The sequence below is a fragment of the Rhizobium laguerreae genome, assembly GCF_002008165.1.
In the GTDB taxonomy this organism is placed as follows: Bacteria; Pseudomonadota; Alphaproteobacteria; order Rhizobiales; family Rhizobiaceae; genus Rhizobium; species Rhizobium laguerreae.
On the sequence record NZ_MRDM01000014.1, the window covers coordinates 224,650 to 281,386 of the forward strand.

52 protein-coding genes and 1 riboswitch (2 of these 53 running past the window's edge) are annotated in these 56,737 nt (G+C 61.4%); of the genes, 22 read left to right on the forward strand and 30 right to left on the reverse strand.

The annotated features are described in order from the left end of the window. Positions 1–108: the beginning of an ABC transporter ATP-binding protein gene (locus tag BS630_RS16840; protein ID WP_020050174.1), read on the reverse strand. The gene continues 735 nt to the left of window position 1, outside the view; 108 of the gene's 843 nt are visible here — the first part of the coding sequence; the start codon lies at positions 106–108; its stop codon lies off the left edge, out of view. A 1-nt stretch (position 109) separates the two neighbouring features. After that, a complete protein-coding gene (locus BS630_RS16845; RefSeq protein WP_170268547.1) occupies positions 110–1,279 on the reverse strand; it encodes an ABC transporter permease in 1,170 nt (389 codons plus the stop codon). Between the two features lie 102 nt (positions 1,280–1,381). Between BS630_RS16845 and dgcA the strand changes: the two genes are divergently transcribed. Beyond that, positions 1,382–2,365, forward strand: coding sequence for an N-acetyl-D-Glu racemase DgcA (dgcA, locus tag BS630_RS16850; RefSeq protein WP_077978308.1), 984 nt, complete (start codon positions 1,382–1,384; stop codon positions 2,363–2,365). Here dgcA and BS630_RS16855 read toward each other — a convergent pair. The 3 genes from BS630_RS16855 to BS630_RS37045 form a co-directional block, all read right to left on the reverse strand. Continuing rightward, positions 2,317–3,537: an MFS transporter gene (locus BS630_RS16855; protein ID WP_077978309.1), complete on the reverse strand. Its 1,221-nt coding sequence runs from the start codon at positions 3,535–3,537 to the stop codon at positions 2,317–2,319. The two genes, dgcA and BS630_RS16855, sit on opposite strands and share 49 nt — an antisense overlap. A gap of 211 nt (positions 3,538–3,748) precedes the next feature. Then, the gene (locus tag BS630_RS16860; protein WP_077978310.1) at positions 3,749–4,561 is read right to left on the reverse strand and encodes a UDP-2,3-diacylglucosamine diphosphatase; all 813 of its coding nucleotides are present in this window, start codon (positions 4,559–4,561) and stop codon (positions 3,749–3,751) included. A gap of 64 nt (positions 4,562–4,625) precedes the next feature. Continuing rightward, positions 4,626–4,763 carry a hypothetical protein gene (locus BS630_RS37045; RefSeq protein ID WP_158081414.1) on the reverse strand — a complete coding sequence of 46 codons (138 nt, stop codon included), beginning with the start codon at positions 4,761–4,763 and terminating at the stop codon, positions 4,626–4,628. A 38-nt stretch (positions 4,764–4,801) separates the two neighbouring features. On the opposite strand from BS630_RS37045, the gene BS630_RS16870 reads away from it, so the two are divergent. Beyond that, the gene (locus BS630_RS16870; RefSeq protein WP_077978311.1) at positions 4,802–5,551 is read left to right on the forward strand and encodes a histidine phosphatase family protein; all 750 of its coding nucleotides are present in this window, start codon (positions 4,802–4,804) and stop codon (positions 5,549–5,551) included. Positions 5,552–5,616: 65 nt separating this feature from the next. Here the strand turns inward: BS630_RS16870 and BS630_RS16875 are convergent, their stop codons facing one another. After that, positions 5,617–8,769, reverse strand: a complete 3,153-nt coding sequence (locus BS630_RS16875) for an efflux RND transporter permease subunit (RefSeq protein WP_077978312.1) — start codon at positions 8,767–8,769, stop codon at positions 5,617–5,619. Between the two features lie 5 nt (positions 8,770–8,774). Continuing rightward, entirely contained in the window at positions 8,775–9,953 is a 1,179-nt protein-coding gene (locus BS630_RS16880) for an efflux RND transporter periplasmic adaptor subunit (RefSeq protein WP_170268548.1), read from the reverse strand. A gap of 232 nt (positions 9,954–10,185) precedes the next feature. On the opposite strand from BS630_RS16880, the gene BS630_RS16885 reads away from it, so the two are divergent. Beyond that, a complete protein-coding gene (locus BS630_RS16885; protein WP_077978313.1) occupies positions 10,186–10,746 on the forward strand; it encodes a TetR/AcrR family transcriptional regulator in 561 nt (186 codons plus the stop codon). Between the two features lie 60 nt (positions 10,747–10,806). On the opposite strand, the gene BS630_RS16890 is transcribed toward BS630_RS16885, so the two are convergent. Continuing rightward, positions 10,807–12,246 (reverse strand): FAD-binding oxidoreductase, encoded by a 1,440-nt coding sequence (locus tag BS630_RS16890; RefSeq protein ID WP_077979203.1) that lies wholly within the window; start codon positions 12,244–12,246, stop codon positions 10,807–10,809. A gap of 242 nt (positions 12,247–12,488) precedes the next feature. Between BS630_RS16890 and BS630_RS16895 the strand changes: the two genes are divergently transcribed. Continuing rightward, a complete protein-coding gene (locus BS630_RS16895; RefSeq protein WP_077978314.1) occupies positions 12,489–14,801 on the forward strand; it encodes an NADP-dependent malic enzyme in 2,313 nt (770 codons plus the stop codon). 64 nt (positions 14,802–14,865) lie between these two features. On the opposite strand, the gene BS630_RS16900 is transcribed toward BS630_RS16895, so the two are convergent. Next, the gene (locus tag BS630_RS16900; RefSeq protein ID WP_077978315.1) at positions 14,866–15,399 is read right to left on the reverse strand and encodes a ribonuclease H family protein; all 534 of its coding nucleotides are present in this window, start codon (positions 15,397–15,399) and stop codon (positions 14,866–14,868) included. Between the two features lie 248 nt (positions 15,400–15,647). On the opposite strand from BS630_RS16900, the gene BS630_RS16905 reads away from it, so the two are divergent. Next, on the forward strand, positions 15,648–16,745 hold the full coding sequence (locus BS630_RS16905; RefSeq protein WP_077978316.1) for a DUF2865 domain-containing protein: 1,098 nt from the start codon (positions 15,648–15,650) through the stop codon (positions 16,743–16,745). A 117-nt stretch (positions 16,746–16,862) separates the two neighbouring features. Here the strand turns inward: BS630_RS16905 and BS630_RS16910 are convergent, their stop codons facing one another. Both BS630_RS16910 and bluB read right to left on the reverse strand, forming a co-directional pair. After that, positions 16,863–17,609, reverse strand: a complete 747-nt coding sequence (locus BS630_RS16910) for an SDR family NAD(P)-dependent oxidoreductase (RefSeq protein ID WP_077978317.1) — start codon at positions 17,607–17,609, stop codon at positions 16,863–16,865. Positions 17,610–17,795: 186 nt separating this feature from the next. Further along, a complete protein-coding gene (gene bluB, locus BS630_RS16915; RefSeq protein WP_077978318.1) occupies positions 17,796–18,482 on the reverse strand; it encodes a 5,6-dimethylbenzimidazole synthase in 687 nt (228 codons plus the stop codon). 42 nt (positions 18,483–18,524) lie between these two features. Next, positions 18,525–18,712, reverse strand: a riboswitch (cobalamin riboswitch). 366 nt (positions 18,713–19,078) lie between these two features. Here bluB and BS630_RS16920 point away from each other — a divergent pair. The 3 genes from BS630_RS16920 to BS630_RS16930 all read left to right on the forward strand — a co-directional run bounded on the left by BS630_RS16920 (position 19,079) and on the right by BS630_RS16930 (position 23,045). Then, a complete protein-coding gene (locus BS630_RS16920; protein WP_077978319.1) occupies positions 19,079–20,953 on the forward strand; it encodes a methyl-accepting chemotaxis protein in 1,875 nt (624 codons plus the stop codon). Positions 20,954–21,013: 60 nt separating this feature from the next. Continuing rightward, positions 21,014–21,595 carry a hypothetical protein gene (locus BS630_RS16925; protein ID WP_077978320.1) on the forward strand — a complete coding sequence of 194 codons (582 nt, stop codon included), beginning with the start codon at positions 21,014–21,016 and terminating at the stop codon, positions 21,593–21,595. Between the two features lie 382 nt (positions 21,596–21,977). Beyond that, on the forward strand, positions 21,978–23,045 hold the full coding sequence (locus BS630_RS16930; protein WP_077978321.1) for a 3-deoxy-7-phosphoheptulonate synthase: 1,068 nt from the start codon (positions 21,978–21,980) through the stop codon (positions 23,043–23,045). A gap of 571 nt (positions 23,046–23,616) precedes the next feature. On the opposite strand, the gene BS630_RS16935 is transcribed toward BS630_RS16930, so the two are convergent. The 3 genes from BS630_RS16935 to BS630_RS16950 all read right to left on the reverse strand — a co-directional run bounded on the left by BS630_RS16935 (position 23,617) and on the right by BS630_RS16950 (position 27,602). Next, the gene (locus BS630_RS16935; protein WP_077978322.1) at positions 23,617–24,180 is read right to left on the reverse strand and encodes a hypothetical protein; all 564 of its coding nucleotides are present in this window, start codon (positions 24,178–24,180) and stop codon (positions 23,617–23,619) included. An 886-nt stretch (positions 24,181–25,066) separates the two neighbouring features. After that, positions 25,067–25,897: a TolB family protein gene (locus BS630_RS16945; protein ID WP_077978323.1), complete on the reverse strand. Its 831-nt coding sequence runs from the start codon at positions 25,895–25,897 to the stop codon at positions 25,067–25,069. Between the two features lie 25 nt (positions 25,898–25,922). After that, positions 25,923–27,602, reverse strand: a complete 1,680-nt coding sequence (locus BS630_RS16950; RefSeq protein ID WP_077978324.1) for an NAD+ synthase — start codon at positions 27,600–27,602, stop codon at positions 25,923–25,925. Positions 27,603–27,791: 189 nt separating this feature from the next. Here BS630_RS16950 and BS630_RS16955 point away from each other — a divergent pair, with 189 nt between their 5' ends. Then, positions 27,792–28,322: a DUF1003 domain-containing protein gene (locus BS630_RS16955; RefSeq protein WP_077978325.1), complete on the forward strand. Its 531-nt coding sequence runs from the start codon at positions 27,792–27,794 to the stop codon at positions 28,320–28,322. Here the strand turns inward: BS630_RS16955 and BS630_RS16960 are convergent. Then, positions 28,319–28,717 carry a GFA family protein gene (locus BS630_RS16960; RefSeq protein WP_077979204.1) on the reverse strand — a complete coding sequence of 133 codons (399 nt, stop codon included), beginning with the start codon at positions 28,715–28,717 and terminating at the stop codon, positions 28,319–28,321. The two genes, BS630_RS16955 and BS630_RS16960, sit on opposite strands and share 4 nt — an antisense overlap. Positions 28,718–28,744: 27 nt before the next feature. Here BS630_RS16960 and BS630_RS37050 point away from each other — a divergent pair, with 27 nt between their 5' ends. Both BS630_RS37050 and BS630_RS16970 read left to right on the forward strand, forming a co-directional pair. Next, positions 28,745–29,053 carry a hypothetical protein gene (locus BS630_RS37050; RefSeq protein ID WP_158081415.1) on the forward strand — a complete coding sequence of 103 codons (309 nt, stop codon included), beginning with the start codon at positions 28,745–28,747 and terminating at the stop codon, positions 29,051–29,053. After that, on the forward strand, positions 29,007–30,845 hold the full coding sequence (locus BS630_RS16970) for an ABC transporter ATP-binding protein (RefSeq protein WP_077978326.1): 1,839 nt from the start codon (positions 29,007–29,009) through the stop codon (positions 30,843–30,845). Before BS630_RS37050 ends, BS630_RS16970 begins: the two co-directional genes overlap by 47 nt. A gap of 73 nt (positions 30,846–30,918) precedes the next feature. Here the strand turns inward: BS630_RS16970 and BS630_RS16975 are convergent, their stop codons facing one another. Continuing rightward, the gene (locus tag BS630_RS16975) at positions 30,919–32,292 is read right to left on the reverse strand and encodes a class II 3-deoxy-7-phosphoheptulonate synthase (RefSeq protein ID WP_029875504.1); all 1,374 of its coding nucleotides are present in this window, start codon (positions 32,290–32,292) and stop codon (positions 30,919–30,921) included. Between the two features lie 220 nt (positions 32,293–32,512). Between BS630_RS16975 and BS630_RS16980 the strand changes: the two genes are divergently transcribed. Continuing rightward, positions 32,513–33,796, forward strand: coding sequence for a pilus assembly protein TadG-related protein (locus BS630_RS16980; protein ID WP_077978327.1), 1,284 nt, complete (start codon positions 32,513–32,515; stop codon positions 33,794–33,796). Between the two features lie 6 nt (positions 33,797–33,802). On the opposite strand, the gene gor is transcribed toward BS630_RS16980, so the two are convergent. Continuing rightward, entirely contained in the window at positions 33,803–35,188 is a 1,386-nt protein-coding gene (gor, locus tag BS630_RS16985) for a glutathione-disulfide reductase (RefSeq protein ID WP_077978328.1), read from the reverse strand. Positions 35,189–35,387: 199 nt separating this feature from the next. Between gor and BS630_RS16990 the strand changes: the two genes are divergently transcribed. Next, entirely contained in the window at positions 35,388–35,600 is a 213-nt protein-coding gene (locus BS630_RS16990) for a hypothetical protein (protein WP_077979205.1), read from the forward strand. A 57-nt stretch (positions 35,601–35,657) separates the two neighbouring features. Here the strand turns inward: BS630_RS16990 and BS630_RS16995 are convergent, their stop codons facing one another. The 3 genes from BS630_RS16995 to rpiA form a co-directional block, all read right to left on the reverse strand. Beyond that, complete coding sequence (locus tag BS630_RS16995) at positions 35,658–35,942, reverse strand: acylphosphatase (RefSeq protein WP_077979206.1); 285 nt, start codon at positions 35,940–35,942, stop codon at positions 35,658–35,660. Between the two features lie 97 nt (positions 35,943–36,039). After that, entirely contained in the window at positions 36,040–36,603 is a 564-nt protein-coding gene (locus tag BS630_RS17000) for a DUF2059 domain-containing protein (RefSeq protein WP_077978329.1), read from the reverse strand. A gap of 15 nt (positions 36,604–36,618) precedes the next feature. Continuing rightward, a complete protein-coding gene (gene rpiA / locus BS630_RS17005) occupies positions 36,619–37,317 on the reverse strand; it encodes a ribose-5-phosphate isomerase RpiA (protein WP_003540249.1) in 699 nt (232 codons plus the stop codon). A 225-nt stretch (positions 37,318–37,542) separates the two neighbouring features. Between rpiA and BS630_RS17010 the strand changes: the two genes are divergently transcribed. After that, on the forward strand, positions 37,543–38,259 hold the full coding sequence (locus BS630_RS17010) for an HAD family hydrolase (RefSeq protein WP_183594394.1): 717 nt from the start codon (positions 37,543–37,545) through the stop codon (positions 38,257–38,259). A 311-nt stretch (positions 38,260–38,570) separates the two neighbouring features. On the opposite strand, the gene BS630_RS17020 is transcribed toward BS630_RS17010, so the two are convergent. Together BS630_RS17020 and BS630_RS36565 are read right to left on the reverse strand one after the other, a co-directional pair. Next, complete coding sequence (locus BS630_RS17020; protein ID WP_077978330.1) at positions 38,571–40,475, reverse strand: L,D-transpeptidase family protein; 1,905 nt, start codon at positions 40,473–40,475, stop codon at positions 38,571–38,573. A 92-nt stretch (positions 40,476–40,567) separates the two neighbouring features. Further along, positions 40,568–40,834, reverse strand: a complete 267-nt coding sequence (locus tag BS630_RS36565) for a hypothetical protein (RefSeq protein WP_132609179.1) — start codon at positions 40,832–40,834, stop codon at positions 40,568–40,570. Between the two features lie 61 nt (positions 40,835–40,895). Between BS630_RS36565 and fumC the strand changes: the two genes are divergently transcribed. Then, a complete protein-coding gene (fumC, locus tag BS630_RS17025) occupies positions 40,896–42,287 on the forward strand; it encodes a class II fumarate hydratase (protein ID WP_077978331.1) in 1,392 nt (463 codons plus the stop codon). Positions 42,288–42,419: 132 nt separating this feature from the next. Here the strand turns inward: fumC and BS630_RS17030 are convergent, their stop codons facing one another. Then, the gene (locus BS630_RS17030; RefSeq protein WP_077978332.1) at positions 42,420–43,253 is read right to left on the reverse strand and encodes a VCBS domain-containing protein; all 834 of its coding nucleotides are present in this window, start codon (positions 43,251–43,253) and stop codon (positions 42,420–42,422) included. Positions 43,254–43,446: 193 nt separating this feature from the next. Here BS630_RS17030 and BS630_RS17035 point away from each other — a divergent pair, with 193 nt between their 5' ends. Beyond that, positions 43,447–45,054 (forward strand): fumarate hydratase, encoded by a 1,608-nt coding sequence (locus BS630_RS17035; RefSeq protein ID WP_077978333.1) that lies wholly within the window; start codon positions 43,447–43,449, stop codon positions 45,052–45,054. A 25-nt stretch (positions 45,055–45,079) separates the two neighbouring features. Here BS630_RS17035 and BS630_RS17040 read toward each other — a convergent pair whose 3' ends face one another. Continuing rightward, a complete protein-coding gene (locus tag BS630_RS17040; RefSeq protein ID WP_077979208.1) occupies positions 45,080–45,286 on the reverse strand; it encodes a hypothetical protein in 207 nt (68 codons plus the stop codon). Between the two features lie 348 nt (positions 45,287–45,634). Here BS630_RS17040 and BS630_RS17045 point away from each other — a divergent pair, with 348 nt between their 5' ends. Further along, complete coding sequence (locus BS630_RS17045) at positions 45,635–46,702, forward strand: GGDEF domain-containing protein (protein ID WP_077978334.1); 1,068 nt, start codon at positions 45,635–45,637, stop codon at positions 46,700–46,702. A gap of 339 nt (positions 46,703–47,041) precedes the next feature. On the opposite strand, the gene BS630_RS17050 is transcribed toward BS630_RS17045, so the two are convergent. Next, positions 47,042–47,653, reverse strand: a complete 612-nt coding sequence (locus tag BS630_RS17050) for a pyridoxamine 5'-phosphate oxidase family protein (protein ID WP_077978335.1) — start codon at positions 47,651–47,653, stop codon at positions 47,042–47,044. Positions 47,654–47,690: 37 nt separating this feature from the next. Beyond that, the gene (locus BS630_RS17055; protein WP_077978336.1) at positions 47,691–48,671 is read right to left on the reverse strand and encodes an alpha/beta hydrolase; all 981 of its coding nucleotides are present in this window, start codon (positions 48,669–48,671) and stop codon (positions 47,691–47,693) included. A gap of 47 nt (positions 48,672–48,718) precedes the next feature. Here BS630_RS17055 and BS630_RS17060 point away from each other — a divergent pair, with 47 nt between their 5' ends. After that, the gene (locus BS630_RS17060; protein ID WP_077978337.1) at positions 48,719–49,186 is read left to right on the forward strand and encodes a MarR family winged helix-turn-helix transcriptional regulator; all 468 of its coding nucleotides are present in this window, start codon (positions 48,719–48,721) and stop codon (positions 49,184–49,186) included. Positions 49,187–49,188: 2 nt separating this feature from the next. On the opposite strand, the gene BS630_RS17065 is transcribed toward BS630_RS17060, so the two are convergent. After that, on the reverse strand, positions 49,189–50,379 hold the full coding sequence (locus BS630_RS17065; RefSeq protein WP_077978338.1) for a low temperature requirement protein A: 1,191 nt from the start codon (positions 50,377–50,379) through the stop codon (positions 49,189–49,191). Between the two features lie 62 nt (positions 50,380–50,441). Then, positions 50,442–50,816: a gamma-butyrobetaine hydroxylase family protein gene (locus BS630_RS17070; RefSeq protein WP_077979209.1), complete on the reverse strand. Its 375-nt coding sequence runs from the start codon at positions 50,814–50,816 to the stop codon at positions 50,442–50,444. 136 nt (positions 50,817–50,952) lie between these two features. Here BS630_RS17070 and moaA point away from each other — a divergent pair, with 136 nt between their 5' ends. Beyond that, on the forward strand, positions 50,953–51,999 hold the full coding sequence (gene moaA / locus BS630_RS17075; protein ID WP_077978339.1) for a GTP 3',8-cyclase MoaA: 1,047 nt from the start codon (positions 50,953–50,955) through the stop codon (positions 51,997–51,999). A gap of 285 nt (positions 52,000–52,284) precedes the next feature. Here the strand turns inward: moaA and BS630_RS17080 are convergent, their stop codons facing one another. Next, the gene (locus BS630_RS17080) at positions 52,285–53,070 is read right to left on the reverse strand and encodes a class I SAM-dependent methyltransferase (RefSeq protein ID WP_077978340.1); all 786 of its coding nucleotides are present in this window, start codon (positions 53,068–53,070) and stop codon (positions 52,285–52,287) included. Positions 53,071–53,183: 113 nt separating this feature from the next. Between BS630_RS17080 and BS630_RS17085 the strand changes: the two genes are divergently transcribed. The 3 genes from BS630_RS17085 to BS630_RS17095 are packed head-to-tail and all read left to right on the forward strand — an operon-like array spanning position 53,184 to position 56,143. Continuing rightward, entirely contained in the window at positions 53,184–54,320 is a 1,137-nt protein-coding gene (locus BS630_RS17085; RefSeq protein ID WP_077978341.1) for an ABC transporter substrate-binding protein, read from the forward strand. A gap of 6 nt (positions 54,321–54,326) precedes the next feature. Beyond that, a complete protein-coding gene (locus BS630_RS17090) occupies positions 54,327–55,397 on the forward strand; it encodes a FecCD family ABC transporter permease (RefSeq protein ID WP_077978342.1) in 1,071 nt (356 codons plus the stop codon). Next, complete coding sequence (locus tag BS630_RS17095; RefSeq protein ID WP_077978343.1) at positions 55,391–56,143, forward strand: ABC transporter ATP-binding protein; 753 nt, start codon at positions 55,391–55,393, stop codon at positions 56,141–56,143. The genes BS630_RS17090 and BS630_RS17095 overlap by 7 nt, the downstream gene beginning before the upstream one ends. Positions 56,144–56,164: 21 nt before the next feature. Here the strand turns inward: BS630_RS17095 and BS630_RS17100 are convergent, their stop codons facing one another. After that, a protein-coding gene (locus tag BS630_RS17100; protein WP_077978344.1) for a sugar-binding transcriptional regulator crosses the window boundary here: on the reverse strand, positions 56,165–56,737 show its 3' portion. It continues 378 nt past the right edge of the window; 573 of the gene's 951 nt are visible here — the last part of the coding sequence; its start codon lies beyond the right edge, outside the window — the gene reads right to left on this strand; it ends in the stop codon at positions 56,165–56,167.

The following is a 56,737-nucleotide window of genomic DNA, read 5'->3' on the forward strand; positions in this document are numbered from 1 at the left end:
CACGACCTTGGAGCCGAAGCCGACGGTGACGTCGCGCGCCGACAGCACGATGTCCCTTTCGTCCTTGTCTTCCGTATCGATCGGTTTCTCGTCCACGCGGTCCGCCATGCTAAAAGTCGATCGCTGCATAGAACATCGCAAAAAGCCCGTCCATCAGGATGACGACGAAAATCGCCTTGACCACCGCGGCCGTCACGTGCTGGCCGAGCGACTCCGCGCTGCCGCCGACCTTCAGCCCCTCGACAGCGGCAACGATGCCGATGACCAGCGCCATGAACGGCGCCTTGATCATGCCTGAGAGCACCGTCGACAGTGTCACCGCCTCGTGCAGGCGCGACAGGAAATTGGCGAAGGTGATGCCGGAATAGCCCCAGGCGACAGCGGCAGCCCCGCCCAGCGAAGCGAAATTCGCCAGCACCGTCAAAAGCGGCAGCGCAATCGTCAACGCCACCAGCCGCGGGAAGATCAGCACGCCGATCGGGTTCAGCCCCATCACCTTCAGCGCGTCGATCTCCTCGCGCATCTTCATCGAACCGATTTCGGCGGTGATGGCACTGCCCGAACGGCCGGCGATCATGATCGAGGTCAGAAGCACGCCGATTTCGCGCAATTGCAGGATGCCGACGAGATCGACGACGAAAACCTCAGCGCCGAAATAGCGCAGCTGAAAGGCGCCCTGCTGGGCGATGATCGCCCCGATCAGAAACGACATCAACAGAATGATCGGAACGGCGCGAACGCCCATATGGTCGATCTGGTTGACGATGGAAGCCGGCGAAACGCCACTGCCGCGGCCGAACTTCATCTGCGCGCCGCGCACCGCCGAGCCGAGGATATACATGGCGGCAGCGAAATTGTCCCAGACCTCATAGGTCATTTTGCCGATCGGCGCGAGGATGCGCGCGGCAAGCGAGACTTTCTCCGTCTGCTCCGGCTCGGGCTTGGCCGGCTCCTCGGAAAACATCTCGAGCATTTCGTCGATATGCGGGTTGGTGCCTTCGAAGCGAACCGCCCGCCCGCCCGCCTCTTCCTGTTTCTTCAGCCGGCACAGCAGCCAGATGCCGGCTGTGTCGATCTCCGATATGTCCGAGAGGTCTACCGTCAGGTCGCCGGTCTTCTTCTGCAGGAGCTTTTCGAAATCGCGCAGCACCAGATGGATGTAGGCGCTGCGCCAATTTCCCTGAAGACGCACACGCTGTCCCGAGCCATCAGCCTGGTCGTTCACATCAAGTGAGGCGGCGTTGCGATTCTCGGCGTTCAAGATACTTGTGTCTTTCAAGGCTTACAGCGACATTGCCGAATCGCGAAGCAGATCGTTCGTCGCCCGGCGCGTCAATATACAGAAGCACCGTGCAATTTCCATGCTCGCAGGAGAGCAATAATGCCGCGTACCCTCGATATCCAGATGAATTCCTTTCCGATTGCCGGGACCTTCACCATCTCGCGCGGGGCAAAGACCGAAGCCGAGGTCATCACCTGCACGCTTGTCGAAGAGGGTGCGCAGGGGCTTGGCGAATGCGTGCCTTATCGCCGTTATGGCGAGACCATGCAGAGCGTTTTCGCCCAGATCGAAGCGGCGCGACCGTTGATCGAGGCCGGCATTTCGCGCCGCGACCTGCTGTCGGCCATGCCGCCGGGTGCGGCCCGCAACGCCGTCGATTGCGCCCTCTGGGATCTTGAGGCGAAGCGGACGGGAGACAGCGTCGCCGCCCGCCTCGGCCTTTCCGCTCCGCAGCCGCTCACCACCGCCATCACCATCTCGCTCGGTGAGCCGGAGGTGATGGCCGCCCGGGCGCGCGAGCATGCCGGCCGTGCCCTGCTGAAGGTCAAGGTCGGCACTGGCGACGATGAAAGCCGCATCCGCGCCGTCCGCGCCGCCGCGCCCGATGCCGAAATCATCCTCGACGCCAATGAAGGCTGGCCCGAAGCGGTGTTGGAGCGTCATCTCCATATCGCCGCAGAAGCAGGCATCGCCCTCGTCGAGCAGCCGCTGCCGGCCGGCCGCGATGGGCTGCTCGCCGAAATCCGCCGCCCGCTCCTCGTCTGCGCCGATGAGAGCGTCCACCACACCGGCGATCTCGCAAGCCTTGCCGACCGCTACGACGCGATCAACATCAAGCTCGACAAGACGGGCGGCCTGACGGAGGCGCTGTCGATGAAGGCCGAGGCCGAACGGCTTGGATTCAGCATCATGATCGGCTGCATGGTCGGCACCTCGCTTGCCATGGCGCCCGCAGTATTACTCGCCCAGAACGCCGATTTCGTCGATCTCGACGGCCCGCTGCTGCTTGCCCGCGACCGCGAACCCGGCCTGCGCTACGCCGCTTCCCTGGTCTTTCCGCCCGAGACCGCGCTCTGGGGCTGAAGGTAATAGGCTGAGATGACGAGGCCGAGGCCGGTGAATGCCACCACGGCCATGACGTAATAGCTGACGACGCCGAGCGAGGCATAGAGATAACCCGACGCCAGGGTCATCAGCGCCATCGCCATGCCGACATAGAAGAAATAGGCGCCCTGCGCCGAGGATTCCTGCGTCTCCTGCACCGTCGCCACGATCCGCCGCTGCACGCCGGTATGCACGAAGGCGTAGGTGAAGCCGTGGAAACATTGCAACAGGAAGAAACCGGCAAATCCCGTATTCATCGGAAACAGGATCCAGCGGCAGACGCTGATGGCGCAGCCGAAGCGGATCAGCGTCCAGGCGTCGAAGCGACGGCTGAGGCGCTTCGACAGGAAGAACACCGTCACTTCCGAAGCGACGCCGGCGCTCCAGAGCAGGCCGACCTCGGTACCGGAAAAACCGAGGTGATGCCAGTAGATCGAGGAGAAGGCGTTGAGCACCGCATGGCTCGATTGCTGGATGGCGACGCCGATCAAGAGCAGCAGCAAGTGCGGCTCACGCAGGCCGCTGCCGGTGGCGGCCGGAAGATCGATCGGCTGGCCTCGCCGCCGCGTCGGCCCGATGCGCGGGCAGAAGATCGCCATGACCACGGTCATGATAAAGCCGAACATCATGATCGGCAGCACCATCCCCCCGCCCCACTGGTTGATGAGTTCGCCGCCAACCAGCGTCGAAACGATGAAAGCAATCGAGCCCCAGACCCGCATCGATCCGTAATCGAGCCCCCAGCGGCGCACGCCCGATATGACGATCGATTCGACGACCGGCACATAGGGCGCGAAGGTGGCGCCTTGCAGCGTAAAGACGATGAAGACAGGCCAGAAAGTCGTCGTCCAGTAAAGTGCTACCGCCGTCAGCAGCGACAGGCCACCTGACCAGAGCAGCACATCGGCTCGCTCCTTCATCCGGTCGGCGATCATGGCGACAACAGGCGCCACCAGCACGCGCACCACCATAGGAACGGCCAGGATGACACCGATTTCGTGGTCGCTGAAGCTGTGGCCCGCAAGCCAGACGGGGAAGAACGGCAGGACGATGCCGTTGACGAGCAGCGGCGCGCAATAGGAAAGCGCGCTGAGCAGCCGGAAGCGCGGCGGCGCTCCCTCACCCGTCGGGGAATTTTGAGCGGGAATCATGGGTGGACCTGAAGGAAACTCGTCGTTGTCCTAACACACCACCTTGGAGGCGACTATTGCGAGAAATAGCCGTTCTGAAACGTTTTAGAAAATAAATAGGGCCTGTCGCCTGACGGTAACGGCCAAATTGCTACTGCAAAAATCTCAAGGTGCTACGGCGTCCGTTGCGCATCTGAGCAGACGCGTGGCATTTAAAGCCTGGGCGGAAAAATCAGGCGGCCTGCGGGGCCAGTTCACCCTCGTCATGCATTTCGATGGCGGCAAGCGCCGGCACACTGCTGGCGAGCGCCCGCCAGGTGATCAGTTCGAACGTGCCGTCCTCGTGCTCGGCGACTGCCGTGCAGCTTTCCACCCAATCGCCGGTGTTGATGTAGCGGATGCCGTCCATATCCTGGATGATGGCATGATGGATATGTCCGCAGATCACGCCATCGGCGCCATGCTTGCGGGCTTCCTCGGCCACGACGCGCTCGAATTCGCCGATGAAGTTGACGGCATGCTTGACCTGGAGCTTCGCCCAGGCCGAGAACGACCAGTAGGGCATGCCGAGCCGGCGGCGCACTGCCGCAAGGATGATATTGATGCGGATCGCAGTGTCATAGGCCCAGTCGCCGAGATAGGCGAGCAGTCGCGCATTGCGGACGACAACGTCGAACTCGTCACCATGCAGGATCAGGTATTTCTTGCCGTCGGCGCCGTCATGCATCATGCGCTCGACGACCTCGATGCCGCCGAAATGCATGCCCGGGAAGGCGCGCAGGAATTCGTCGTGATTGCCGGGAATATAGACGACGCGCGTGCCCTTGCGCGCCTTGCGCAACAGCTTCTGGACGACGTCGTTGCAGACCTGCGGCCAGTACCAGCTGCGCTTCAGGCGCCAGCCGTCGACGATGTCGCCGACGAGCACGATCGTATCGGCCTCGTGGTGACGCAGGAAATCCAAGAGGAAGTCGGCCTTCGCGGCCTTCGAGCCGAGATGGACATCGGAAATGAAGAGCGTGCGGAAATGTCTGGGTTCCATCATGTCTTTCACGAGCTACCGCTCATGTCCCATCTTTCATCTAGCCTTCCAAAACCAGACTCGTGTTTCAGGAAGATGACAAGGTGTGGAAAAGCCCTGCAAACCCGATCATCCCGCGCTGGCAGAATGCCTGTCGCCGCGCGGCCGCATGGCCGTCGCTGCCAGGACTGCCGGCCATGTTGCCCTGCGCATTCAGGACGTTCATGATGGCGGCGATTCATATCCGACAATGCGGGATGGCTGATGCGTCTTTTTCTCGTTCGCCATGGCGAATCCCTCGGCAATATCAACGAACAGGCCTACCGCCAATTCGGCGATCACAATGTGCCGCTGACGCGGTGGGGCCATCGGCAGGCTCTCGAAGCAGGCAGCGTGATCGCCTCCTATCTCAAGGCATTGCCGAGCGCGGGTTTCGGCAAGCTGCATATCTGGTACTCGCCCTTTCTCAGGACCCGGCAGAGCAAGGATGCGCTGCTCGAAGCCCTGCCGGAAAGCTTCGTCGGCGATATCAGGGAGGATTATCTGCTGCGCGAGCAGGATTTCGGTCTCTTCACCGAAATCTACGAACACGCCGAACAGAAGCAGAAGTTTCCCGAGGAGTTCGAAAAATGGGCAAGGCTGCGCAGCAACAGCGGCAAGTTCTACGCACGGCCGCCGGATGGCGAAAGCCGGGCGGATGTGGCGCAGCGGGTGCGCCTATTCCTCCAGACCGTCATGCACGACGCCGAAAATAGCGACCACAACCTCGTGATCGTCGGTCATGGCGTCACCAATCGGGCGGTCGAAATGAACTTCCTGCACCGCCCTGTCGAGTGGTTCGAGCGCTCCGACAATCCTGGAAACGCCGATATCACCCTGATCGAGGGGACGCGCTCGCAAGGATACGAGTCAATCCTGCTGCACCAGGCTGCCGACCGGCAGCCGGGACAGGAAGGCGAACTGCGCGATGCCTATGGCGCCGACGTGACGATCACGCCGAAGCCGACTGCATAATTCCTGAAATCGGGCCGGCGCAAAGGTGCGGCGGGTTGCGCAAGGCAACCCGCCAACTCTTCACCTCAGGTCGGCGACGTGACGGTTGCCGGCTCCTGCCCGGCCTGGGCCGCCTCATGCACAGTCTCCGGCCGCTTCGTCCTTAAGAGACGCAGCACAAAGACGAAGAAGACGGGAACGAAGAAGATCGCCAGCACCGTCGCCGAGATCATGCCGCCGAGCACGCCCGTGCCGATGGCATTCTGGCTCGCCGCACTTGGGCCGGTGGCGATCGCCAGAGGCACCACGCCCAAAGTGAAGGCGAGCGAGGTCATGATGATCGGCCGGAAGCGCAGACGAGCGCCTTCGATCGCGGCATCCATCAGCGATTTGCCCTCGGCAAAGCCGTCCTTGGCGAATTCGACGATCAGGATGGCGTTCTTCGCCGACAGTCCGATGATCGCGATCAGGCCGACCTTGAAGTAGATGTCGTTGGACATGTCGCGGCTCATCACCGCGAGCACGCAGCCGATGACGCCGAGCGGCACGACCAGCATCACCGACAACGGGATGGACCAGCTCTCGTAAAGCCCCGACAGCAGCAGGAAGACGAAAAGGATGCTGAGGCCGAACAGGAACGGCGCCTGCGATCCCGATCTCAACTCCTCCAGCGACTGGCCGGTCCATTCGAAGCCGAAGCCATCGGGAAGTTCCGAGGCCAACCGCTCCATTTCGGCAATTGCCGCGCCCGATGAATTTCCAGGCGCCGGAGCACCCGAAATGCGCACGGAAGGGTAGCCGTTATAACCGACGATCTGCGCCGGTCCCTTCTGCCATTCGGCGACGGCGAAGGACGACAGCGGCACCATGCCGCCGCTCGCATTGCGGACATTGAGCTTCATCAGGTCTTCCGCCTGAAGCCTGCTCTTGTCCTGCGCCTGCACGATGACGCGCTGCATGCGGCCCGAATTCGGGAAGTCGTTGACATAGCTCGAACCGAGATTGGCGGTGATCGTGCTGTTGATGTCGGCGAAGGCGACGCCGAAGGTATTTGCCTTTTCGCGGTCGATGACGAGCACGAGTTGGGCCGAGTCCGGCATGCCTTCCGGTCGGATGCCTGATATGATGGGGTTCTGCGATGCCTTGCCGATCAGCATTCCCGCCGCCTCGGTCAGTGCCGCCTGGCCTTTCGCCCCGCGATCCTGAAGGCGGAAGGTGAAGCCGTTGGTCGTGCCGAACCCTTCGATCGGCGGCGGTGACAAAGCGAAGGATGTGGCGTCCTTCAGCCCAAATAGCTGCATGTTGGCGCGGTTGGAGATCTCCTGTACCGAATTGCCGGCGCCGCGTTCGGCCCAGTCCTTGAGCGTGACGAACACCAGGGCGGCGTTCGGCCCCTGCCCCGAGAAGCTGAAGCCCTGGATCGCAACGACGTTGGCAACGGCCGGTTCCTTCTTGAAGATCGCTTCGATGCTTTCAAGCGAGGCCACCGTGCGGTTGCGGCTCGCCTCCGGCGGTCCCTGCACGTCGACGATCAGGAAGCCCTGATCCTCATCCGGCACGAAGCTGCTCGGCAGGTTGACGAAAAGATAGCCAAGGCCGATGAGCAGCGCGACATAGACGGCCATGACCCGCCAGGAGCGCTTGGCCAGTCCCTCGACGGTGCGGGCATAACCCCCTGTCAGTCGATCGAAGTTGCGGTTGAACCAGCCGGCGATGCCTTTCTTCTCGTGATGACCCTTGATCGGCTTCAGGAAGGTGGCGCAAAGCGCCGGGGTCAGCGACAGCGCCAGGAAGGCCGAAAACAGGATGGATACGACCATGGTCAGACTGAACTGACGGTAAATGATGCCTGTCGAGCCTGGGAAGAACGCCATTGGCACGAAGACGCAGGAGAGAACCAGCGTAATCCCGAGGATCGCGCCGGTGATCTGCCGCATCGCCTTCTTGGTCGCTTCCTTCGGTGACAGCCCTTCCACCGCCATCAGCCGTTCGACGTTTTCCACCACCACGATGGCGTCGTCGACGAGAATGCCGATGGCAAGCACCATCGCGAACATCGTCAGCACGTTGATCGAGAAGCCTGCGGCAAACATGACGGCAAGCGTCCCGAGCAGCGCGACGGGCACGACGAGCGTTGGAATGATCGTATAGCGGAAGCTCTGCAGGAAGATGAGCATGACGACGAAGACGAGCGCGACGGCTTCTGCAAGCGTATGCGCCACCTTCTCGATCGATGCCGAGACGAACGGGCTGGTATCATAGGGAACGGAATATTCGACGCCGTCAGGGAAGAAACGTGACAGCTCCTCCATCTTCGCCTTGACTAGGTTGGAGGTGTTGACGGCATTGCCCGTCGACGACAGCTGGATGGCAATGGCGGCACTTGGCTGCCCGTTCAAGCGGGTGGAGAAGCTGTAGCTCTCGCTGCCCTCTTCGATGCGCGCAACGTCGCGCAGCCTAACGTTCGATCCGTCGGCATTGGCGCGCAGCACGATGTCTCCGAACTCCTTGCTGTCGGTCAGTTGCCCCTTCACCAGCACCGTCGCCGTCAGGTCCTGCGAGATCGGATTGGGTGCTGCGCCGATCTGGCCAGCCGCGACCTGGGCGTTCTGCGCCGAGATCGCCGCGCTGATGTCGGATGCTGTCAGGTTCAGGCCGACCATCTTGTCGGGATCGATCCAGATGCGCATCGCCCGCTGCGAGGCAAACAGCTGGGCGCGGCCGACACCCTCGAGACGGCGCAGCTCGCCGATGACGTTTCGGTTGAGATAGTCGCCGAGCGCCACCTCGTCGGTCTTCCCATCCGTCGAGGTCAGCGAGATGAACATCAGGAAGCCGGACGATGCCTCCTCGACCGTGATGCCCTGATCCTTGACGGATTGCGGCAGCCGCGGTTCGACGCGGCGGATGGCGTTCTGAACGTCGACCGAGGCCTGGTCGATATCGGTGCCGGCCGCAAAGGTCGCGGTGATCGTCATCGCGCCCGATGTATCGGAGGTCGACTCGAAATAGGAAAGGTGCTCGACGCCGTTCAGCTCTTCTTCGATCTGGCGAGTAACGCCCTGATAAATGTCCTGCGGAGATGCGCCGGGATAGCTGGTGGTGATGCTGAGCTGCGGCGGCGCGACCTTCGGATATTGCGCGACCGGCAGGAATGGCAGCGCGATCAGGCCGGCGAGGGAGATGAAGATCGCAAAGACCCAGGCTAGGATCGGGCGATCGATAAAGAAACGCGCCATCGATCTTACTCCGGCTTCTTGGCGTCACCGGACGCAAGCTGACCATCCCGCCACTCTTCCGGCGCGACCTTTGCGTCAGGCTGCAGTTTCTGGCTGCCGTCGACAACGAGACGCTCACCTGATGACAGGCCGCTTTCGACCACCCATTCATTGCCGAAGGATTGACCGAGCTCCACGTCACGCGGCTGTGCTACGTCTCCCTCCTGCACGACATAGACCTGCGCCTTGCCGTCGGCCGTGCGGATGACGGCGCGCTGCGGGATGAGGATTGCCTTCTCACGGACGGCCTGTTCGATGCGGACCCTGATGTAAAGCCCCGGCAGCAGGTCGCCCTTCGGATTGGGGAACTCACCGCGGAGGGTGACCTGGCCCGTCGTCGCATCGACGCTGGCGCTGCTGAAGAGCAGCTTACCGGCTTCACCATAGACCGTGCCGTCGTCGAAGACGAGCTTGATGTCGGCCTTGCCTGGTTCGGTCGATGTGAGGCTGCCGTTCTCGACCGCCCGCTTCAGCGCCAGCAGGTCTCCGGAGGATTGTGTGAAGTCGGCATAGACGGGGTCGATCTGCTGGATCATCGCCAGCGCATCGCCGGCGTCGGCTGTCACCAGCGCGCCTTCCGTCACCAGCGCGCCGCCGATGATACCTGATATCGGTGCGCGGACTTCGGTATAGCCGAGATTGATCTTCGCTTCGTCGAGTGCGGCCTGAGCCAGCGCAACATCGGCATCGGCCTGGGCAAGGGCGACGGCTGCCGCATCATATTCGATACCGCTCGCAACATCGCGGTCGCGCAACGACTTCTGCCGCTCCAACTGCTGGCGGGCATTCATCTGCGTCGCCCTGGCGCGATCGAGGCTTGCCTCCGCACTTGCCACGCGGACCCGGAACAGCGCCGGATCGATCCGGTAGAGCACATCGCCTTGCTGAACGAGGCTGCCCTGCTCGAAGATCCGTTCCTGCAGGATGCCGGAAACTCTGGCCCGCACTTCGGAAACGCGCGTCGCGGCAATGCGGCCCGGCAGCTCGCTGATAACGGGAACCGGATGCGCGTTGAGCGTCAGGACGCTGACGGCTGCTGGCGGCATCGCGCCGCCTTCCTGCGCGTAACCCGGCAGGCCGGCACCGAATATCAGCGCCAGGACAAGCGTATAACGCAATGATTTCGTTCGAAAAAGCATGTTCATTAGCCTTCCTGCTGGTCCCGCTGGGGTCCAAAAAAGCGCAGCCCGCCGAAATGACGTTCGGCGGGCCTCCTCAGCCGACAGATAGTCGATCTTTTTTTGGATTGCAAGATACCTACCGGTAGGTATGATAGCACTATCATGATCGGAACTCCCATGGCCCAGCGATCCCGGGAGTGATACTGATCTTTCTCGGGCCGCCTCGGCGCGAAGCTTCTCGAACACAGGTCATGCATTGGTAGATAGCCCCCGCAACAGAAAGAAACAGCCGGACGTCGTGCGGCAGGCTCTTCTCGATTGCGCCACCAAGCTGGCGCTGGAACATGGTCTCGCTGCCGTCAGCCTACAGGCGGTTGCCAGCGCAGCCGGCGTGACCAAGGGAGGTCTGTTTCATCACTTCCCCAATAAGCAGGCTCTTATAGAGGCCGTGTTCGACGGCATGATGGAAAACCTCGACCGTGAGATCGATGGAGAACTGGAAAAGGATAAGGGTGGCCACGGCACATTCACCCGCGCCTATGTCCGCACATTGTTTTCCGACCGCGCCCTCAACAACAGCCCGTGGTCGGCGCAGACGATGACCGTGCTTGCCGACCCCTACTCCAAGTCTCTCTGGCATAAATGGATGAATGACCGGCTCATCCAACACGCCGAAACCGATGGCGGAATGCGACTCGAGATCGTTCGCCTGGCGGCGGACGGTGCATGGCTTGCCCATGTTCTGCGGCCTGACGGCCATGCCGCGTCCGACGACGCGGTTCTGCTGCGCGAATTGATCGAACTCACCGAGGGGTGACAAGTGATTGGCGCCTCATCCCGCGCTCGGCTATATCACCCGAGCGCGGGATCGTCGGGGCTAGGCAGCTCGCACTGCCGCCATCGGTTTAACATTCTGGTTCATCCGGAACAGATTGTTCGGATCGTAGCGCCGCTTGATTTCCGCAAGGCGGCCGTAATTGGCGCCATAGGCGGTCTCGACGCGATCGCCTTCGTCTTCGGGCATGAAGTTGATGTAGGCCGTGCCGACCGAATGCGGCTTGGTTGCCTCGAACAGATCCCGCGCCCAGTCTATGCAACTTCCGTCCATCCCCATTTCCCGCCAGCGCGCATGCACATTCATGACGAAATGCGAGCTGCGTTGCGGAAATGCGGTGGCCTCGGTGGGCACACGGCCAGCCGCACCACCGACATGGCCGATGAAGATCTCGCATTCCGGGCCGGGCAGCTTGCGCACGGCATTGAGCAGAACCTCGATCGCCGCATCAGAGAGAGAGGCGAAATCCTGGCTCTTCCAGTAATTGCGCGCACCGGGCGTGAGCAGCGGGTCAAATGCCTGTTGCCAGCCGGTGAACGGCACCGGGCCAACGACGTCGGCAATCGGATTTCCGATCGCGCGCAATCGAGACGTTGCCTTTTCGCCCGCCGCGATGTCTCCGCAATAACACATGGCGAGCACGACGATTTCCTTGCCGTGCCATTCCGCGGGTAGGAACGGCAGCGGAGGCGCTTGCCGCATCACCACCCAGCAGGTCAGTTCGTCTGGGGCCGCTTCCAGCGCCTGTCGGTACTCCTTGAGCACCATTTCCGCATCGGCGAAGGGGTGCACGACGAGCCCAGCGAGCACCTCTGTGTTGAGAGGGTTGAGCTTGAACTCAAACGAGGTCACGACGCCGAAATTGCCGCCGCCGCCGCGCAGCGCCCAGAAGAGGTCCGGCATTTCCTTTTCGCTCGCCTTGACCAGCTCGCCGTCGGCCGTCACCACGTCGACCGAAAGCAGATTATCCAGCGTCAGCCCGAATTTGCGGGTCAGCCAGCCGAAGCCGCCGCCGAGCGTCAGGCCGGCAATGCCGGTGGTGGAATTGATGCCGGTCGGCAGCACCAGCCCGAAGGCCAGCGTTTCCAGGTCGACATCGGCAAGCGTGGCTCCCGGCTCGATCCTGGCACGCCGCGTTTGCGGATCGACCCGCACCGATTTCATCGCCGACAGGTCGATGACGACGCCGCCCTCGCAGACGGCATTGCCGGCGATGCCGTGCCCACCGCCGCGCACCGAAAGGAGCAGATTATTGTCGCGTGCAAACCGCACCGCCCGCACGACATCGGCGGCACCCGCGCAACGCGCGATGAGCCCGGGGCTGCGGTCGATCATCGCATTCCAGATCGTCCGCGCCTCGTTGTAATCCATGTCTTTACTGGTCAGGAGACTGCCGCGAAATCCGGCGGCAAAAGCATCGATGGCCACGTCATTGACCATCGTCTGCCCCTTTTGCAGGGTCGTGAGGTTCAAATTGTCCATGATTTCCTCCATGCGACCGGCGCCCCGCACCGTCGCGGCCGGCATCCTGCTCCTGTTGAGGTCGTCAAACAAGTTTCCCCAAAAGGATTAGCTGCGGCGGCTGCTTGAAGGCCGAATGGTCACAGCGTGGATACACCCCTCTGCCCACCTCACGAAAACTTCTCCCATCCCTCATTTCCATACTGTCGCGCGTATCCGATTGATGTATGGAGGGAGCTCAAAAGACGTGCACGGAGGCGGCGATGGATCACTCGGAAAAATCGAAGACGGAGAAGAACCTGACGAGCGGCGATCTCGACGAACAGGCGCTTTTCTTCCACCGCTATCCCCGCCCCGGTAAGCTGGAGATCCAGGCGACAAAGCCGCTCGGCAACCAGCGCGACCTGGCGCTCGCCTATTCGCCCGGTGTTGCCGCCCCTTGCCTTGCCATCCGCGACAATCCCGAAATGGCGGCCGAATATACCTCGCGCGCCAATCTGGTCGCCGTCATCTCGAACGGCACTGCCGTGCTCGGCCTCGGCAATATCGGCCCTCTCGCCTCCAAACCGGTCATGGAGGGCAAGGCGGTGCTCTTCAAGAAATTCGCCGGCATCGACGTCTTCGATATCGAGATCGATGCCGCAGCCGTCGACCAGATGGTCTCGACCATCGCCTCGCTGGAGCCGACCTTCGGCGGCATCAACCTTGAAGACATTAAGGCGCCGGAATGTTTCGAGGTCGAGCGCCGCCTGCGCGAAAAGATGAAGATCCCCGTCTTCCACGACGATCAGCACGGCACGGCAATCATCGTCGCCGCCGCGATCCTGAACGGGCTGGAACTAGCCGGCAAGAACATCGCCGACATTAAGATCGTCGCCTCCGGCGCGGGTGCTGCCGCTCTTGCCTGCCTCAACCTGCTTGTCATTCTCGGGGCAAAACGCGAAAACATCTGGGTCCACGATCTCGAAGGCCTCGTCTATGAGGGCCGGGTCGAGCTGATGGACGAATGGAAATCCATCTACGCCCAGAAGAGCGATACGCGCACGCTCGCCGAAAATATCGGCGGCGCCGACGTCTTCCTCGGCCTTTCGGCCGCCGGCGTGCTGAAACCCGAGCTGCTGGCGCAGATGGCCGACAAGCCGCTGATCATGGCGCTTGCCAATCCAACGCCGGAGATCATGCCGGATCTCGCCCGGGCTGCCCGCCCCGACGCAATGATCTGCACCGGTCGCTCGGATTTCGCCAACCAGGTCAACAACGTCCTCTGCTTTCCCTATATCTTCCGCGGCGCGCTCGATTGCGGCGCCGAGACGATCAACGAGGAAATGAAGATGGCGGCCGTGCGCGCCATTGCAGCCCTTGCCCGCGAAGAGCCGTCCGACGTCGCCGCCCGCGCCTATTCCGGCGAGACCCCGGTCTTCGGCCCCGATTACCTGATCCCCTCGCCCTTCGATCCGCGCCTGATCCTGCGCATCGCACCTGCCGTCGCCAAAGCCGCCGAACAGAGCGGCGTGGCACGCCGCCCGATCCAGGATTTCGACGCCTATCTCGACCAGCTGAACCGCTTCGTCTTCCGCTCCGGCTTCGTCATGAAGCCGATCTTCACTGCGGCCAAGGCCGCCGAGCGCAAGCGCGTCATCTTTTCCGAAGGCGAGGACGAACGTGTGCTTCGCGCCGCCCAGGTGCTGCTCGAAGAAGGCCTTGCCGAACCGATCCTGATCGGCCGCCCGCAAGTCATCGAGACGCGGCTGAAGCGCTACGGCCTGCGCATCCGCCCGCTGCAGGATTTCGAAGTCATCAATCCGGAAGACGATCCGCGCTTCCGCGAATATGTCGATCTCTATTTCTCCCTCGTCGGCCGCCGCGGCGTCATCCCGGAAGCGGCCCGCACGATCGTGCGCACAAACACGACAGTCATCGGCGCGCTGGCGCTGAGGCGCGGCGAGGCCGATGCGCTGATCTGCGGCCTGGAAGGCCGTTACGAGAAGCATCTTCGCGACGTCCGCCAGATTATCGGCAAGCGCAAGAATGTCCGCGATTTCTCCGCACTCAGCCTGATGATTTCGCAGCGCGGCGCCACCTTCTTCACCGACACCTACGTCACCTTCAATCCGACCGCCGAGGAGGTCGCCGAGGCGACGGTGCTGGCGGCCGAGGAAATCCGCCGTTTCGGCCTCACGCCGCGCGCCGCCCTGGTCTCGCATTCCAATTTCGGCTCGCGTGAGTCCGAAAGCGCCACGAAGATGCGCAACGCCCTGCAGCTCGTGCGCGAAGCCGCGCCCGACCTTGAGGTCGACGGCGAGATGCACGGCGAAAGCGCCATCACCGAAGCACTGCGCAAGCGCGTCATGCCGGACACGACGCTGCACGACGAGGCGAACCTTTTGGTCTTCCCGAACCTCGACGCCGCCAACATCACCCTCGGCGTGGTGAAGTCGATGACCGACGGCCTGCATGTCGGCCCGATCCTGCTCGGCACCGCCCTGCCCGCCCATATCCTCGCCCCCTCTGTCACCTCCCGCGGCGTCGTCAATATGGCGGCACTCGCCGTCGTCGAGGCATCGCAACCGGCTTGAGCTGGTTGCCCGCAACACAGCGTAAAGACCCTGAAGTCGTCCCGACACATGTCCTGATGCCGTCTCAGGCACTCCGTATCGACAGGCGCCCTTTATCCGCGAGCGCATCCGCGCGTTCGTTGCCGGCAATGCCGGAATGGCCTTTGCACCAGACAATGGTCATCAGCGCATTCTGGGATAACTGAAGATCGACCGCCTTCCAGAGTTCCGCATTGGCGATCGTTCGCCTTCGGGCATTCCCATTCGGGCTGCTTTTCTTCCAGCCGTTGTTCTTCCAGATATGTCGCCAGCTGTTGCAGCCTTTGATGGCGTAGACGGAATCGGACCAGATGGTCGCGGGCTCGCCACTTGCCTCACTGTTGATCCAGATTGCCGCCCTGAGCACGGCGGTCAATTCCATCGAATTATTGGCGGAATCTTCGGCGCCACCGAAGCCGGACGCGATTTCCGCCGCATCACGATAAACGACAAAGGCCCATCCCCCGCGCCTGGAACCGGGCTCATAACAACCGTCCACGAAGACGTGGAAGCCGTGTTGGGTTTCCGGCAGCCCGACTGTCGTTGCGGGGGAGCTGAGTTCGTTGGCAATACCTGTCATTTTCGACGTCCGGATATGAGTACGTTCCCCAAGCGACCAGGAGATTGGAGTGGAGTACTTGGCCTCGTTAATTACCATCGGCAGCTTCTTCATAATCGAACACTGGGTCTCTGGCGGTCCGCTGGATAAAATCGCGAAAATACGCTAGGAATTTATCCCAGCTTATTAAGAGAAATACCCTAAGAGAACTGGCGGCGATCAACGCCGCAATCGACCGATCAATTCTTTGCTCATTCCGGGACGACGCCGTGAAACGCCGAAACCTGTCTCTTGCCCTTCTCCTTGCCTTTTCGGCGCCTGCCTCCGCGCAAAGCAGCGCTGTCTGTGAGGACCTGCGCGGCCGCCTCGCCGACTTGCCGCGATCGATCGGCAATGGCAACGGCCCGGAAGCGCGCCAATATGCCAGCGCCATGGCCGAGCAGAACCTCGAGTTGCGAAAGGTCCGCAATGAGCTGCGCAGCAATGACTGCACGTCGGGCAGCATGGTCGTGATCGGCGGCGAGAATGCCGATTACTGCGCCGAACTCTCGCAGGCCGAAGTCAGGATGATCGACAACATTCGCTATCTCCAGGACCGCCGTGGCGAATTGCTCGGCCGGGGCAGCGACAACGACCAGGCCCGCCGCGAGCTGATGGCTGCCCTCGACCGCAATGGCTGCAACAGCGAAAACTTCTATGCCCCCGACGAGCGCAGCGCCGCCGACCCCGCCCCGAGTGTCGAGGAACAGGCGATGCGCACCGATACCTTCATCCCGCTCGGCGGCGGTGAAGAGGTTGATCCGCGTTACGGCCTGCCGCGGGCCGACATGCTGTCGCCAGTCAGCACCATGTGCGTGCGCAGCTGCGACGGCGGCTTCTTCCCGATCAGCTCGAACGCTACGTCGGTTGATTTCGGCCGCGACGCCCAGACCTGCGCCAAGATGTGCCCGGGTATCGAGACCGAATTGTTCTATCGTGATGTGACGAGCACCGAAGCCTCGAACATGATCTCGGTCGCAACGGGCACGCCTTACAGCGCCATGAAAAACGCCTTTGCCTACAAGAACCGTACGCCCGGGGAAAAGTCCTCTTGCGCCTGCAATCTCACCGCCTATTACGAGGAGATGCGCGGCAAGCAGGCGGTGAGCGAACCGCCGCAGCAGGGCTCGATCACCACCATCCGCACCAACCCCACGGCGAAGAATCCCGCAGCCGCCGCGCCGCAACCAACCGTTCCCGAGCGCCCCTATGATCCGACGCAAAACCGTGTCCGTCAGGTCGGCCCGCAATTTCTGGCCGGAGATCAGGGCTCGATCGATCTCGCCAACCCAGCAACGTCAGGTCCGCAGCCGCAACAGCAGCAGTGATCGAACAGCTGGAACGGCGGTGGCCGAGCCATAGCGGCGTTATGCCGGGGTGCATGAGATGACGGCAATGTCGCGTGAACGTGCGGCGGGATGTGAATGCGGACAGCTTGAGCATGGTCAGTAGGTCGTACGACCACCGCTCAGGTCGAACGTCGATGCGGTCGTGAAGGAGTTCTCTTCGGAGAGCAGCCAGACGGCCATCGACGCGATCTCATGAAGTTCAACAAAACGGTCGCGCGGAATGCGGACGCGCATATATTCGATAAATTCCGGTGTCAGCCCGTCCAATATAGGTGTCTTTGCTGTGGTCGGCGTTACCGCGTTCACGGCGATCCCCGTCTTTGCGAGTTCCTTGCCAAGAGACTTGGTGAAGCCCAGCACACCGGCTTTCGCTGCGCTATAGGCAGCGATGTTCGGATTTCCTTCCTTGCCCGCCACCGAGGAGATGTTCACGATCCGCCCGTAGTCGCGCTTTAGCATGACCGGAACAACGTGGCGGCAGCAGTTGAAGGTTCCCGTCAGGCAGACATCGACAACATCTTTCCACTCGATGACATCGTATTCAATCGTGGGCTTAACCGGACCGGTAATCCCGGCGGAATTGACGAGGCCGTCGATACGGCCAAAAATCTCCTCGGTAGTCGCCGCCGCGTTTTTGACTGATTGGGAATCTGCAACGTTGACGCCAAAAGCGACGGTGCCGGAGCCGAGAGCGGAAGCGCTGTCCTTCGCCATGTTTTCGTTCAGGTCCCAGATTGCCACCTTGCCACCAGACTGGATGACGCGCTCTGCGATAGCGTAGCCGATGCCGCGCGCACCGCCTGTGATCACGATGATGCGTTCCTTCAAGTCGATCATGTTCATTGGGCCGTTATCCTCCGATCGAGCCGCCGATAGCCGAATATCTCTTGGAATTTCCGGGATTCGCCTTCAGCGTATCGATATAAATGCCCGGAATAAAGATACCTCGCCCTCGCCCGGCGTCGGTTTGCTCACCTTGACTGTCAATGGTGTGACGGTGCAATCGAGGCCATGCTCAGCCAACGTGCCCTAGGTGTTCAGTCCCCATCCATCATGGAAGACCAGATCCTCCAGCGGCAGCCGCTGCCGCCAGCCCTTGACGGAGAGTTCCGGCTCGTCATAGAGCCGATCGACGAAACCGGCACAGAGCCAGGCGACCACCTCGATATGCTCGGGTATGCCGAGAATGCTCTTCAGATCACCTTCGCGAAAAATGCTGACCCAACCGATGCCGACCCCTTCCGCCCGCGCCGCAAGCCAGAGATTCTGGATGGCGCAGACGGTCGAATATGAATCCATCTTCGCATTGTGGGTGCGCCCCAGCACCACGCTGCCGCTGCGCGTGGGATCGCAGGTCACGCATATGCCGAGCGGCGCCTCCACGATGCCTTCGAGCTTGAGGGCGCGGTAGGCCTGCTGCCGCTCGCCGGCAAACATCAGCGCCGCCTCGTCGTTGGCGCTGGCGAAGGCATCCCGGACGCGCGCCCGCACAGCGGCACTTTTCACCAGAATGAAATTCCACGGCTGCATGAAGCCGACGGAGGGTGCGTGGTGAGCGGCCGTCAGCAGCCGCTGCACAACATCGTCAGGCAAAGGATCGGGTCGAAACTGGCTGCGAACGTCGCGCCGCGTCATGATCGCGTGATAGACGGCCTCACGTTCGGCCAAGGAAAAACCGGACGCCGCCGAAAGGGCATCCTCATCAAAGGGTCGCATCGTCAAATCCCCAACAACGCAACCGCCCCGCCGTCCGCGCGGATCGGTCTATCTTGCCAGGCCGGTCTTCTGACTGGGCGTCATCCGTCTGCCGCAGCCTTCCCGGCAAGTAGCCAGTGGCATGATGAAGCGGCAAACATCGGCCTTACAGCGTTGGGCACGTTCCGGTTTTGCACCGGATTTCCGATTCTCCCGCCTGGACGGCGGGCACCTGACGGCGCATCTATTTCAGCAAACCGGCGCGGCGGCAAGCCGCGAACCAGATGGTTGATTCTAGCCGCGCGCCAAGCGGTGCCATCTGTCTCTTTTCTTCGGCCGGGGCGTAGGGAACACGGACGCGCGACATACCTCTTCTCCCCAGCGGGGCGAGGCAGATCTACAGCGGGCGCAATAGCGAAATAACACGTGTGTGCTCCGGCATCCCATTCTACTTTATGATTTATTCACATATCAAACACACACTGCGTTTGCGCGTTTTGGGTTGCTATCCGGACATGGGCATGAGGGCTCGTGATGTGACCGTCAGCGTGGATGCCCGTATTGAGACGCCGGTCGGGAACATCTCCGACTGAGCCGCAATTCTAGGCTGCCGCGGAATGTTCCATTTTTTGAAAACGATGCCTCTGACCGCCAAGCTGGCGGCGATTATCGTTGCCGTCAACCTCTGCGGCATTTCCGCTTTCGCCACCTATACCTGGATGTACGAAACCCGGGCATTGATCGATGGCGCCAAGGCCAACTGGTCCAAGGATGTGGAGCAGTTTGCCTCTCTGGCCGCCGGCGGCGTCAAATGGGGCAAGGCGAATGCCGTCCGTGAAGCCTATTCGCTCTACCGCGACGACCCTTCGCTCGATCTCGTGCAGTTTGCCGCATTCAACACGGAGCCTGCCGCCGTAGACGCCTGGACACGCGATGGCATCAACGGTTTGCCCGCACCGGCCGATCTGGCGAAGAGCCTCAGTGCCAAGCCGGAGAAAACGACGATCGACGACAGCGGAATATCCGCCGGTGTGGTCACGATCATCGCGCCGCTCCCGCTGGATAAATCAGGCAAGGCCACCGGCTATATCGTTACAAACTGGTCCGTCGAAAAAATCGCTGCTGAAGTCAGGCAGAAGGTTCTCATATCGCTGCTCACGCAGTCCGTGATCACCGCCTTGGCCGTCATCGCCTTCCTTCTCGCCATGCGCAGCCTTGTTGGCCGGCCCATCCGGATCATCAGCGAACGCATCAGCGCATTGCAGAAAGGCGATCTGGCTTCACCCGTGACCTACAAGGAAAACGGCGACGAGATCGGCTTTCTGGCACGGGCATTGGAAGTTTTCCGCCACGAGGCGATTGCGAAGGTCGAAAGAGAGCAAGCCGCTGCCGAGCAGAGCGCCTCGCTCGACGCCGAACGGGCGCGCAACGCATTGTTTACGGAAGAAGCCAGCAACACCCAGCGGCTGGTCATGACCGCTCTCGCAAAAGCATTGGAAAAGCTCGCTGCAGGCGACTTCTCGATACATCTGGCCGATCTTGGTCCGGAATTCGATAAATTGCGGCAAGATTTCAACAACATGGTCGAAGCGGTCGCGGCCGCGCTGACGGAGATCAAGGCCGCCTCCGTAGCGGTTGAAGGCGGCTCCAGCGAGCTGGCCTCCTCCGCAGATCAACTCGCCAAGCGGACCGAGCAACAGGCGGCATCATTGGAACAGACCGCTGCCGCACTGGATGAGGTGACCACCACGGTCAGAACTTCGTCGCAGCGCGCCGAAAATGCCGGGAAGCTGGTCGAGGAGACAAAGCGGAGCGCCCATGTCTCAGCGACGGTGGTGCGCGATGCAATCGGCGCGATGGACCGTATTCAGACCTCGTCTAGCCAGATCGGCCGCATCATCGGCGTCATCGATGAAATCGCGTTTCAGACGAACCTGCTGGCGCTGAATGCCGGCGTCGAAGCCGCGCGTGCCGGCGAGGCCGGCAAGGGTTTTGCGGTTGTCGCGCAGGAAGTGCGTGAACTCGCCCAGCGGTCGGCAAATGCGGCAAAGGAAATCAAGAACCTTATCAACGTATCCGGCCAGGAAGTTGCCGCGGGCGTCGGGCTGGTGAACGAAACCGGCGACGCCTTGCTGAAGATCGAGGAGCAGATCAACCGCATCAGCGACAGTATCGCTTCCATCGTCCAGTCCTATCGCGAACAGGCGACGGGCCTGCAGGAAATCAACGGTGCGATCAACCAGATGGATCAGGCGACGCAGCAGAACGCGGCAATGGTCGAGGAAACCAACGCGGCCTGCCAGGAACTGCTTCAGCAGGGACGCCTTCTGCAGGACTCGGCCGGCAGGTTCGTCGTCGGCGCATCTACCGCCAGCCAGCCCAAACCCGTTCAAGCTGCCCGCCAACCGCGTCCCGAGCCCCGAGTCTTCACGCAGCGACATGTAGGCAATGCCGCCGTTGCCGCTGCTCCCGGTGCCTGGGAGGAGTTCTGACGTCGTCTGCATCCGATAAGCCGTAGTTCTCAGCAACCTATAATCAGGAAGGAAACACTTATGAAGAAAATCGTGCCCGCATTTCTTTTGGCCTGCGCTGCATTTGCCGTGCCCGTGGGCGTATCCATGGCGCAGGATGCCAAGCTTGCCCCGATCTCCGACTACGTGACGAGCGACGTCAAGCCCTGGCTCAACGACCCTGCCATCATCGAGGCTGTCAAGGCGCAGAACGCTGCCAACGCCAATCTCAGCGCGGGTGATGTTGACGCCCTCGACAAGAAGTGGCGTGCCGAAGTCGATGGCTCCGACCACTCGATGATCGACGGCGTGCTCAACAATGCACTGTCGAAATTCCTTCAGGGAAAGAAGGAAGCTTCCGGCGGCAAGATCACGGAAATCTTCGTCATGGATGCAAAGGGGCTGAATGTCGGTCAAAGCGACACAACATCGGATTATTGGCAGGGCGACGAGGGCAAGTTCCAGAAGTCTTTTGGCGCCGGCAAGGAAGCCGTCTTCGTCGATGAGATCGAAAAGGATGAGTCGACCCAGACACTGCAGTCGCAGGCAAGTGTGACGATATCCGACGACAAGGGAACGCCGATCGGCGCCATCACCGTCGGTGTGAACGTCGACGCTCTCTGAGCTCGGGACCTACATTCGAAAGCAATGAAAACGCATATCGCCCGGAGCATACACAGTTCGGGCGATATGCATAAACAAAGACTTGCAAGACGTCAGATGAGCGAGATCGAGTGCGACTTGTCTTCCTCGGGGAGTATGGTGCCCCGCAAGAGCATCAGCTTTTCAGGCAGCAAATTCTACGTGACAATGCCTAGTCTTGGCGCTACACACGCCTCATGTCGATCACCTCAATCTACGCCTCGCGATTTTATTGGTACCGCTGCTCCCAGCGGATGCGGGTCCATGCGTAACTGAATTCGACGCGACGACAACCCGAACAGCCGCTAGTCTACCTGGCGGCTTTTTTTGTTCCGCGCGGGTATGACCAAACAGGAGCCATACCGTGTCTAATACCATTGATGATCTACGTATCGTCGAGATCACCCCGCTGACCAACCCCGCCGATATCATTGCGGAAATCCACCGAAATCCTGCTGTCACCGAGACGGTGACCAGCAATCGTGATGCGATCCACAAGATTCTCCAAGGCGAGGACGATCGCCTGATCGTCGTCATCGGCCCCTGCTCCATCCACGACCCTGTCGCCGCCCGGGAGTACGCCGCGCGGCTGGAAGAGCAGCGGCGTCGCTTCGCCGGCGATCTCGAGATCGTCATGCGCGTCTATTTCGAAAAACCCCGCACGACCGTCGGCTGGAAGGGCCTGATAAACGATCCGCATCTCGACGGCAGCTACCGTATCGAGGAGGGGCTGAGGATTGCGAGACGCCTGCTGCTCGATATCAATGCCATGGGTCTTCCGGCCGGCGTCGAATTCCTCGACACGATCACGCCGCAATATATTGCCGATCTCGTCAGCTGGGGTGCGATCGGCGCGCGCACCACCGAAAGCCAGATCCATCGCCAGCTAGCCTCCGGCCTCTCCTGCCCGATCGGCTTCAAGAACGGCACCGACGGCGGCGTGCGTGTGGCGCTCGATGCGATTCTCGCCGCCTCGCAGCCGCATCACTTTCCGGCGGTGACCAAGGACGGACAGGCGGCGATCGCTTCGACGAGGGGCAATGAGGACTGCCACATCATCCTACGCGGCGGCAAACGGCCGAACTATGAAGCGGCCGATGTCGAAGCGGTGACCGGCGAAGCCGTCAGGCTCGGCGTCGCCCCGCGCATCCTCATCGATGCCAGCCACGCCAACAGCGACAAGAACCCGATGAACCAGCCGCTCGTTGTCAAATCCGTGGCAGCGCAGATTGCCGCCGGCAACAACGACATCAAGGGCATGATGATCGAAAGCAACCTCGTTGCCGGCCGCCAGGACCTCGTTTCCGGCAAGCCGCTGGTTTACGGCCAGTCCATCACCGACGGCTGCATCGACTGGGATATGTCGGTGGCGACGCTGGAAGACCTGGCGCAGTCCGCCCGCGCCCGGCGCAAGGCAGCCGTCGCAGCCTGATAGTCAGCATTAAAAGCAGCGGGCAGAAACCCGCCGCCCATTACAGGGCGGTGGGGGCAACCCGGTTATCTCACGGGTACGCCGATGGCGACGCTGCCGTTGACTGTGACCGCCAGTTCATGCCCATTCATCCCAACGAGCTACAGCCGCCAAATGCAGGTGTCTGATGATGGAGCGACCAGATGGGCCGACACAGGCGCATCTTTCGCGAGCACGTCATTTGTCGTCGGAGCCGGCTTGGTCGGAAAATACCTTCGTCTTGTGGAGACGGCTATCAACGGTGCTCAATCCATCGTCACCACTACGCCGGTGCTCGGGCCTGTCGTCGCATTCGTGGCGCTGGCCGCAATGCCGCTCGCGATGGGCGCTAAGTTCGCCGCAATTGCCGACAGCCAGGTCGGCTATAACAATTACTATGGCGCTGATGATGGTACCGGTGGGCTGGTTGGAACCAAGGCCAATATCAGATTTCTCGTCCAATCATCCGCGAAGCCGCCGATCCCCAAGCAGCGCCCCGCCATCATGGGCGGAGCTCGGGACCGGATCACCGGCACGCGGAATAGGAGTAGATTTAATAGAGCCATGGATGCATTGAATCGGGCTCGTGTTCCGTCGAGACCCTGTAATAGGTACGCATGTCGTCGCGCTCTTTTTCGTAAGTCCACTTCAAGCCCCATCTGCATTCTTGCGTCATGCACTCACGGCTCTTCGATTCGAACATATCGAGTTGAAATGCCTCGCCATTGATTTCGCCGGTAATCGAGCCGGTTTTCCCCTTATCCTTCGATATGAGTTCAAACGCCCCTGCTCGACCATCCAGACAGTAGATCTTCCCGCGGTAGGTTCGCTCGCCGGTCTCCAGCTTCCAGAAATTCGTCTTCACCTGCGATACGCTGTAGCGACCCTTGCATTGCTGCCTTTCGGCCGAGCCGATCTCAATCGTCCCCCCCATCTCCTCACTCTCGTTCCTAGCAGTCACCTTTCCGAGCACCGGAGTACCCGTTGCGAGGTAGCTTCCCTCGACGCCACGGACAAAAAGATATGAACATCCGGCGAGCGTGAAACCCGTTGCCACCAAGGAGCCGGCGACCGTGAAACCACGCAGCGTCCACGCGCATCTCAAGACAGCCAGCAAGTCTATACCTCCAGGTTCATCCTCATGTTCGCGGATGCCAAAAGAGCGGGTTGGAGCGGTGGGCGACCAGTCGTTACCAGCCAGAATAGCACTGATATTCAGGTCACAATATTTCCCCCACAATTTGGAAGATGAATAAATGCCACAGCTCATCTTGAAATAGAATACCCGTCCGCTTCGGCAAGTTACACGGAACTGGAGGCAGCAACTGCAATCAAACCTTGGGAGCCCCCAATCACCCCCTCAAGCGTGCGCATCAGCGATTCGAAGATGAGGCCGGGCGCGACGTTATTACGCACACTGTGACGTGCAATCCTGCCGAATAAACTTTTTCGATAGGGGACGCATGCCTGCAAAAACTCTTCCATCTCCACCTTGGTGGAGAGTAGCGATTGCGTTGATCGTAGTTCCCTAAATCGCGTCCTTCGCATACGCTGTTTACAGCCCACTGTGGGCCCGCCGGATATGACCGAGCGCGTTATTGGTGCGTATCCGCCAAGTGCTGTGTTGGGGATCCCATTGCTATTCTACCTCAGGCGGCGTGTAGGGCCGCCCCTTGCAAATTGCGCGATGGTTGGAGCCTTTGTTGCGACCTTCACCTGGATGTGCCTAGTTGCATTTTTCGGCGCTGACGAGGCCTATGCTGGTGACCACATCACTTACCGAAACGGCATGATGACATGGTGGGGATTGCTAGAGACCGTCAAATCGCTCGCAGTGACAGCTGTATCGGCTTTGCTGCTGGTGGACTGTTCTGGCTGGTGGCCGCCGCTGGCGTTAAAAGACAGCCCGTTTCTGAAACGGTTCCAAGCAAAGTGTTCGAGTAGGGGTCTCTCGATATCATCAAATACCCACCACCCCATCATAAAATGGCGGTGCGCCCGTCTCAAGATCTCACCGGAAAATACCTGACATAGGCGAATTCCTCGCCGTCAGGAGACCAACAGGGCACGTTGATCGTGCCCTGCCCGCCGAAAAGCTCGAACAGCGTCTTCAGATTGCCGCCGTCCATGTCCATCAGCCGCAGCCGCACGTCGAGGTCCCGCGGATGGTCGAACACCGATGGGTCGTAGGATAGGAGCAGCACCATGTCGTTGTTGGGCGACGGATGGGCGAACCAATTGCCCTGATTGTCCGAAGTCACCTGCTCGAGCCCGGTGCCATCGGGATGGATGCGCCAGATCTGCATCAGCCCGGTGCGGCTGGAATTAAAGTAGATCCATTGGCCGTCGGCGGAATAGTCCGGTCCGTCGTTGCGACCCTCGCCATGCGTCAGCCGCGTCTCGGCGCCGCCGTCGACGGAGATGGTGTAGATATCGAAGAGGTCGTCGCGGATGCCGCAATAGGCGAGCTGGCGCCCGTCCGGCGACCAGCCATGCCAGTAGGATGGCAGGTTCTCGGTGACGAGCTGCGGCGTGCCGCCTTCGATCGGCAGGATATAGATCGCCGACTTGCCGAATTCGGTCTTGTCGGAAATGACGATCTCGGTGCCATCGGGCGAAATGCCGTGATCATTGTTGCAGTTGACGGCAAAGCCGGTATCAACCTTGACCACCTCTCCGCCATCGAGCGGCAGGCGATAGAGGAGACCGTCGCCGTTCAAGAGCAGGTAGGAACCATCCGGCGAGAAGTTCGGCGCCTCCACCAGCCTGTCCGTCTGCCAGACCTCGCGGGCCCTGCCCGTCCTGACGTTGTAGATCTCAACCGAGCTGCGCATGTTTCCTCCCGATATTCTGGCTTCGTCAGCGGTCTCGGAACCGGTTGGTGATGGGATAACGCCGGTCGCGGCCGAAATTCTTCTTGGTGATCTTCACGCCCGGCGCCGATTGCCGGCGCTTGTATTCGGCGAGATAGAGCAGATGCTCAACCCGGTGGACGGTCGCAACATCATGGCCGCGCGCGACGATCTCCTCGACCGCCATCTCCTTCTCCACCAGGCATTCAAGGATATCGTCGAGCACGGGATAGGGCGGCAGCGAATCCTGGTCCTTCTGATCGGGACGAAGCTCGGCCGAAGGCGCCTTGTCGATGATATTCTGCGGGATTACCTCGCCGGAGGGGCCTAGCGCATCCGGCGGCACGTTTTCGTTACGCCAGCGGGAAATCGCATAGACCTGCATCTTGTAGAGGTCCTTGATCGGATTGAAGCCGCCGTTCATGTCGCCGTAGAGCGTGGCGTAACCGACCGACATTTCCGACTTGTTGCCCGTCGTCACCACCATCGCGCCAAACTTGTTGGAGATCGCCATCAGGATGACGCCGCGCGCCCGGCTCTGCAGGTTCTCCTCGGTGATGCCGCTGTCCGTGCCTTCGAAAAGGCTGGCGAGGGCGCTGCTGAAACCCGTCACCGGCTGCTCGATCGGCACGATGTCGTAGCGGCAGCCGAGCGCCTTGGCGCAATCGGCCGCATCCTTCAGCGAATCCTCGGACGTGTATCGATAGGGCAGCATGACGGTGCGCACCCGCTCCTCGCCGAGCGCATCGACAGCGATTGCCGCGCAGATCGCAGAATCGATGCCGCCGGAAAGGCCGAGCACCACGGTCTTGAAGCCGTTCTTGTTGACGTAGTCGCGAAAGCCCAGCAGGCAGGCGCGGTAATCGGCCTCCTCGCTTTCAGGGATATGCGCCATCGGCCCTTCGGCGCAATGCCAACCATCTTCGCCGCGTTTCCACGTCGTCACTGCAAGCGCCGTCTCGAACTGGCTCATCTGGAAGGCGAGCGACTTGTCGGCGTTGAAGGCGAAGCTCGCCCCGTCGAAGACAAGTTCGTCCTGGCCGCCGAGCTGGGCGGCATAGATCAGCGGCAGGCCGGTTTCAATCACCTGTTTCAGCACCACCTGATGGCGGATATCGACCTTGCCGCGATAATAGGGCGAACCGTTCGGCGACAGCAGGATTTCGGCCCCGCTTTCGGCCAGCGTCTCGCAGACGCCGAGATCGCCCCAGATATCCTCGCAGATCGGAATGCCGATGCGCACGCCGCGGAAATTCACCGGCCCCGGCATAGCGCCCTGGTCGAAGACGCGCTTCTCGTCGAACTCGCCGTAATTCGGCAGGTCGATCTTGTCGCGCACCGCGATCACCTTGCCGGCGTCGAGCACGGCGACCGAATTGTAGCGCCCGGTCTCGTCCTGCCGGGGAAAGCCGATGATGACGCCCGGCCCGCCATCGGCGGTATCGGCCGCGAGAGTCTCGACCGCCTTCCAGCAGGCGCGGATGAAGGCGGGCTTCAGCACCAGATCTTCGGGCGGATAGCCGGAGATGAAAAGCTCGGTCAGGACGAGCAGATGCGCGCCCTCCCGGCCCGCGTCAATGCGCGCCTCGCGCGCCTTGGCGAGATTGCCGGCGACATCGCCGACCGTCGGGTTGAGCTGGCCGATGGCGATGCGGAAAATATCAGAAAGGGCGTTTTCCTGTGTCATGTCATTTATTTAGCCTGCACCTTTCGCGACCGCAACATGTTGGCGCCAAAAGCGGCGCCTGGCGGTGACGAAATTTTTATGAACGATTGCGCATGGCGCCGCGCGGCGCCGATACGCATTGCAATTTACCGGCGGAACGGAATACTGGCCCCGCAAAGCGACTGAGATAACTGGCATCGGAAACAGGCAATGTCTAATCTTTCGGACTTCGTGCACCATCATTTCGACAAACCGGCCGACGAACTCGGCGACGTCGAAAAGCGCGTGCTGGCGAAAGCGCACCAACGCAAGGTCATCTCGACCGACGTCAATGCCGCCTTATCCGCCGAGTCATCCTTCGGCGAGCGTATCGCCGATGGCATCGCTCGCGTCGGCGGCTCCTGGTCGTTCATACTCGCCTTCCTCGCCTTTCTCGCCGTCTGGACACTGATGAACACTATCGGTCTGGTGGCGCATCCCTTCGACCCATACCCCTTCATTTTTCTGAATCTGATCCTGTCGATGATCGCCGCCATCCAGGCGCCGATCATCATGATGTCCCAGAACCGGCAGGCAGAGCGCGACCGCTTCGAGGCCGCCAAGGATTATGAGGTCAATCTCAAGGCCGAGCTTGAGGTGCTCTCCCTGCACCAGAAGATCGATATGAGTGTGCTGACCGAGCTGACGGCGCTACGCGAGGACGTGGCCCGCCTCAGCGCCGAACTTGCCGCCAAAGGCTAAACCGGATTTACGGCGTATTGCGGCAGGCCATCGGATATCTCATAGAAGTCGCCCTTGTCGGCGCAGTAGATATGATGGCCGAAGGCAAGGCCGCTCGGCGTGTCGAAGGCGCCGGCCATGACCGAAACCTCTGCCGATCCGTCCGCCTGCCAGAACAGCGCGGAGCCGCAATTCGAGCAGAAGCCGCGCTGTGCCTCTTCGCTTGACCGGTACCAGTGGACTGCCTCGCTGCCATCAACCGAAAGAGCCGCGCGGGCCACGTTGGCCGCGGCGTAATAAAACCCCGTCTGCCGGCGGCACTGCGAGCAATGGCAGCCGACAACAGGTCCTGGCTTCGCCATCGTTGAAAATCGCACGGCGCCGCAAAGGCAGCCGCCAGTATGCCGTTCGGTCATGATCGCTCTCCCGTTTATGACCGAACGTTGCCGCCGATCGCCGCCGGCGTCAAATCCATTCCGTTCAACGAAATCATCAGAAATCTTGAAATCACCGGCCTTATGCATGGACGGTCGGTTGGAGTATCTGTTGCGCAACGACAACAGCCGCCAACCTCATCTCATCCCAGCATTGAATCGGCGGCGCTTGTCGGCGATACTGGCGGCTCAAATCAACCTCAGGAGACTGACATGAGAGCGAACCTGTCCGAACAGAAAGGAAACATCCTCCACAAGGACATTCAGCTTCATGAACATTCGGTTCTCCCGCGCGAGGAAAAGCTCGCGACACCATAACTTCTTCCCGAAATTATTCCGCGACGATGCCAATGCCGCCGACCGCGAGCGGCGTTGGTCGCGTATGCGCAAATTCCTCTCCTACTATCGTCCGCACCTGCCTTTGTTGCTGGCGGATCTGTTGTGCGCCATCCTCGTCGCCGGCACAGCGGTCGCCTTGCCGCTCTGCGCCAACATCGTCACGAGCCGGCTTCTGGCTCTCCCCGATGCGCCGCAGGCCTTCGCACAAATCCTTGCAATGGGCGGCGTCATGCTGGCCGTTCTGGCCATCCAGATCGTCGCCATCTTCTTTGTCGATTATCGCGGCCACGTGATGGGCGCCCGCATCGAAGCGACGGTGCGGCAGGAACTCTTCGAGCACTGCCAGAAGCTCTCGTTCAGCTTCTACGACCGCCAGCGCACCGGCCAGCTGATGAGCCGCATCACCAACGACAGCCTGTGGCTGGGCGAGCTCTTTCATCATGGCCCCGAGGATCTTTCCATCGCCGTACTCAAATACGGCGGCGCCATGCTGGTATTGTTCTTCATCGATCCGCCATTGGCGGCTCTCATCCTGCTGCTCACGCCGGCGGCGGTCGCCTATGCGCTCTATTTCAACCGGCGCATGAACCGCGCGCTCGAAGCCAGCAAACGGCAGATCGCCGCCGTCAACGAGCGCGTCGAGGACGCTCTTGCGGGCATCCGCGTCGTCCAGTCCTTTGCCAACGAGGCGCTGGAGAGGGAACGCTTCGCCGAGCAGAACCGACGCTTCCTGCAAAGCCGCGCCGAGGGCTACCGCAGCGAAGCCTGGTTTTCGGTCGGCACCGAAACCTTCGCCCAGCTGGTTACCATATTGGTGATCATCGTCGGCGGCCTGCGCATCCTGGCGGCGGAACTGACCGTGCCTGATATGCTGACATTCCTGCTCTGCGTCGCCGTGCTGGTCGATCCGGTGCAGCGGCTGGCGAATTTCGTGCGCCTCTGGCAGGAGGGTTATACCGGCTTCGTCAGGGCCATGGAGATCCTGGAGATCGCCCCCGATATCACCGATCGGCCGGCCGCGCGGCCGATGCCGGCACCAAGGGGCGAGATCAGTTTTTCCAACGTCGCCTTCGGCTACGAGGCTGACGGTCCGCGGGTGCTCGAGCAGCTGTCGCTCACCATCGCTCCCGGGGAGTTCGTCGCCCTGGTCGGCCCGTCAGGGGTCGGCAAGAGCACCCTTTGCGCGCTGATACCGCGTTTCTACGATGTCGAGGCCGGGGCGATCCGGATCGATGGCATCGACATCCGCGATGTGACGCTGGCCTCGCTCCGGCGCCATGTTGGGGTGGTGCAGCAGGATGTCTACTTGTTTGCCGGTACGGTGGCGGAAAACCTGCGCTACGGCCGACCCAACGCCAGCGATGCCGAGCTGGAAGCGGCCGCGCGCGCCGCCAATGCGCACGACTTCATCATCGCCCTGCCTCAGAGCTATGACACCGATATCGGCCAACGCGGCGTCAAGCTTTCGGGCGGCCAACGCCAGCGCATCACCATCGCCCGCGCCTTCCTCAAGAATCCGGAGATCCTGATCTTCGATGAGGCGACCAGCGCGCTCGACAACGAGAGCGAACGGGCGGTGCAGCAGGCGCTGCTCAGCCTGGCAAACGGCCGAACCACCCTGGTCATCGCCCACCGTCTGTCGACCGTCCGCCATGCCGACCGCATCCTGGTCCTGACGGCTGATGGCATCGTCGAACAGGGCACTCATGACGAACTCATGGCGCAAGACGGCGTCTACGCCAATCTGCACAGCGTCCAGGCCAGCATCTGAGCGTCTGGTACGCCTCCACTGTAACAGAAAAGCCCGACATCGCCGGGCTTTTCATCACTATTTCAGGCTGATCTCAGCCGTTGGCGACCATGCGCTTTTCGTCGCGGCCGCCCTTCATGCGCTCGGCAAGCAGGAAGGCGAGCTCGAGCGCCTGGTCGGCGTTGAGGCGCGGATCGCAATGGGTGTGATAGCGGTCCTGCAAGTCTTCTGCGGAGACCGCGCGGGCGCCGCCGGTGCACTCGGTCACGTCCTTGCCGGTCATCTCGATATGAATGCCGCCGGGATGCGAGCCTTCGGCGCGGTGGATCTGGAAGAAGCTTTCGACTTCCGACAGGATCCGCTCGAAGGGACGGGTCTTGTAGTTGTTGAGCGTGATCGTGTTGCCGTGCATCGGATCGCAGGACCAGACGACCTTGCGGCCCTCGCGCTCGACAGCGCGAATGAGCTTCGGCAGGCTGTCGGCGACCTTCTCATGGCCGAAGCGGCAGATCAGCGTCAGGCGACCGGCCTCGTTGGCAGGATTCAGGATGTCGATCAGCTGCAGCAGGTCGTCGGCCTGCAGCGACGGGCCACACTTCAGGCCGATCGGGTTCTTGATGCCGCGGCAATATTCGACATGCGCATGGTCGGCCTGGCGCGTGCGGTCGCCGATCCAGATCATGTGGCCTGACGTGGCATACCAGTCGCCCGAGGTAGAATCGACGCGGGTCAGCGCCTCCTCGTAGCCGAGCAGCAGCGCCTCATGGCTGGTGAAGAAATCGGTCTCGCGCAGGCTTGGATGGTTTTCCGAGGTGATGCCGATCGCCTTCATGAAATCCATGGTCTCGCTGATGCGGTCGGCGAGCTTGCGGTAGCGCTCGCCCTGCGGGCTGTCCTTGACGAAGCCGAGCATCCACTGATGTACGTTTTCGAGATTGGCGTAACCGCCCATCGCGAAGGCGCGCAGAAGGTTCAGCGTCGCAGCCGACTGGCGATAGGCCATGGCCTGGCGTTCCGGGTTCGGAATGCGCGACTCCTCGGTGAACTCGATGCCGTTGATGATGTCGCCGCGATAGGCCGGCAGCGTCACGTCGCCCTGCTTCTCGACATTCGACGAACGCGGCTTGGCGAACTGGCCGGCGATGCGGCCGACCTTGACGACCGGCAGCTGCGCACCGAAGGTCAGCACCACGGCCATCTGCAGGAAGGCGCGGAAGAAGTCGCGGATATTGTCGGCGCCGTGTTCGGCGAAGCTCTCGGCGCAGTCGCCGCCCTGCAGCAGGAAACCGTTGCCTTCAGCGACATTGGCGAGATGCTTCTTCAGGCGGCGCGCTTCACCTGCAAAGACAAGCGGCGGATAGCTGGCGAGCGTGGCTTCCGTTGCCGCCAAAGCGGCTGCGTCGGGATATTCGGGAACCTGCAGGATCGGTTTTTGCCGCCAGCTGCTCGGGGTCCAATTGTCTGCCATCTCACTCACCTGTTCTCACATCCATACCTCAGGATGCCCTCAATATGCGGCGGCTTATAGACCTTTAGGTCAGGCTTGCAAAGACCATTCGCCGACTGCTTGTCGCCTCGCCGCCGCCGCCCGCCGCTCTCTAGTTAAACCAGCATATACCATGTCGATTTTCCCATATTTTAGACTTTCAATGTAGAACCGGAGAGAGTTTCAATTTCGGGGACATGGCATGGCAATCCTTCCGCCCGGTTTCATATCGGACCGCTCGGGCAATTTCGGCATCATGACGGCACTGCTGGTGGTGCCGCTCTTCGGTGCGGCCGGCATGGCGGTGGATTTCGCCCATGCGCTCAGCCTGAGGACACAGCTTTACGCCGCTGCCGATGCCGCCGCCGTCGGTTCGGTCGCGGAGAAATCCGGCGCGGTCGCAGCCGCCATGACCATGAGCGGCAACGGCACGATCTCGCTCGGCAAGGACGACGCCCGCAATATCTTCATGTCTCAAATGTCCGGGGAGCTAACTGACGTTCATGTCGATCTCGGAATCGACGTCACCAAGACTGCCAACAAGCTGAATGCGCAGGTTTCCTTCAGCGCGACCGTGCCCACCACCTTCATGCGCATCCTCGGCCGGGACTCAATCACGATCTCCGGCGCCGCGACTGCCGAATATCAAACCGCCGCCTTCATGGATTTCTACATCCTGCTCGACAACACGCCCTCTATGGGTGTCGGCGCGACCCCGAGCGACGTCTCGAAGCTGGAGGCAAAGACAGGCTGCGCCTTCGCCTGCCACCAGATGGATAAGAGCACCAACAACTACACCATTGCCAAAAGCCTCGGCGTCGCCATGCGCATCGATGTGGTGCGTTTGGCCACCCAGGCACTGACCGACACGGCCAAGACCGAGCGTGTCAGCAGCGACCAGTTTCGCATGGGCGTCTATACTTTCGGCACCAAAGCCGAAGACGCGAAGCTGACGACCATTTCGGGCCTCACCTCCGACCTCACGAAGGTGAAAAATTACACAGACGCGGTCGACCTGATGACCATTCCCTACCAGAACTACAATAAGGACCAACTCACCAATTTCGACAGCGCCATGACCCAGATGAACACCATCATCGAGACTGCCGGCGATGGCACATCGAATATCAGCCCGCAAAAGATCCTGTTCTTCGTTTCCGATGGCGTCGGCGACAGCTACAAGCCGTCGACATGCACCAAGAAGACGACCGGCGGTCGCTGCCAGGAGCCGATCGATACCTCCTTCTGCAAGCCCTTGAAGGATCGCGGCGTCAAGATCGCTGTGCTCTACACCACCTACCTGCCGCTGCCGAGCAACGACTGGTATAAAGACTGGATCAGGCCGTTCCAGAGCGAGATTCCGACGAAGATGCAGACCTGCGCCTCGCCCGGCCTTTATTTCGAGGTGTCGCCGACCGAAGGCATCGCCGAAGCGATGAAAGAGCTCTTCCTCAAGGTCATCCGCGCGCCGCGCATCACCAGCTAAGAGGGCTCAAATCCGCTTGCCGTCGCGGATCCGATAGCTCGGCGCATACATAGTGACGAGCTCTTCGGCGGCCGTCGGGTGCAGCGCCATTGTCCGGTCGAAATCGTCCTTGGTGCAGCCGGCCTTCAACGTGACGCCGAGCAGTTGCGCCATCTCGCCGGCATCGTGGCCGAGGATATGGGCGCCGACCACCTTGCGGCTCGCCGCATCGACGATCAGCTTCATGATCATCCGCTCGGCCCGCCCGGAAAGCGTGGCCTTCAGCGGCCGGAACTGGGCGCGGTAGACCTCCAGTTCGGAATAACGTTTGCCCGCCTCCTCTTCCGAAAGGCCGACGGTGCCGATCTCAGGCTGCGAGAAGACGGCGGTCGGGATCAGCTCGTAGTCCGGCCGGGTCGGATTGTTCTTGTACTCGGTCTCGATGAAGCACATCGCCTCGTGGATCGCCACCGGCGTCAGCTGTACCCGGTTGGTGACATCGCCGAGCGCATAGATGTTTTCGACATTGGTGCGGGAATATTCGTCGACGATAACGGCGCCGCGCTCGTCGACGGCGACACCGGCCGCCTCGAGGCCGAGGCCTTCGGTGTTCGGATCGCGCCCGAGCGCCAGCATGACCACGTCGGCTTGCAGCGTGCCGTTGTTCAGCGTCTCCAGAATGAGCCCGTCCTCACCCTTCGAAACCTTCTGCAGCGTATCGTGGCAGAGGATGCGGATGCCCTTGGCGGCCATCGCTTCGTGCAGCCCGCGCCTCAAATCCTCGTCGAAGCGCGACAGGATCTCGGCGCCGCGATAGATCAGCGTCGTCTCGACGCCGAGGCCATGGAAGATATTGGCGAACTCGACGGCGATATAGCCGCCGCCTGATATCACGATCGATTTCGGCAGCTCTTCGAGATGAAAGGCCTCGTTGGAGGAGATGCAGAGCTCGTGACCGGGAAGGGCTGCATGCGGGTTCGGCCGTCCGCCGGTGGCGATCAGGATCGTCTTTGCCGTCACTGTCTGTCCGCTCTTCAGCAGCCGGACCGTATGAGCATCGACGAGCTCTGCGCGCGTTTCCAGGATCTCGGCATTGGCGCCGGCGAGCCCCTTCTTGTAGAGACCTTCAAGCCGGGCGATTTCGACATCCTTGGCCGCCACCAGCTTCTTCCAGTCGAAGCTGCTTTCGCCGACTGTCCAGCCGAAACCTGCCGCATCCTCGAAATGCTCGTGGAACTGCGAAGCATAAACGAAGAGCTTCTTCGGCACGCAGCCGCGGATGACGCAGGTGCCGCCGTAGCGATACTCCTCGGCGATCGCCACCTTCTTGCCGAGCGAGGCGGCGACACGGGCGCCGCGCACGCCTCCGGAACCGCCGCCGATGACGAAGAGGTCGTAGTCGTAGGAAGACATGAGGAGCTCCGGAAGGGAATCGCAGGAAGGATGTTGCTGATATAGGGGCGATCGTCATGAAAACAAAAGCCCGCTCCTGCGTCATCCGGTTCCCATCGTCGAATCTTCATTCCGGTTGACCAGTCACCGTTTACGGTTGACCCGGTCGGCCGAGGCTGGCAGGCAATCCGTGGGATGGAAAAGAATGGCGGAGCAAAAGATGGATCAAACTCTCTTCACCAACCTGTGCAAGGCTGGCAAATTCAAGGAAGCGCTCGGCCTCGCCATTCAGGGCCACGAGAATGAAAAATACACGCCGAGCCGCTTTTCGATCGACAAGAAGACGAGACTGCCGATCTTCTATCGCGGCAACAAGCGCGTGGAGCCGGATGAGGAGGGTGTGTGGCAACTTGCAAAGAACCCGAACCCATAGGGGCTGAGTTGCGGCGCATATGCGTTGGCAATTGAATCTGCCTAGCGATTGCTGCTGTCAGCGGCGAATGCGGAATTCCGACGGCTTCTTCTCAAGCTGGGCTGCTTCCGTCTCGACGCCCGAAACCGACGCCCCCAAAGGCCCGCGCCTGAAACGCTCGATCATTGTCGTGATGGCGGTGTCGGGTCCTGCGATCACTGCGACGACCGCCCCGTCCTCTTCATTGCGAACCCAGCCCGTCAAACCGAGCCGCACCGCCTCGTCGCGCGTCCACATGCGAAAACCGACACCCTGGACCTTGCCGGATATCCGCACTCGGACGGCCTTATCATGATCGGACATGTCTGCAGTCACCTGAAGCCTCGCCAACGGCATTTGCCGCATCATATCAAAAAAGCCCGGACGATGCCGGGCTTTCGCAAATTTGAAGGGGCAGGCCTTATTGCTGGGCAGCCGGTGCCGGAGCCGGAGCGGTCGGGCTGTCGGTTGCCGGTGGCGGCGCCTTGATGACCTTGGAAAGCTCGGCGTTGCTCTGCTTTTCCAGGTCGCGGGAAATGCCCTGCGCCCAGATGTCGGCAGCCTTCGCCGTCTCGCGCGAGGCGACCGGGCCATCGCGCAGCAGCTTCTTGCCGACGTCGGAATTATAGAAGTCGGCGATCGCCTTCAGCTCCTCGACGGTGAAGGTCTTGGCATAGGTGAGTGCCGCCTCCTTTTCCAGATCGCCGCGGCGCGGCGCCAGCGCCAGCGCCTGCGCGTCGACCGTCGACGAAATGATGTCCTGGTAGTTGGGCGAATCCTGAATCAGCCCGGCCTTCAGGCGCTCGGCGAGACCGGGCAGGATGTTGTCGAACTGCGCGGTGGCGCCGATGGCGTCGATCGCCGCGCGAGACGCCTTCAGCTGCTCCTCGGAGACTTCCTGCGCCTTGACGGCGGAGCCGAAGGCAAGCCCGGAAAGAACGACGGCCGCAGCGGCGAGACGGCCAAGACCTGCAATGTTCATCATGAGTATATGCTCCTGTTATCTGTTTGCCTGCAGCGTGCGCGCACCCGCAGGACCGGCAATGATCGCAAGTGCCGCCATATTGATAAAGAGCCCGTGTTCAACGACGCCGGGTATGGAATTCAGCTCGCTCGAAAGCGCCTCTGCATCAGGAATGCGGCCAAAAGATGCATCGATGATGTGATGGCCGCCATCCGTGGTAAACTCTCCGTCACCCGACTGGCGCAGATCGAGTTCACCGGAAAGACCGAGCCGGGCTGCGACCTTTTCGATCGCGATCCGCGTCGAAACGAGCCCGAACGGATTGACCTCGATCGGCAGCGCGAAGGCGCCGAGCGTTTCCACCAACTTGCTCTCGTCGGCAATGACGATCATTCGCTCGGAGGCGGCCGCGACGATTTTTTCGCGCAACAGCGCGCCGCCGCCGCCCTTGATCAGCCTGAGCGCCTGATCGACCTCGTCGGCGCCATCGATCGTCAGGTCGAGTGCGGGCAGTTCGTCGAGCGACTTCAGCGGCACGCCGAGTTCGACACAGAGCCGCGCGGTTCGTTCGGACGTCGGAACGCCTTCGACCCTGAAGCCGCCCGCGACCTTCTCCGCCAGCAGGCGAACGAATTCTTCCGCCGTGCTGCCGGTGCCGATCCCGAGGCGCATCCCGCTTTCGACATGGGCGAGTGCGGCCTCGGCGGCCTTGATCTTCATTTCGCGGGCATCCATGCGCCGCCAGCTCCTGATATTGCGTTGGATGTGCTGTTTACACGGCTCGCCTGGCAAACGAAAGTCAAAATCATCACGGAAAATGAAAAGCCGAAACAGAGGCCTGCAGCCTTCCCGACCATCGCCGGACGTTGCTTTCCGCCGCACGATCGCCTACCTCAGGACGATCCATCGCTCCTCAGGGACGATCCATCGCTCCTCAAGACGACCATCGCTCAAAGAGACATGCCCTTGACCCCTGTTCCCGCTCGCCCGGCGCTTGTCGTCTTCGATCTCGACGGCACCCTTCTCGATACCCACGTGGACCTGGTCGAGAGCCTGAACCATACGATCGCGGCCCTTGACCTCGAACCGGTCAGCTACGACGACCTCACCCATCTCGTCGGCCAGGGCGCGCGCGTGATGATCGAGCGCGCCTGCCGGCTGCGCGGCCATCCGCTCGAAAGCGACGCCTTGCCGCCGCTGGTCGAGCGTTTCGTCGCCCATTATGCCGGCAACATGCCCGGTCGGACCGAACCCTATCCCGGTCTGGTCGCAGCGATGGACCGGCTGAAATCTCAAGGTTACCGCCTCGCCGTCTGCACCAACAAGATGGAAAGCCTCGCGCTCGGCCTGCTGGGCAAGCTCGATCTCACCCGATATTTCGACGCCATCACCGGCGGCGACAGCTTCGAATTCCGCAAGCCCGACGCCCGCCACCTCACCGGCACCGTCGAACGCGCCGGCGGCGACATCACCCGCACGGTGATGATCGGCGACAGCGTCAACGACATCGCTGTGGCGAGAAACGCCGGCGTACCGTCGATCGCCGTGCCTTTCGGTTATTCCGACGTGCCGGTTTCAAGCCTCGATCCGGATGTTATCATCACCCATTTCGATGAGTTGACACCGGAGTTGGTGGAAACGCTGTTGCGGGAATATGCGGAGAAGGTTGCCGTCTGAGACGGAGCCGTCCCTCTTTCTGCTGGCGAGCGGCGTGGCACCCCCTCTGCCCTGCCGGGCATCTCCCCCACAGGTGGGGAGATTGGATAGGCGCGCCGGCTTCCCCAAACAGTCATCGTCGCAGCCCGCAAAGCGGAAGATGGGCCGGAAGGTCGTGCCGCTTGCCGATCTCCCCACTTGTGGGGGAGATGCCCGGCAGGGCAGAGGGGGGTGTCACACGGTACGCCCTCTCTACTTTGTTTCTGTGCTCATGGCCAAAAAAACAAAACGAGCGGCCCGAAGACCGCCCGCCAAAACCATTCAAACTAGCGTCAGATCTGCACCCCACGCGCCTTGCTCGTCGCATCGAAAGCCTTATCGACATAAGCGTCGCGGCCGTAGACGTCGTCGAAATATTCCACCACGCCGTCCTTGTTCGGCCAGGCGGTGAAGTAGGACACATAGACCGGGATCTTCTGCGGCACGCGGACCGCATGGTTCTGCCCGCTGGCGATCTGCTTGGCGACGTCGTCGACCGTCGTGCCGAGCACGGCGGCCGCCATCGCCCGCGGATCGGCAAGGCGTACGCAACCGTGGCTCAGCGCCCGCATGTCGCGCTTGAAGAAGCTCTTCGACGGCGTGTCGTGCATGTAGATCGCGTGGCTGTTCGGGAACAGGATCTTCAGTTCGCCGAGCGCATTGTCGCTGCTTGGCGGCTGGCGCACCGAAACATTGTTGGTCGAGCCGTACCAGTCGACGCTCGACGAGGCGACGGCGTGGCCGTTCACTTCGACCTCATAACCGAGCTGGTCGAGATAGTTCGGATCCGAGCGCAGCTTCGGCAGCATCTCGTTGATGATGATCGACTGCGGCACGCCCCAGAACGGGTTGAACTCGACCGTCTCGATTTCGTCGTCGAAGAAATAGGTCTGGTTGTTCTTGCCGCCGACCACCACGCGCATCGACAGCTGTTCCTTGCCGTCATTGTGGTAGTAGACCATGTAGGCCGGCTGGTTGATCATGACGTAGCGGGAACCGAGATCCTCCGGCAGCCAGCGCGCCTGCTCCATGGCAACGACGAGCTTGTCGATCTTCGAGGCATTGGTATCGCCGCCGGTCATGGCGCGCACGGTCGCCTGGCCGATGACGCCATCGGGCTTCAGCCCGCGCTCTTTCTGGAAATCCTCGACCAGCGAAACGATGTCGGGCGAATAGTCGATGCTGCCGGCGTAAGCAGCAAGCGTTGCCGCATGATCGGTCTTCAGCGTTTCGGAACCGTGCTTGCCGATCGCCTTGACGATATTGGCGATCTCCGGCGAGCTGTCGCCAGGCCTCAGCAGCCTGTCGAGCGAAACGACGATTCGCTCCTCATTGCCGCCGTCGGCAGCCCGAAGCTTGGCAAGCTCCGCCTTCAGCGCCTGGAATTGCGGACTATCGGGCGAGCGGCTGCCGATGTAGGCGCCGACATCGGGGCTCATGCGGGCAAGCTTCAGCACCGGGGCCAGGTTAACCACCTTGCGCTGGAAGTCGTGATAGCCGGAGATCTTGTTCGGATCGATGCGGCCGCGCACCGTGTCCTGCACGAAGGCGAGCACCTTGGCGGAGAGATCGAGCTCGAACTGTGTCAGCGCCCGGTCGCGGAAGGCGGGATCGGGATTGGCCGGGTCGATATCAGGCGTCTGGACGGCGTAATCCGCCGGGTCGAGGCCAACGAAGGCCGCATCGGCAAGGACCAGCATCGCCGACTTGGCACGGTCGTTGATCTGGTTGCCCTCGACCCAGACGAGTGGATTGCGGCTGTCGCCGTAATAGGCTTCGAGCGCCTTTGCGACGTCGGCATTGGCGCGCACCTTGGCCTGCGCCAGGAAACGACGCTGCACAGCGGGTTCGGCGCTGGCGTCACCGCTGCCCGAAACATCGGCAACCGCGCCGGTGACCACCGGATCGGCAAACCTGCCGGTATCGACGAACTGCAGCGTCTCGGTTTTATAGGTATAATAACGCGGACCGCTCACCTTCGGCAGCGGCGCTTCCGGATCGAGCCCGCCGAGCGAGCCGCCGCGCTGGCCCAGACGGCCGGGCGGCATCTGGTCCATGAAGATGGTGCTCTGCGTCCGCTGCCTGTCGCCGCGCAGCATGTCCATCAGTGTATAAGCATGCGCGGGTGCGGCACTCATCATTGCCACGCCGCAGGAAAGTGCCAATGCGGATGCCGCGCTTTTCAAAACGAACGTCATATATCTTCCAGTCCGGTCATGCTGTTCTTGTCACGAGCGCAAGGCTCAAGCTCAAATCCCGCGAAACTCACGCAGCGTAGGGGCCTCATTGATCAGAAACCGGCCTGCGCCGCCAGCGCCGGCGGACTCAATTTTGTGTGACGGAGATCCTGCACGGCGCCGCCCAGCAGTTCACACAAAATTATGAAATTATTAGTTAATTTTTTACCGAATTTTCGCCGCCAGACCAGTCCGGCGAAAACGCCCGGACGCATAAAATTTCCAAAGTGGCCTAAAAGGCACGCCGAAAAGCCATCGCAAACATGACTGCCGATTTCAATATTTCGCGCGGCGTCCAGTTTTCTTGTCGGACTTTCCAACCTATAAGACCTCATCTTTTGAAAATGCCCGAAAACAGCATGTAAAGGGAAGGCAAGGCCGATGACCGCAACCCGCACCGAAACCGATACTTTTGGCCCGATCGACGTCGCCGCCGACCGATATTGGGGCGCCCAGGCCGAGCGTTCGCTCGGCAATTTCAAGATCGGCTGGGAAAAGCAACCGCTGTCGATCGTGCGCGCGCTCGGCATCGTCAAGCAGGCCGCCGCCCGCGTCAACATGTCGCTCGACCAGCTCGATCCTGCCCTCGGCAAAGCGATCGTCGACGCCGCCCAGGAGGTGATCGACGGCAAGCTGAACGACCACTTTCCGCTGGTCGTCTGGCAGACCGGTTCAGGCACGCAGTCCAATATGAATGCCAACGAGGTGATCTCCAATCGTGCGATAGAAATGCTCGGCGGCGTCATGGGTTCCAAGAAGCCGGTGCATCCGAACGATCACGTCAACATGAGCCAGTCGTCGAACGACACCTATCCGACGGCCATGCACATCGCCTGTGCCGAGCAGATCGCCCATCACCTGCTGCCGGCCCTGAAGCACCTGCATGCCGCCCTCGACATGAAGGTCACCGAATTCAGCCACATCATCAAGATCGGCCGCACCCACACCCAGGATGCGACGCCGCTGACGCTCGGCCAGGAATTTTCGGGTTATGCCGCCCAGGTCGGCTCCGCCATCAAGCGCATCGAAATGACCCTGCCCGGCCTTTGCGAGCTCGCCCAGGGTGGTACTGCCGTCGGCACCGGCCTCAACGCGCCGGTGGGCTTTGCCGAAAAGGTCGCCGAAGAGATCGCCGCCATCACAGGCATGCCTTTCGTCACTGCGCCGAACAAGTTCGAGGCGCTCGCCTCGCATGACAGCATGGTCTTTTCCCACGGCGCCATCAACGCGGCAGCCGCCGCCCTCTTCAAGATCGCCAACGACATCCGCCTGCTCGGTTCCGGCCCGCGCGCCGGCCTCGGCGAACTGGCGCTGCCGGAAAACGAGCCCGGCTCCTCGATCATGCCCGGCAAGGTCAATCCGACCCAGTGCGAGGCACTGACGCAGGTCTGCGTCCATATCTTCGGCAACAACGCGGCTCTTACCTTCGCCGACAGCCAGGGCCATTTCGAACTCAACGTCTACAATCCGATGATGGCCTATAATTTCCTGCAGTCGGTGCAACTGCTCGCCGACGCCGCCGTCTCCTTCACCGACAATTGCGTCGTCGGCATCGAGGCGCGCGAGGACAATATCAAGGCCGGCCTCGAACGCTCGCTGATGCTGGTGACCGCCCTCGCCCCAAAGATCGGCTACGACGCAGCCGCCAAGATCGCCAAAACAGCGCATAAGAACGGCACGACGCTAAAGGAAGAGGCCCTCGCCAGCGGCTTGGTGACCTCGGAAGAGTACGACGAGATCGTGCGCCCGGAAACGATGATCGGGCCGAAGTAGGAAGGTCGCATAGGCCACAGCCCCTCATCCGGCTGCCGCCACCAACCGGGGTCGAGCCATAGGTCTCGACCCGTCCTTCGGACCCCGCTCGCGGGGAGAAGGGGATGCCGCAACGCCTCGACTCCCTCCAGCCTATAGCAAGGCAAACAGCGAAAAATTGTCCATCACGACGGAATTGCCCATGAAGTCGAAACGGATTTCTTCGATGTCTTCGAGATTGACTTCGAGAGTGGGGCCGGTGACCTCGAGCTCCTGCTGATAGACGATCTGGCCGTCGTTCAGCGCGGTGAGCGTCAGGTGAAAGGGCGCTGCCGACAATTCGGCAATCGAAACGCTCTGAAAGGTGAATTCCCCGCCATCGAGCATTTTCAAGCTTACGGGCGCAGAACCTGGCGATAGAGCGGTATCGCTGAAACCGTCCTCGGTGATGGCGTCGACACCCGGGATGGTATCATAGACATACCCGTTCAGAAGCGTCACCTCGTGGCTTCCATTCACCGAGAGCGCAAAGTTGCGATAATCAGGCAGAGAGAAATTATCGGCCCTCGATGTGACGCCCAAATCGTCGAAATCCAGGATTTCGTGGTATTTTTCGCCTTCGTTGACGCCGTCGATCGCAAGGGTCAGCACGCCGAGGTCCGTGCCCCCTGAGCCATCGGACATCTTGAAGCTCAACTTCTCGATTAGCTGATCGTATTTCGTTAAATTTTTCACGACGTCGAGCGTGTAGTCCAGCTCGTACTCGAAATGACCGTCAGGTTTCAGTCTGAAGGTTCCGTATTCGCCCCTTATGATCGTTTCGTGGTCAGGCCCATGTTTGGCGTCGATACGCACGCCATTGACGAAGCGAACATACATGTCCGCTCCCTCGGGATCGCTGGAGAGGCGCAGCAGATTCCCACGGATCCAATTGTCTTCGAAAAAAACGAGAAGGTCGTCGACAGCAGTTGGCTTTGCATTTGTCATTGGAAGCCCCGGCAGGTTAACGCTGCCGGGAATATGTACTGGCCTCCAACAGAAGGCAACTTGAAGTCGTCTTTTTGTCGGACCGATTTCGACGGTTCGCCTCATCCGCCGCGCGTGGTCCTGATTGCTTTTGCCCCGCAGCGGATTTAGACCGGTTCCAATCTAGCGACGCCCCACCAGAAAGGTCACTTCGATGGCTGACGATCTCTTCCCCCTCGGCAAAGATACCACCCCCTATCGCAAGCTCAGCGGCGACCATGTCTCGGTCGATACGTTCAAGGGCCAGGAGATCCTGACCGTCGAGCCGGAAGGCATCCGCCTGCTGGCGGAAACCGCCTTTGCCGACATCAACCACTTGCTGCGCCCCGGCCATCTGAAACAGCTCGCCTCGATCCTCGACGATCCCGAGGCGACCGACAACGACCGTTTCGTCGCCTACGATCTCTTGAAGAACGCCAACATCGCCGCCGGCGGCGTGCTGCCCATGTGCCAGGACACCGGCACGGCGATCATCATGGGCAAGAAAGGCCGCAGGGTCTGGACCGAGGGCGAGGATAGTGCGGCGCTGGCCCGCGGCGTCATGGATGCCTATGAGAAGAAGAACCTGCGTTACTCGCAGCTCGCGCCGGTCAAAATGTTCGAGGAAAAGAACACCAGAAACAATCTGCCGGCCCAGATCGACATCTACGAGGAAGGCATCGACGCCTACGAATTCCTCTTCGTCGCCAAGGGCGGCGGCTCGGCTAACAAGACCTTCCTTTACCAGGGCACGCCCTCGCTTTTGACCCATGACCGGATGATCGACTTCCTTAAGGAGAAGATCCTGACGTTAGGGACGGCAGCCTGTCCTCCCTACCATCTGGCGATCGTCATCGGCGGCACCTCGGCCGAGATGAACCTGAAGACCGTCAAGCTCGCCTCCACCCGCTATCTCGACGAGCTGCCGACCGAAGGTTCCGAGAGCGGCCACGCCTTCCGCGACATCGAGATGGAGAAGGAAATCCACAAGCTGACCCAGCAGATGGGCGTCGGCGCCCAGTTCGGCGGCAAATATTTCTGTCATGACGTCCGTGTCATCCGCCTGCCTCGCCACGGCGCCTCGCTGCCGATCGGCCTCGGCGTCTCCTGTTCCGCCGACCGTCAAGCCAAGGGCCGGATCACCCGAGATGGCATCTTCGTCGAGCAGCTCGAAACCGATCCGTCGAAATACATGCCCGAGATCGACGAGGCGAAACTGTCGGAATCGACGGTGCGCATTGACCTCAACCGGCCGATGGCCGAGGTGCTGGCCGAACTTTCCAGGCATCCCGTCAAGACGCGCCTGTCCTTGACCGGCACCATCATTGTTGCCCGCGACCTAGCGCACGCCAAGATCCGCGAACGGCTTGAAAAGGGCGAAGGCATGCCCGATTACCTGAAAAACCACCCGGTCTATTATGCCGGTCCGGCCAAGACGCCGGTCGGCTACGCCTCCGGCTCCTTCGGCCCGACGACGGCCGGCCGCATGGACAGTTACGTCGATCAGTTCCAGTCCTTCGGCGGCTCGATGGTGATGCTCGCCAAGGGCAATCGGTCGCGCGCCGTGCGCGAAGCCTGCAAGAAACACGGCGGCTTCTATCTCGGCTCGATCGGTGGCCCTGCCGCCCGTCTTGCCCGGGACTGTATCCGCAAGGTCGAAGTATTCGAATATCCCGAACTCGGCATGGAAGCGGTCTGGAAAATCGAAGTCGAGGACTTCCCCGCCTTCATCGTCATCGACGACAAGGGCAATGATTTCTTCCAGGAACTGAATTTGGGGTGATTGGGAGGCTGCGTTGCCGCCCGTTCTACCGTGCCGACGCCTTATCCGACGCGGCGACATTCCGCGCTGTCACCGCCTCGCCCACGCTCACCACATCCCCGGCATCGACCCTTGCCAGGATCTCCGTGCGGAAAGCGCCGGCGAAGAAGCCGGTGTGCTCCAGCAGCAAGGTGCCGGCGGCGAGGACGGTGAATGCGAGGATGGCGAAAGAAATATGACGGGAGGTTTCCACGATCTCACGCCCTGGCTTGCAGGCTACGATCGGGTTTGCCGCCAAGAAATATCACTCCAAAATACCGGCACCGCAATACGGAACGGCCAAAATCAGCTGTCGACAAGATGAATACGGTCTCCGGAAGAGAAGAACTGTAAGTTTTTCAGACACCGCTCCCGCTCAACGAGTATGCACTGTCCCGCTAAAGATACGTTTTTCCGTAGAAGAATCATAGGTCTGATCGAAGTATTGACCCATGGGGCATTTGTCGTATGTAATCCTTGGTATATATCGCTTTAATCTTTTCCCAACAAATTTAAGCTAACAAATAGAATATTGCCTTTGAATATATGAGGAGTTCGCCGGATGAATACGGCTGTCGCGCCCAAGGTGCAGATTCCCGACGTTGCGGGTCAGATCACCTATGCCATGCGCTCCATGGGCGTCGCGCCGATACCGCGCAATTACCAACTCTTCTACGAGGCCTATATCGGCTCTAATCCGGCCCTTACCCGCGAGCTCGCGGCCCTCGGCGGCCAGGTGACCCAGGCCGAACTCGATGCGCTCGGCGTGCAGCACTTCACCCACAGCTCGGCCCGTGTCTTCGACGATGCCCATACGCGCATATCAGGCGAACTCGACGGCCTGTTGCGCATTCTCCGGCAGGAGCAGAGCTCGCTCGAAAGCTACACCAGGCTGCTCGGCGAGACCCAGAAGCGCATCACCTCCAAGAGCAATGCCAGCGTTGAACTGATCGAAAACGCCATTGATCTTCTCAGCCAGGCGACCGGCGATACCATGGCGCATGGCGAACGCACCGTCGAGGACGTCATCCAGCGCTCTCAGGAGATGGATCAGGTCCGTAAGGAACTCGACGAATACAAGCGCATCGCCAACACCGACTCGCTGACACGCCTTTCCAACCGGCGCGCTTTCGATGACCGCCTCGCCGCTGTCTTCAACAATCCCGGCATGCGGCCGGTAACGGCACTGCTGCTCTGCGACATCGACAATTTCAAGAAGATCAACGACACCTACGGCCATCCGGTTGGCGACAAGGTGCTCGCCACCGTCGCCTCCGTCATCCGCAGCAATGTCCGGCGCGACATCTTCGTCGCCCGCACCGGCGGCGAGGAATTCGCCCTCATCGTCGACGGCAACACGCCTGAAGAGGTGACCGCGATCGCCGAGCGCATCCGCCGCACGCTGGAGGCAACCCCTTTCAAGAATTCCCGCACGCGGGTAAATTACGGCCCGGTCACCGTCTCGATCGGCATCTGCATGGCCTCCAATGCCGAGGATGCCGGCGAACTCTACAGCAAGACCGACATCGCTCTCTACGGCGCCAAGAATGCCGGCCGCAACTGCACTATTCTCTATCAGGACGGCATGCAGAAGGATTTCACCAAGAGCTGGCTGATCTACAAGACGTGACGGTAATCCAGCGCGCACGCTGTCACCGGTAGTGACGGCGACAAGCTGCTATCCGGTTCGCGCCGCTTGCTCCCTCTTCTCCCCAGCGGGGAGAAGGTGCCCGTAGGGCGGATGAGGGGGCCGCACGGCACATCCTTCATGATTGCCCTTCGCTTGCGCTCAGCGCATTCGCTCCTGTCGTCGCTCACCCCCTCATCGCCTCGCCATCGCTCCGGCACTTCTCCCCGTTGGGGAGAAGAGGTATGTGGCAGCGCCTTATTCCGTCAGGAGCCTGAGGGAACGAGCGAGTTCGCCGCTCGCGGCGCCGAGTAAAAAGCCGGCCTCCACGGGTATGATGTTTTACCACATCGTCTTCGCCGCCCGCCCCGGCCACTCCCGATCGTAGGTTTCCTGGTCGAAATCGCCGGTTGCGGCCTTCAGCATCTGCCCGGGCGTCGGCAGCTTTGCCGGATCGGCGAAGTGTTCTCCATTCCAGAGCTCGGCTCGCATCACGGCGCGCGCGCATTGGAAATAGACCTCGTCGATCGAAATCACGACGACGGTACGCGGATGCTTGCCGTCCATCTCGAAGCTCGAAAGCAGCGCCTCATCGTCGGAAACGACGCCGCGGCCGTTGATGCGCATCGTCGTGTTCGAGCCGGGAATCAGGAACATCAGCGCCAGTCTTGGATCGCGCACAATGTTGGACAGCGAATCGACCCGGTTGTTGCCGCGCCAATCCGGCAGATGCAGCGTCTCGTCGTCGGCGACGCGCACCACGCCGCCAAGATCGCCGCGCGGTGAACAATCGAGCCCTTCCGGCCCGACGGTCGCAAGCGCCGCAAATGGCGAGATCTCGATCATCTCCCGATAGAGCGGGGTCAATTTCTTCGTCACCTTGGTGACGGAGGCCGGCGAAAATCCGGCGCCGTAGATCGTGTTGAGCTCTTCGATGCTGCTGATGATTTTCATGAGGCGTCCCACCGGGGCTTGATCTTCGCGACGGACGCTACAATGCCACGCGCCTCGCCGGAAGCTCAAAAAACGGAATGATCTCCGCATCTTTTTTGATGCTTTCATCAGGCACTTCACCTATGACCCGATCGCCGTCGAGAAACGCCGCGATCGCAGCAAGAACCGGCGCGGCGCCGATGATGCGCCGGTGGCCGAAGCCGTTCGCCCAGAACAGCCGAACGCCCTTCCCCGCCGTGCCATAGCGCCTGGCATGGAGAGACGACACCTCCTTGTCGTCCTCGGCATGGATGACGAGCACCGGTCGGCCGACGACGCCCGCCGCCTCGCCGGCGTCGAAATCCTCAAGTCTCCGGCCGGTGACGCGATGGACCTCGTTCTCCAGTGCCGCTTGCGCTGCAGGGCGAAGATCGACCATCCGGCCGAAATCGGTAAACAGCCAGCCCATCTCGCTCGGCGCGCCGATCAGCACCAGTCTCTCCGTGGTGACAGGCGCCACGCCAGGCAGCAAGCCTGCCGCCGAGACCATCAGTGCCGCACCGCCGAAGGAATGGCCGATCGCCGCGTCGAATGCGCCGAAGCGCGCCTCGGCCGCCGCGATCGTCTCGACCGCAAGCCCCATATGAAGGAAGCGCCCGCCGGAACGGCCGTGGCCGGGAAAATCGAGCGCCACGACCTCCGCGCCCGTTGCCGAAAGCATCGAGACGAGTTCGGCCATATAGGCCGCGCTCGATCCCCAGCCATGTGTCACCAGGTAGCGCTTGCGTTTGCCCCTCGCCCCGCCGTTCAGCCGATAGGCATGCGCTTGGCGCCCGCCGGCGAGCTGGAGGGTGAAGCGTTCGGCGCCGGCAAGTCGGGCCGCGCCCGCTGCATGCGCCGCCCTCGCCTTTGCTCCCTTCGGCTTGGCCGATGGCGTCCGGCAGAACAGCCGGAACGCTACTCTGCCTGCCAGGTCAGGCGAAACCGCCTGCAGCAGCGAAAACCCCAGGCGGGTGACGTCAAGCGCAAAGTTTGCCATAGTGGGATTCCAAAAGACTGTTCAACACTGAACAATAAAGTACAACGATGAACAAAAATCAATCCCTTCCCTGGGATCATCCGCGTTTTCGCAGCTGGATCGCGGTGGCTCGCGCCTGCCAGCTTATGCAACAATCCCTCGCTCGATCGCTTGCCGATCTCGACATCAAGCCGCCGCACCTCGATATCCTGGTCAATCTCTACCGTTTCGAAGGCATCTCGCAGCAGGAGTTGGCGCGCAAGCTGCTGGTCGGCCGCTCCAATATGAGCATGCTGCTCCCGCAGATGGAGAAGCGCGGTCTGATCCTTCGCCGCGATGACGAGCGCGACAAGCGCGTGCTGCGCCTCTATTTGACACCAGAGGGCCGAAAGCTGAGTGAGGAAGCCATGGCCATCCAGACGGGCCTCATCGACCGCGTTCTGTCGAACGAGCCGATAGAGCAATGCATGGCGACCGCCGATTCGATGGAGCGGATCGTCACTGTGCTGCTGAAAGATCTGCGCGACGAGGATTGAGTTTAATGCAGCGTCGGCGACGCCTCCGTACCGGTCAGCGAGCGGTATTCCCAGGCGGCAACGACGATCAGCACCAGCGTCGCCAGAATGCCCATCAGATAGACCTCGATGAAGGGCGCGACAAAAGCAAGCAGGATCAAAAACACCAGGCCGGCAAGATGCGAGAGCGGCATCCGCCCGCTGGTCGCGCCCTTGAACCAGAGATTGCCGATCAGGAACAGGCCGGAGCCGCCGAGCACGGCCGCGGCGATGCCGAGATCACCTGCTTCATGCGGATGCGAGAACATGAATTCGACCGCAACCGCATGGACGATGATGCCGGCGAGGATAGGGATATGCCCATAGGTGAAGGCCTGCCGCGCCAAGCTTCCCGGCGTCTCATCATGCTCGATGCGGTGGGCGGCGCGCCCGTGACCGAAGCGGAAGTAGAGCCACCACATGGCGACCGTTCCGATGAAGGCGGTCGCGAAGATAAGACTGGTCAGGCCTGAGATCGGCAGCTCGGAAAAGGTGCGGCCGGAAACAAGGATCGCTTCGCCGAGGCAGATGATGACGAAGAGCGCGCAGCGTTCGGCCATATGCGCGCCGGAAACGTCCCAATCCCGCGCCGTCGAGCGGCCGAGCCCCGGCACGGCAAAGCCCGCGGCCGGCCCGGCATATTCGATCGCCAGCGCAATCGCCCAGGCGGTCAGCCGGGCTTCATGCTCAAGCAGCCCGCCGGCAATCCAGAAGCCCCCCGAAACCGCGAGCCAGGTTGTGATGCGGATGAAATTCAGCGTATTGGCGCGGTCGACGCGCGTCATCGCATAGGTGGCAAACAGCGAGCGCCCGACCTGCATCGCCACATAGGCGCCGGCAAACAGCAGTCCCTTGTCGCCGAAAGCCTCGGGGATCGAGGCAGACAGCAGCAGCCCGAGCATCATCAGCGCCACCAGCATGCCGCGCACCGGCATCTTGTCCGGATCGAGCCAGTTCGTCACCCAGGCCGTGAAGATCCACACCCACCAGACGGCGAAGGTCATCAGCGCCGCTTCGGCGACACCGAGCGGCGTGTAGTGGGCGGCGAGCGCATGCGAGAGCTGCGAGATCGAAAAGACGAAGACAAGGTCGAAGAACAGTTCGAGGAAAGTCACCTTGTTGCTGCTGGCGCTGCCCTTGGCGCGCAGCCAGTTCTTTCCGTTCGTTTTCGCCATATGGCCCCCCGATGGCTGGAATTATGGGTCTATTGAATCTGATAGCGGCGCGCTCGCGTGCGTCAACGCGGCTTCTCCGCCGTGTCGCGGTTCATGCCCTTTTCACGAAGCTCGTCCTCATAGGCGGAAAACAGCTCAGGTCCCCGTTCGCCGAGCTCGCGCAGGTAGGTCCACGTGTAGATGCCGGTATCGTGCATGTCGTCGAAGCCGATCCGGACCGCGTAATTGCCGGTCGGCATCATCGAGATGATCGCGACATTGCGTTTGCCCGGCACCGTCACCTTCTGCCCCGGCCCATGGCCCTGTACCTCGGCGGAGGGCGACAGCACGCGCAAGAGTTCGGCCGACAGGTCGAAGCTCTGGCCGTCGTTGAAGGTCACCACCAGCCGCTGCCTGTCTTTCGAGACGCGAAGTTCGCTCGGCCAGATATCGCTCATCATTTTGTCCTCTTCTCATGCGAGGAGTAGGCGCTGATCTTTTTCAGCGCAAGCTGAAATTGGCATGCCCGCGCGGGCTGTTTCCCTTGACGCGGCAATAGCATATGCCCACATTGATGTGACTACGGAGATCCAAGTGAACACCAGAGTCGGAACGATAGGCAATGCATCGCCGCTGTTGGCGGATGCACACCCGATGATCGACCCCTTCGGGCGGGCGGTCACCTACCTCCGCGTCTCCGTCACCGACCGCTGCGATTTCCGCTGCACCTATTGCATGGCGGAGAATATGACCTTCCTGCCGAAGAAGGATCTCTTGACGCTGGAAGAGCTCGACCGGCTCTGTTCCGCCTTCATCGCCAAGGGTGTCAGCAAGATCAGGCTGACCGGCGGCGAACCTTTGGTGCGCAAGAACATCATGTATCTGGTGCGCCAGCTCGGCCAAAAGATCGGCTCCGGCCTCGACGAATTGACGCTGACCACCAACGGCTCACAGCTTTCCCGCCATGCCGAGGAGCTCTATGATTGCGGTGTGCGCCGGATCAACGTCTCGCTGGATACGCTCGACCCCGACAAGTTTCGCAAGATCACCCGCTGGGGTGATTTCGCCAAGGTCATGGAAGGCATCGACGCGGCAGAGAAAGCCGGGCTGAAGATCAAGCTCAATGCCGTGGCGCTGAAGGATTTCAACGATGCCGAGATGCCGGAGCTGCTGCGCTTCGCCCATGGCCGCGGCATGGATCTCACCGTCATCGAAACCATGCCGATGGGCGAGATCGAAGAAGACCGCACCGACCAGTATATGCCGCTTTCAAAGCTGCGCGCCGATCTCGAAGAGCAGTTCACCCTTGCTGACATCGATTACCAGACCGGCGGCCCGGCGCGTTACGTGAGGGTCGAAGAAACCGGCGGCCGCCTCGGCTTCATCACACCGATGACCCATAATTTCTGCGAAAGCTGCAACCGCGTCCGCCTCACCTGCACTGGCACGCTCTACATGTGCCTCGGCCAGAACGACGCCGCCGATCTCCGCGCCGCACTCCGCGCCACCGAAGACGACGCCCTCCTCCGCACTGCCATCGACGAAGCCATCACCCGCAAACCCAAAGGCCACGACTTCATCATCGACCGCACGCATAATCGTCCTGCCGTCGCCAGGCATATGAGTGTCACTGGTGGGTGAGAAGCGGTCCCGCAAAGCGGGAGCAATCGATCCAGTGAATCAATTGCAGCTTCGAACGCCCTGAGCCATGCGAAGGGCCGGGATACGGTGCGGCAGACTCCCTTTTCTCTTCTCCCCAGCGGGGAGAAGGTGGCCCGAAGGGTCGGATGAGGGGACCGCACGGCACTACTTCATTGATTGCCCTTCGCTTTCGCTCAGCGCATCGCTCCTATCGTCGCTCACCCCTCATCTGCCCTCACGGGCATCTTCTCTCCCCGCTTGGGAGAAGGGGGAGCCGTAACCCCATCAGCCAGGCTTGCGCGCACAAATCGCAAACCGCTCCTGCACCATCCGCTCCAGCCCCCGCAGGAACGGCATCTTGCGAGCCTGCGCCCAATGGATGTCGGCGAGTTTGCGGTCGACGACAATATCCGTAAAACCGGCATGGCGCAGAAGATCGACGACTGCTTCGGCCGGCATCTGGCTGGAGAAATGCACGCGTGAGCGGATCTTCTGGTGCCGCGCCATCATCTCCGGCGACATGTGGCTCGCCGGCGGCTTGCCTGTTACCTTCGTCCAGAGCTTCTGCAGGCCCTTGACCCAGGTTTCCTTGCCCATATTGCCGTCGAGGATCAGCACCTTGCCGCCCGGCTTCAATACCGAGAACCATTCCTTGAAGGCCGAAGCCGGGTCCACCAGCGTCCAGACGAGATGGCGGTTGGTGATGACGTCGTAGCTGTCCTTAGGCTCCATGGTGTTTTCGGCGTCGCCGGAAACGAAACGGATATCGGTGCCGCGCTTCTTCGCCTTGGCACGCGCCTGCGCCAGCATCGCATCCGACCAGTCCAACCCGGTCACCTTGAAGCCGACATCGTTCATCAGATGCGAAATCACGGCGGTGCCGCAGGCGAGATCGAGTGCCGCGCGCCCTTCGCCCTCGCCGAGATGTTTTCTGATCAGCCGCTGCCAGCCTTTGCGCTCCGCTTCCGAAAAGATTTCATGGCCGACGCTCTGGTCGAAGGTCGCCGCCCGTTCCGACCAGAAGTCGCGGATTTCGTCTCGGATGGAGTAATTGGTATTCATGGAATTCATCGCAGCCCCCGGCACGGCATCAGTTTGGAAACGCTCTAAAACATATAACTTGATTCACAAAGTCATATTTCCTATGCCTGCGGACATTATTCAGACCTCGGGGGAATTTCCAGATGAATTTCGTGAAAACGCTCGCAGCCTCAGCATTCGCCGTTGCGGGCCTGATGCCGCTTTCGGCGCTTGCGCAATCCTTTACCATCAAGGATGTGGCCGGTCGTGAAGTGAGCTTCGACAAGCCGGTCGAGCGAGTGATCCTTGGGGAAGGCCGCATGCTCTACGCCGTCGCGCCGATCGAGAAGGACGATCCCTTCGCCAAGATCGTCGGCTGGCGCAACGATCTCTGGACCACCGACAAGGACGGCTTCAACGCCTATGTCGAGAAGTTTCCGAAGGGCAAGGACCTGCCCTTTCTGGGCAACCTGACCGACGGAACGCTGCAGACCGAGACGGTCGTCAAGCTTCATCCCGATGTGCTGCTGCTGCCGATCGGCAACAAGACGGCCGCCGACGAAGTGAAGCTCGAGGACATGCTCGCCGGCATCGGCGTGAAGATCGTCTATATCGATTTCCGCGAGCACATTCTCGCCAACACCGAGCCGAGCCTGAAGATTCTCGGCCAGATCTTCGGCCATGAGGACCGCGCCGAAGCCGTCGCCAGCTTCTGGAAAGAGCAGATGGCGCGCGTGACCGACAAGCTGAAGGCCGCCAATCCGCCGAAGCCGAATGTCTTCATGTACCGCGCCGCAGGTCTGGTGGAGTGCTGCGGCACTTTCGGCCCCGACAATTTCGGACTGATGGTCGATTGGGCCGGCGGCCACAATCTCGGCTCCGATTTCCTGCCTGGCTATACCGGCTCGATCAATGCCGAGCAGGTCGTCGCCTCCAATCCTGATGTCATCGTCGTCACCGGCTCCAACTGGAGCCAGACCAAGAATGCCAAGGACTTTGTGAATGTCGGCCCGAATGCTGCCGCCACCTTCGACGACAGCCGCAAGGCGCTGAACACGCTGATGGAAAATCCTGCCTTCACCGGCTCCAGGGCGGTTGCCGGCGGCAATGTCCATGCGATCTGGCACCAGTTTTATACCAGCCCCTACCAGTTCGTCGCCGTCCAGCAACTGGCCAAGTGGTTCCATCCGAACCTCTTTGCCGATCTCGATCCCGATGCCACCTTCAAGGAATTCCACGAAAAATTCCTGCCGGTCGCCTATCAGCCGGGTTACTGGGTCGACGCCAAGGCGGGTCAGTAATCCGACATGGCCGAGATCGCCGCCATATCGATAGAAGCCGAAGCCGGGAGGGAGCGCTACCGCGCCCTCGCCCGGCGCAAGCTGCTGATCCTTGCCGCCATGACGGCTGCGCTCTGCCTGTCCTTTGCCGTCGATCTCGCCTGGGGCCCGGCCCGCTACAGCCTTAGTGAAGTAGTCGCCGCCCTTCTCGACCCCTCCTCCGTTTCGGATCAGGTGCGCGCCGTCGTCTGGGGCATCCGCATGCCGGTTGCGGTGATGGCGATCGTCGTGGGCGCCTCGCTCTCCGTCGCCGGCGCACAGATGCAGACGATCCTCGCCAATCCGCTCGCCAGCCCCTTCACGCTCGGCATTTCGGCGGCGGCAAGCTTCGGTGCCGCCCTGGCGATCGTCACCAGCGTTCCGCTTCTGCCTGTTGCGGCCGGCCTGCTGGTGCCGGTCAATGCCTTCATCATGGCGCTGATCGCCACGCTCTTCATCCATTTCGTCTCGCAGGCCCGCGGCGTCTCGGTGCAGACGGTGGTGTTGCTCGGCATCGCGCTGGTCTTCACCTTCAATGCCTTGCTCGCCTTCCTGCAATATCTCGCCTCAGAACAGGCGCTGTCGGCCGTCGTGTTCTGGACGATGGGCAGCCTCACCAAGGCCACTTGGCCAAAGATCTGGGTGACGCTCGCCGTTCTTCTGGCAGCACTTCCCCTCTTTGCCCGCAATGCCTGGGCGCTGACGGCCATCCGCCTCGGCGAGGACAAGGCCGCTAGCTTCGGCGTCAACGTCCGCCGCATCCGGCTGGAAACCATGCTCGTGGTCTCGCTGCTTGCCGCAGTGCCCGTCAGCTTCGTCGGCACAATCGGTTTCGTCGGCCTCGTCGGGCCGCATATCGCCCGCATGATCCTCGGCGAGGATCAGCGCTTCTTCCTGCCGGGCTCGATCCTGTCGGGCGCGCTGCTCTTGTCACTGACCTCGATCGTCTCGAAGTCGATCATCCCAGGTGTCGTCTTTCCGATCGGCATCATAACCGCCCTGGTCGGCGTGCCGTTCTTCTTCTCGCTCATCCTCTCGAACAGGAGCCGGTCGTGGTAGCGCTTCAGTTGCAGTCGGTCGGCGCCTATCACGGTCGCAAGCTCTTCGTCGAGGACGTGACGACGCCGGTGATGACATCGGGCGAGGTCGTGGCCGTGATCGGCCCGAATGCCGCAGGCAAGTCGACGCTCTTCAAGCGCATCACCGGCCTGCTCAAGGGGCCGGGCCAGGTCGTCGTCGAAGGCTCGAAGGCAAAAAACGCCATCGGCTACATGCCGCAGGATACCTCGGCAAACGCCGTGCTGACGGTCTACGAATCCATCCTGCTTGCCCGCAAGCAGGGCCAGTCCTGGGCCGTCAGCGACAGCGACCTGCGCTTCATCGACGAGATCATGAAAGCGCTCGATATCAACGCCATCGCCTTCCGCGATCTCGGCGCGCTTTCCGGCGGCCAGCGCCAGCTCGTCTCGATCGCCCAGGCCCTGGTGCGCGAACCCGAGATCATGCTGATGGACGAACCGACCAGTGCGCTCGACTTGCACCGCCAGGTCGAGGTCCTCGATTTCATGCGCCGCCAGGCCCGCACCAAGGGCATGATCGTGCTGATCGCCATCCACGACCTCAACCAGGCGCTCCGCTTCGCCGACAAGGTCCTCGTCATCGCCAACGGCCGCATGCACGCCTGCGGCACCCCCCGCGACGTCGTCACCGCCGAGATGCTGCGGGAGATCTACCGGGTCGAGGCCCGGGTCGAGAGATGCTCGATGGAATACGATCATGTGATCGTGGATGGGACAGCGCATTGAGGTGGGCAACAGCCTGCCTCGTCAGTTGATCAATCGCTGCGCGGTAAACTTGTCCGTAACAAGCATGTCGATGACCCCCACGCGGAGCGCGCCTGCAATCGCGTCAGTCTTTTTGGATCCGCCGGCAAGAGCAATGACCCGGTCCACTCGTTCAAGATCCTCGAGTGGAAGGCCGATAACCCGGTCGTCCAAGGGCGTCTTGACCGGCTTGCCGTTCTTATCGAAGAAGCGAAGAGAGATATCGCCGACGGCTCCCGCTTCCGCGAGATCAGACAGTTCGCGAGACGAAAAGATGTTGCCGGACCGGGCGAGAAGTTCGGACGGTTCGACTGCTCCGATCCCGACAATCGCAAGCGTTATGCTGCCGAACAGGTCCATCGTCTCCCGAACGTATGGATCGGCCTGCATAAGAAGCTTTGCCTCTCTGGACGTTGTAACGCCCTGCACAGCGAGCAGTTTCGGCTCAGCGCCGGTCAGCCGAGCAAGCCGCGTGGTAAGCTGCGTCGCATGCGTCTGCACTGAAGGATCGCCCATGCCGCCAAGGGTCTGGACGACGTATTTCGCCGGAGCGCTCTTCAGGGGATGAATGTTCTC

Excerpts from the sequence above, each read along its gene's own strand:
- BS630_RS16980 (WP_077978327.1), top strand. The coding sequence starts at position 32,513 with ATGGCAATCCTTCCGCCCGGTTTCATATCGGACCGCTCGGGCAATTTC.
- BS630_RS16920 (WP_077978319.1), top strand. The coding sequence starts at position 19,079 with ATGTTCCATTTTTTGAAAACGATGCCTCTGACCGCCAAGCTGGCGGCG.
- BS630_RS17055 (WP_077978336.1), bottom strand. The coding sequence starts at position 48,671 with ATGGCAAACTTTGCGCTTGACGTCACCCGCCTGGGGTTTTCGCTGCTG.
- BS630_RS16990 (WP_077979205.1), top strand. The coding sequence starts at position 35,388 with ATGGATCAAACTCTCTTCACCAACCTGTGCAAGGCTGGCAAATTCAAG.
- BS630_RS17045 (WP_077978334.1), top strand. The coding sequence starts at position 45,635 with ATGAATACGGCTGTCGCGCCCAAGGTGCAGATTCCCGACGTTGCGGGT.
- rpiA (WP_003540249.1), bottom strand. The coding sequence starts at position 37,317 with ATGGATGCCCGCGAAATGAAGATCAAGGCCGCCGAGGCCGCACTCGCC.
- BS630_RS16975 (WP_029875504.1), bottom strand. The coding sequence starts at position 32,292 with ATGGCAGACAATTGGACCCCGAGCAGCTGGCGGCAAAAACCGATCCTG.
- BS630_RS17035 (WP_077978333.1), top strand. The coding sequence starts at position 43,447 with ATGGCTGACGATCTCTTCCCCCTCGGCAAAGATACCACCCCCTATCGC.
- BS630_RS17060 (WP_077978337.1), top strand. The coding sequence starts at position 48,719 with ATGAACAAAAATCAATCCCTTCCCTGGGATCATCCGCGTTTTCGCAGC.
- BS630_RS17010 (WP_183594394.1), top strand. The coding sequence starts at position 37,543 with ATGCCCTTGACCCCTGTTCCCGCTCGCCCGGCGCTTGTCGTCTTCGAT.
- BS630_RS17090 (WP_077978342.1), top strand. The coding sequence starts at position 54,327 with ATGGCCGAGATCGCCGCCATATCGATAGAAGCCGAAGCCGGGAGGGAG.
- gor (WP_077978328.1), bottom strand. The coding sequence starts at position 35,188 with ATGTCTTCCTACGACTACGACCTCTTCGTCATCGGCGGCGGTTCCGGA.
- BS630_RS16950 (WP_077978324.1), bottom strand. The coding sequence starts at position 27,602 with ATGACACAGGAAAACGCCCTTTCTGATATTTTCCGCATCGCCATCGGC.
- BS630_RS16895 (WP_077978314.1), top strand. The coding sequence starts at position 12,489 with ATGGATCACTCGGAAAAATCGAAGACGGAGAAGAACCTGACGAGCGGC.
- BS630_RS16955 (WP_077978325.1), top strand. The coding sequence starts at position 27,792 with ATGTCTAATCTTTCGGACTTCGTGCACCATCATTTCGACAAACCGGCC.
- BS630_RS16925 (WP_077978320.1), top strand. The coding sequence starts at position 21,014 with ATGAAGAAAATCGTGCCCGCATTTCTTTTGGCCTGCGCTGCATTTGCC.
- BS630_RS16875 (WP_077978312.1), bottom strand. The coding sequence starts at position 8,769 with ATGGCGCGTTTCTTTATCGATCGCCCGATCCTAGCCTGGGTCTTTGCG.
- BS630_RS16880 (WP_170268548.1), bottom strand. The coding sequence starts at position 9,953 with ATGAACATGCTTTTTCGAACGAAATCATTGCGTTATACGCTTGTCCTG.
- BS630_RS17030 (WP_077978332.1), bottom strand. The coding sequence starts at position 43,253 with ATGACAAATGCAAAGCCAACTGCTGTCGACGACCTTCTCGTTTTTTTC.
- BS630_RS16970 (WP_077978326.1), top strand. The coding sequence starts at position 29,007 with ATGAACATTCGGTTCTCCCGCGCGAGGAAAAGCTCGCGACACCATAAC.
- BS630_RS16910 (WP_077978317.1), bottom strand. The coding sequence starts at position 17,609 with ATGAACATGATCGACTTGAAGGAACGCATCATCGTGATCACAGGCGGT.
- BS630_RS37045 (WP_158081414.1), bottom strand. The coding sequence starts at position 4,763 with ATGAACGTCCTGAATGCGCAGGGCAACATGGCCGGCAGTCCTGGCAGC.
- BS630_RS17070 (WP_077979209.1), bottom strand. The coding sequence starts at position 50,816 with ATGAGCGATATCTGGCCGAGCGAACTTCGCGTCTCGAAAGACAGGCAG.
- BS630_RS16890 (WP_077979203.1), bottom strand. The coding sequence starts at position 12,246 with ATGGACAATTTGAACCTCACGACCCTGCAAAAGGGGCAGACGATGGTC.
- BS630_RS16870 (WP_077978311.1), top strand. The coding sequence starts at position 4,802 with ATGCGTCTTTTTCTCGTTCGCCATGGCGAATCCCTCGGCAATATCAAC.
- BS630_RS16860 (WP_077978310.1), bottom strand. The coding sequence starts at position 4,561 with ATGATGGAACCCAGACATTTCCGCACGCTCTTCATTTCCGATGTCCAT.
- BS630_RS16945 (WP_077978323.1), bottom strand. The coding sequence starts at position 25,897 with ATGCGCAGCTCGGTTGAGATCTACAACGTCAGGACGGGCAGGGCCCGC.
- fumC (WP_077978331.1), top strand. The coding sequence starts at position 40,896 with ATGACCGCAACCCGCACCGAAACCGATACTTTTGGCCCGATCGACGTC.
- BS630_RS17000 (WP_077978329.1), bottom strand. The coding sequence starts at position 36,603 with ATGATGAACATTGCAGGTCTTGGCCGTCTCGCCGCTGCGGCCGTCGTT.
- BS630_RS16995 (WP_077979206.1), bottom strand. The coding sequence starts at position 35,942 with ATGTCCGATCATGATAAGGCCGTCCGAGTGCGGATATCCGGCAAGGTC.
- BS630_RS17065 (WP_077978338.1), bottom strand. The coding sequence starts at position 50,379 with ATGGCGAAAACGAACGGAAAGAACTGGCTGCGCGCCAAGGGCAGCGCC.
- BS630_RS16900 (WP_077978315.1), bottom strand. The coding sequence starts at position 15,399 with ATGACAGGTATTGCCAACGAACTCAGCTCCCCCGCAACGACAGTCGGG.
- BS630_RS17080 (WP_077978340.1), bottom strand. The coding sequence starts at position 53,070 with ATGAATTCCATGAATACCAATTACTCCATCCGAGACGAAATCCGCGAC.
- BS630_RS16855 (WP_077978309.1), bottom strand. The coding sequence starts at position 3,537 with ATGATTCCCGCTCAAAATTCCCCGACGGGTGAGGGAGCGCCGCCGCGC.
- BS630_RS17085 (WP_077978341.1), top strand. The coding sequence starts at position 53,184 with ATGAATTTCGTGAAAACGCTCGCAGCCTCAGCATTCGCCGTTGCGGGC.
- bluB (WP_077978318.1), bottom strand. The coding sequence starts at position 18,482 with ATGCGACCCTTTGATGAGGATGCCCTTTCGGCGGCGTCCGGTTTTTCC.
- BS630_RS16960 (WP_077979204.1), bottom strand. The coding sequence starts at position 28,717 with ATGACCGAACGGCATACTGGCGGCTGCCTTTGCGGCGCCGTGCGATTT.
- dgcA (WP_077978308.1), top strand. The coding sequence starts at position 1,382 with ATGCCGCGTACCCTCGATATCCAGATGAATTCCTTTCCGATTGCCGGG.
- BS630_RS17020 (WP_077978330.1), bottom strand. The coding sequence starts at position 40,475 with ATGACGTTCGTTTTGAAAAGCGCGGCATCCGCATTGGCACTTTCCTGC.
- BS630_RS17050 (WP_077978335.1), bottom strand. The coding sequence starts at position 47,653 with ATGAAAATCATCAGCAGCATCGAAGAGCTCAACACGATCTACGGCGCC.